The organism is Mesorhizobium sp. P3_A8 (assembly GCF_056402995.1).
Window position 1 is genome coordinate 1 of record NZ_JBFUGI010000024.1, and the last position, 55440, is coordinate 55440.

A 55440-nucleotide genomic window follows, 5' to 3' on the forward strand; every position below is an offset into this window, starting at 1 on the left:
GGATTGGACGTGGTCGTCCGAAAGCTCCGCTGCCGCAACCAGGGGCGCGGCGCCGCCTTCGACATAGCTGACTTCGGCGGGCTGCTGCGCGGCCGGGTCGGTCGCAACGGTGTCGAGATAGGGCGACACGCAGGGCCGCTGCTGTCCGCTATAGGACCTGTAGCTGTTGTCGTCGGCATTGTAGGAGCGGTAGCGGTCGGCGCACCAAGCGACATGGGCAGGTGGCAGCCTGGCTTGCTGCTCGCCCTCGTCCGGCGCCACCGCGCCCGTATTGGTCGGGTCGGGCGCCTGCACCCTGGCGGCGGCGTCGGGCGCCACGGGCTGCGCGGCGGCCACGCGCTCCAGGCCCTGCGCGGCCTTGTCGACAGGCTGTGCGTCCTTGGTCCAAAGCTGCGAGACACTGTCGGCGGGCCTTGCCTGATGCACGGGCTTGGCGACAATCAGCCATGCAGCGAAAGCCAGCCCGCTGGCGAAGACCGCAAGGGTCAGCACGAAGCCGCCGACCAGTGCCAAAACCGCTTTCATCACACACTCCTTGAGCCCCTGCTAATAGAATGCGGAGCGTGCGGACTGGTTCCAGCGAGCGAGCATATGGCAAGGGTCGGCGACTGGAGCGGCCTGCCGATGCGCAAGGCAGGCCGCCACGACGCCTCAAACCGGCAACCGTACATCCACCGTGAAGTCGTTCTCCACGGCCAGCAGTGCCGCCACCATTTCCTTGTCGCGCTGGCGCTTCTGCAAATAGAGCCCCAGCAGCCAGTCCAGCGAGATCCTGCCGGCGCCGGCGACGGCCAGCACGAACATCCCGCCTGATATCGCCAGATCCTTTTCGAAGTTCAGCAGCTCGGCCTGGGTGGCGAAGTTGGTGTGGAACAGCGTGGCGGTTGCCAGGCAGAACAGGCCGAGGCCAATGGCGCCCAGCCGCGTCAGCACGCCCGTCGCCACCGAGAGCCCTGCCCCCAGCTGCAACGCAATGGTGGCGACAAACAGCGGCAGGCCGACGCCTTGGGCCGCCATCGCCTTGGCGGCGCCGTCGAAATGGGTGGCCAGTGTCACGCCCTCATGCAGGAAGATGAAGGACATAAGCAGGCGGCCGACGAGCAAGGTCACATCCCTGATGTGGTATTTCATGGCGAGGCCGGTGAGCTTCGCGGCGAGTTCGGTCGGTATCATGGGTCAGCCTCCAATTTTTTGGCACAGGCAAGCGCAGCGCCCGTCGTGGGACGTGCAGCGCTTGCCCAATGTGATGTCTGAAAAGGCCGGAGCCGGCTCGAGGGAGAGGCGCCGGCTCCGGCAATGGGCGCCAGCCACGAGCGCCCAAACTGGGATTCACCTTTGTTGAGGTTGGCGCCAAGGCCCCCTCATCCGGCCGCTTCGCGGCCACCTTCTCCCCGTGGGGGAGAAGAGAAGGCGCGCCGTGCCGGCCCCCTCCTCTCCCCTCGGGGAGAGGTCGGATTGCCCCGAATTGCTCCAGGCAATTCGGCCTTGGCAATCCGGGTGAGGGGGACCTTACTGCGTCACCTTGGTGTCGATCGCCTTCTGCAGGTCGGAAAGCTCGTCGCAGCCGGCGGGGCAGAGTTTTTGCAGCGACGCCAGCTGTTCCTTGGCCTTTGCCATGTCGCCGGTCTCGACATAGAGCTCGCCCAGATATTCGCGGGCGGCCTTGTGGTCGGGCTTCAGCTCCAGCGCCTTGTTGTAGTAGGTCAGCGCGGTGGTGAAGTCGCCGGTCTTGCGCAGCGTGAAGCCGAGCAGATTGTAGACATCGGCCTGCTGGTTGTCCTGCGCCAGATCCCGCAGATCGGCCAGCGCGCCCTTGTAGTCCTTGGCGGCGATCTTGGCCTGGACGGCGGTAAGGTCGGGCGCGTCGGCACCCTCGATGTCGTCGACCGCATAGGCCGGCATGATTGTCGCGGGAACCACGGTCAGCACGGCGATGGCGCCGAGCAAGCCGTAGAGGGCGTGCTTGCCCAGGAAGGATTGTTTCATTGTCTTTCTCGCTTTGGTCGGAGTTACCCGTTCAAATCTGAACGGGAGAGAAGCCGTAGGCGCTGCCATCTTTCACGAAGACGCCGGTGCCGGGGAACGGGAAGTGCGACCCGGAAATGCGGATGTTGTCCGCAATCACCCGGTCGATGATCTTGTGGCGCGTGGTGATCGCGGTCGGCCCATCCTGGTCGTAGCTGCCCTGCCACTCCGGATGCGGCGCCAGAAGGGCGGGCACATACATGGTGTCGGCCGAGATCATCAGCTGCTCCTTGCCGGAGTTGGCGAGGTAGACGGAATGGCCCGGCGTGTGGCCGGGTGCGGCGAGGATCTGGATGCCGGGCGCGACTTCCGCACCGTCCTCGACCAGCTTCCAGTTCTTCCACTTCGGAAAGTTTTCGGCGATGCGCTTGCCCGCCGGCTTGCGGCCCTCCGGCAGCTTGGCCAGCCGGCTTGGGTCGGTCCACCAATTGTATTCGGTGGCGTTGACGATCAGCTCGGCATTGGGGAACACCGGCGTGTTGGTGCCCTTCTCCATCAGGCCCCAGACGTGGTCGGGGTGGAAATGCGAGATCATGATGGTGTCGATCGCCTTGTAGTCGATGCCGGCGGCGGCCATGTTGGCCGGCAAATGCGTGGCGTTGGCCTGCCACTGGCCGACGCCCGAGCCGGCATCCATCATGATCAGACGGCCGCCCATCTTGAGCACGACGACGGTGAGCGGAATGGGCATGAAGTCGGTGGTCAGCCCCGCCTTGGCGAGCGCTGCCTTGGTGTCGTCGACGGAAACATCCCTAATGAAGGCCGGGTCGTGCGGCTTCTTCCAGATGCCGTCATAGATGGCGGTCACCTCGATGTCGCCGACCGTGTATTTGTAGAAACCGACGGTCGGCTCCACCGGGGTCTGCGCGAAAGCGGGGCGGGTGAATTCAAGCTTGCCGGCAAGGCCGAAGGCAGCGGCAGCAGTGGCGGTTCCAAGCAGTGTGCGGCGTGTCATGCTGAACATCGTGTGGTCTCCTGTGGGTTGCGGGTGGTGGCAAAAGTCGGAAGGCGAGAATTCCAGGGGTGACGGAGGGCCACGCCACATGGCCCTCCGTCCTGATTGCGGGTGGGGTCGGGACTCGAGGGAGGTCCGGACCCCTGAACTCAGCGACCCCAGATGCCCTGGCCGGGTTCATCCGCATCAGATTTCATCGTCGCCTGGGCACTGTGCCGGACCATGTCCGGCTTGCGGATCGAGGCGGTGTAGGTGTTGTCGATGGTGACGGCCGTCGGGTCGGCGCGGTCGCCAAAATGGTCGCTGCCGGCAAAGGCGCCAGTGGTGGCCACGAGAATGGCGGCGGCGGTGAGAGCGATGTTTTTCATGTCGATGGTTCCTGTTTGTTGAGAGATTGATTGAAGGCCGGAGCGCGCTCAGCGGCCCCAGAGGCCGTCGCGGTTGTGCTGGGCAATGATGTCCTGCACCGAGCCCTGGCTCGGCCCGGTCGTCACCTTGGCGTCGACGCCGTTCTGCTGTGCCGTGTAGGGGATCGAAGCGGTTGCATTGGTGTCGACAGAGGCGACAGGCTGGTTGGCGTTGTCGGCGCCGAAATGGTCGCTGCCGGCAAAGGCAGCACTCGAGGCAAGCAACATCGCAGCCACGCTAAGAGCGAGCTTGGTCATTTCTGATAAATCCTTGTTTCGTTTCTTCGGGTCGCGGGCCGGTGAATGGCCCCGCTGAAATGAAGACCCGGCAGGGTGGTGCTTTATTCCCGGAGGCGTCGAGATTTTTTTGGAAGAGAGGATTTCTAGAGGTTGCGGCCAAGCCAAGCTTGGGTTCCTCGCCCCCGCCAAAGGCGGGGGAGAGGTGGCCGCGAAGCGGTCGGAGAGGGGGCCTTCGTAGAGGGCGAACCTTTCAGAAAGCATCCGGCACAGGTTCGCGCCATCCCCCTCTCCGTCTCGGCTTCGCCGAGCCACCTCTCCCCCATTTCATGGGGGCGAGGAACCCAGGCTTGGAAGCGCCGCCGCTTTGCGGCATCGCCATCGCAACCGGAAGGCCGAGGCTTTCGCCCTACGATTCACCCCTGCCCCTAGCCCCTCCCCCGGTTCGCGATGGCTCCCCCAGACACACTTCAGAAACAATATTCAACAGTTCGGAAAAACTGGCGAAAAGATCGGATGGCATAAGCATCCCTCAACGGCCGGGAATCGGCCGCCGCACACGCGCATATCAGTCAGATGGCGCGGCGGCGCAGCCGGCAAGGCCTGCCAATTGCGGCGGCGACCCGGCAATACGCAGTCAGGGCGAGAAAGTTTGGAAATGGATTACGGTATCGATATCGCCGCATTGGACAGGGACGCGGCAAGGCCGGGCAGAGAGCCGGAAATTCTCGACGCGCAGCCGAAAACCGGCTCCGGTTCCGCGATGGTCGCGCGCCCCCAGATCCTGACGGGCGCCGACTTTGCCCTGGCGGGTCAGCCCGACGAGCGGCTGGACAAGGTCTTCGAGCAACTCGCCGAAACATTCGCCACCTTGCCCGCGGTGATCTCCGACGGACGTAGCTGGACCTATGAGGAACTCGACAGCCGCGCCAACCAGTTCGCCCGCGTGCTGATCAAGCGCGGCGTGCGGCCGGGCCACCGGGTCGGGCTCATTCTCGATCGGTCGGCGGAGACCTATGTCGCCGTGCTCGCCGTCGTGAAGGCAGGCGCCGCCTTCGTGCCGCTGGCCACCGCCTTTCCACAAGAGCGCATGGCGCTGATCATCGAAGACGCCAGCGTCAGCCTGATCGTCACCATCGCCACATATGCGTCGCGCGCCGACCAGCTGCCAGTTCCCCATGTGCTGATCGACAGCGCCGCCGCCGAGATCTCCAAACAGTCCGGCGCGCCGCTGAAGCCGCACAAGGCCGCCACTGCCGGCGAAGACATCTGCTACATCCTGTACACCTCCGGCACGACCGGCAGGCCGAAGGGCGTGGCTGTCCGGCACCAGAGCTTCGTCAACTTCATCCGCGTCGCCGCCGCATCCTACGGCTACAGGCCGAGCGACCGCGTCTACCAGGGCATGACCATCGCCTTCGACTTTTCTTCCGAAGAGATCTGGGTACCGTTCGTCGCCGGCGCGACCGTGGTGCCGGCACCCGGCCAGATGCCTCTGGTGGGCGAGGAACTCGCCGATTTCCTGCGCCATCACCAGATCACCTGCATGGCCTGCAGCCCGACGCTGCTGTCGTCGATGACATCCGACGTGCCCAGCCTGCGCACGCTCCTGGTCGGCGGCGAGGCCTGCCCGCACAATCTGGTGGTGCGCTGGTCGAAGCCGGGGCGGCAGATCCTCAACACCTATGGCCCGACCGAGGCGACCGTCACGGCAACGATGGGCGCGCTGACACCCGACAAGCCCGTCACCATCGGCGCGCCGCTGCCCACCTATTCCATCGTCATTCTCGACCCTTCGCTGCCGGAACTGGCCGAGCCCAGTGAACTGGGCGAGATCGGCATCGCCGGCATCGGCCTCGCCGTCGGCTATCTCAACAGGCAAGACCTGACCGACCAGAAGTTCATCGCCGACTTCCTCGGCCTGCCGAACAACCCGTCGCAGCGCATCTACCGCACGGGCGACCTTGGCCGGATCAACGGCGATGGTGAGATCGAGTATGCCGGGCGCATCGACACCCAGGTGAAGATCCGCGGCTATCGCATCGAGCTCGGCGAGATCGAGGCGGTGCTGCTCGACCAGCCGGAGATCGCGCAAGCTGCCGTCACCACCTGGGAGATCGAGCCCGGCCGCGTCGAGCTCGTCGCCTATTACGCGCGCAAGGCCGGCCAGCCGGCGCTCTCGCGCGCCGACATTGCTCAGACGATGAAGCGACGCCTGCCGGATTACATGGTGCCCTCCTATCTGGAGGAACTGCCGGCGATCCCGATGACGGTCTCCAACAAGGTCGACCTTCGCCAGCTGCCGAAGCCGACAAGCGTGCGGCTTTCCGCCGACCGGGAGATGGTGGCGCCCGGCAATGACGACGAACGTTTCCTGGCCGAGGCGCTGGCCGCAGTGCTGAAATTCGAGGACGTGTCGGTCGAGGACAATTTCTTCGACGATCTCGGCGCCAACTCGCTGCTGATGGCGCATTTCTGCGCCCGCGTGCGCACCCGCAAGGAATGGGCGACGACGTCCATGCGCGACATCTATCTCTATCCGACCGTGGCGCGCCTGGCCAAGCACCTGAGCGTGCCGGAAGAAATGACGACGGCCACCAACGAGCCTGTCCTCACCCGCAAGGCCTCGAATTTTGCCTACTGGACCTGCGGCATGGCGCAGTTGCTGTTCTACGGGGTCTACAGCTATGTGGCGCTGTGGGCGATCAACATCGGCCTCAACTGGATGTATGACGCGCTCGACGATCCGCTGCAGCTCTATATCAGGTGCGTGGCGCTTTCGTCCGGCGTCTTCTTCGGCATGACGGGTTTTGCCGTGCTGGCGAAATGGGTGCTCATCGGCCGCTGGAAGGCCGAGGCGTTTCCGATCTGGGGCCTGCGCTACTACCGCTTCTGGGTGGTCAAGACATTGATCCGCACCGCGCCGGTCGTGCTGTTCCGCGGCAGCCCGCTCTACAGCTTCTATCTGCAGCTGCTGGGAACCAAAATCGGCAAGAACGCCGTCATCGAATCCCGGTCCGTGCCGGTCTGCACGGATCTCATCTCGATTGGCGCCAACACCATACTGCGCAAGGAATCGCTGATCCTCGGCTTTCGGGCGCAGTCCGGCTACATCCATATGGGACCGCTGACCATCGGCCGCGATGCCTTCGTTGGCGTCGGCTCGACGCTCGACATCGACACGTCGATCGGCGACGGCGGCCAGCTCGGCCATTCGTCCTCACTGCAGCGCGGGCAAAGCATCCCGGACGGCGAACACTGGCATGGGTCGCCGGCCGTGCCGACCACCGCGGACTATTGCAAGGTGCGCAACGAGAACGCGTCCGACGTCAGGCGCTTCCTCTTCGAAGCGGTCCAGCTGATCGGGCTGTTTGCCGTTGTCATCCCGCTGCCGCTGCTGTTCCACAGCTATTGGGAGAATGTCGGCGACGACTATCAGGAGACGATCGGCCTGGTCGCGATCGGCACCACGGTCACGCTTTTCGGCTATATCGCGGTCGCTTTTCTCGCCGCGACTTTGCTGCCGCGCCTGCTCAGCCTGGTGCTGAAGCCAGGCCGAACCTACGCGCTCTACGGTTTCCGTTACTGGCTGCAGGCCGCCACCGAATTCTCGAGCAATTCGCGTGTGCTGGGGCTGCTGTTCGGCGACAGCTCCGCGATCGTCTATTATATCAGGGCCGTCGGCTGGAACCTTAACAAGGTGGTGCAGACCGGCTCCAACTTCGGCTCCAACCAGCAGCACGAAAACCCGCTCCTGTGCGAGATCGGCACCGAGACCATGGTGTCGGACGGCCTGTTCATGATCAACATGCACAAGTCGGCCTCCGCGTTCCGGCTCGAGCCGACGCGCATTGGCGAACGCAACTATCTCGGCAACAACATCTACTATCCGCCGGATGGCCGCACGGGCGACAACGTCCTGCTCGGCACCAAGGTGATGATCCCCATCGATGGGCCGCTGCGCGAGAATGTCGGGCTCCTGGGTTCGCCTGCCTTTGAAATCCCGCGCATGGTCAACCGCGACAAGGAACTCATCGCCGGCGTCGACGAGGCCGACCGGCGCAAGCGCATCCCGTTCAAGAACCGCCACAATCTGGTAACGATCCTCCTGTTCTTGGCAACGCAATGGGTCATGCTGTTCGCCACGCTGGCGATCTGGGACCGGGCACTGAACTACTACACCGAATGGGCGGAGGTCGCGCTGTTCGTCGCCGTGCTCCTGACTTCAGCGATCACCATTCCGTTCTACATCCTGGTCGAGCGGGCAAGCCTTGGTTTTCGCAGGCTGAAGCCGCGGATAACGACGATCTACGACGTCGACTTCTGGCGTCACGAACGCCACTGGAAGCTGGCGGATTCGCCGATCGTGAACCTGTTTGGCGGCACGCCGTTCCGGCCGATGATCCTGCGCCTGCTCGGCGTCAAGGTCGGCAAGCGCGTCTATGACGGTGGAGCCAACCTGACCGAACGCTCTCTGGTCGAGATCGGCGACGACGCCACGCTCAACGAAGGCTGCGTCATCCAGGCCCATTCGCTTGAGGAAGGCGCGTTCAAGTCCGACTACATCCGCATCGGCAAGGGCTGCACGCTCGGACCGTCCGCCTTTGTCCACTACGGCGTCGTCATGGGTGAAGGGTCGGTGGCCGATACCGATTCCTTCGTGATGAAGGGCGAAGAGCTGGAGCCCTACTCCATCTGGCGCGGCAACCCGGCCAAGCTGCATCGCTTCGTGATCCCGGTCACGGACGACGGCGCCAAGGCGCCGGCTTGAAGGCCGCAGAAGTCCGCCTCGCTCCCGTGACCGAGGCCAACCTGGCCTTGGTCATGTCGCTGGAACTGGCCCCGGGCCAGATGGATTTCGTCGCTGGCAATGCGGAGTCGCTGGAGGAGGCCGAGGCCGACGACGACGCCCGGCCGCGTGTCGTGATGGCCGGAGATCGTGTCGTCGGTTTCCTGATGTACGAGGCACCGGAAGATGACGACGAGGCGCGCATCTACCGTTTCATGATCGACCGCGCCAGCCAGGGCAAGGGCTATGGCAAGGCCGCGCTGCGCGAGGTGCTGCACGAAATCGGCGGGCTCGGCCACATCAGGCACGTCTCGATCTGCTATGAACCGGAGAATGAGGCGGCACGCCAGCTCTACCGCGCCGCCGGTTTCGTCGAAGAAGGGCTCGACGAGGATGGAGAAATGATCGCCGACCTCGTCCTCGCGGCATCGACCTGCGACAACAGATGACACCTCCCGCAAATTCGTCCTCCCCAAATCTGCCCGAGGAAATTTCGCTGGCGCAGGCGCTGGCCGCCATCGCCCCGAGCGGGGTCCGCACCGGATGCCGGCTCATCCGTGGTGAAGACGAGACCCACCTCCTGCCGGAGGAGGCCCGCTCGATCCCGGCGCGTCAGCCGGCCATGCGGCGAGCCAGCGGCGCGGCACGATGGATCGCGCACCGGCTGCTGACGGATCTCGGCTTCAACGACTTTGCCCTCCTGCGCACCCCATCCGGCGCACCCGCCTGGCCTGGCGGGGTCACGGGCTCGCTCGCGCATGACGACGACATGGCCGTGGCAGCGGTTGCGCCAGTTGGCGATATCGTGTCCCTCGGCATCGATGTCGAGCCGGCGCTGCCCCTGCCTGACGAGATCCTGACCCTGGTTGCAACCCCTGCGGATCAAACCGGCGCGGCGCCCCGGCTTCTTGCCGGCCGCATCCTCTTTGCCGCCAAGGAAGCAGTCTACAAGGCCGTCTATCCGCTTGATCGCCAAGTGCTGGGCTATGAGGATATCACCGTAGACCTGAACACAGGCCGCGCGACGACAACGACAGGCCGCAGCGCCAGCCTCGTCTACTGCATTGCCCCACGTGTGGTGGTGTTGGCGTTTGTCGGTGAATAGCGCACCGCCCTATTCGCTCACAATCTCCCGATAGGTCCTCACCGCGCCATCCTGCCCGCGAAAGCGCCAGGTTTCCCCGTCACGTCCCTCGACAGGACACGGCCCGAGCGGCACCTTGCCGCCGCCTTCCGGCAGGTCGAGGACATAGACCGGGTTGCAGATACCCGACAGCCGCGCCCTCAGCGCTTCCACCAGCGCCTGGCCCTTGGCAATCGTGGTGCGCCGGTGCGCCATGCCGCGCGCGAGGTCGCCATGGTGCAGGTAGTAGGGTTTTACCCCCAGCCGATACATCAGCTCGCGGCAGAGCTCTTCCAGCACCTCGACCGTATCGTTGACGCCTTTCAGCAGAACGCTCTGGTTGAGCAGCGCGAAGCCCGCTTGCCGCATCGTCCGGCAGGCTGCCTCGGTAGCATCGGTGATCTCGCGCGCGTGGTTGAAATGGGTGATGACGGTGACCATCAGCCGGCCCTGCAAGGCCTCGACCAGCCCCGACGTGATGCGCGACGGCAGCGCCACCGGCACACGCGTGTGGATGCGCAGCAGCCGCACATGCGGGATAGCCTCGATGCGCGCGCGGATTTCGGCCAAGGCCTTATCGGGCAGCGACAGCGGGTCGCCGCCGGTCAGGATCACCTCGCGGATTTCGGGATGATCCGCGATATAGGCCAGCGCCGGCTCCAGCGCCTCGCGCGTATAACCGCGACCGATCGAGGTCAGCGATTCCTTGCGAAAGCAGAACCGGCAATAGACCGCGCATTGATAGGTCGGGAACAACAGCACCCGGTCGGCATGGCGATGCGTCAATCGTGCCACCGGGGTGAACTCATGGTCGGCGATCGGATCGCCAAGCTCGCCCTCCGTCTCCACCAATTCCTCAGGTGACGGGATGATTTGCGCGCGGATCGGATCGGCCGGGTCGTTCCAGTCGATCAGGTCGAGATAGGCTTTTGGCGCACGGACCTTGTGGTGCGCGGCGGCAGCTTGCGCGGCCGCGCGCTCGGCGGGCGACAGCGGCAGGGCAGCGAGGTCGCGGACATGGCGCACGCCCTGGCGGACATCGTCCTGCCAGGCGGCGTCGAGGGCGCGGGTTGCATCTTTTAGGTCGGTCATTGGCGGTCTCGGGCTGTTCGCGCGGACCTATCGGCCGGATGGACGATTGGGTCAACTGCCACGAAGGCCAACGACGCAAGCCGCACCCTACGGCGCCCCCCTCTGTCCTGCCGGACATCTCCCCCACTTGGGGGGAGATCGGCAGCTCGGGCGCCGGCTCTCCTTTACTACGTTGGAGATTGGCGAAAGCCGAAACAACGTCCAATCTCCCCCCTTGTGGGGGAGATGTCCGGCAGGACAGAGAGGGGCGCCGTAGAGCACCAGCCTTTGCCGGGCATCCAACCTTCATCCAGTCCGCCCCTCCCTCTCGGCCATCGCCACAAAAGCACTCTCAATGCTCTCAAACCTCAGCTCCGGATAAAGCACCCCCGCCTCCGGAGTGCCCGTCTCGATCGCGGTCTCGCCACGGATCCAGAACGCCCGCAGCAAGCCAAGGCCGGGCGCTGCCGCGATCATTGCCTCCAACTCCTCCGCGCTCATGCCCACGACGCGCGGCGCGCGTCCGCTGACCCGACGCCACAGTTCGATCATCCCACTCTGCGTGATCCTGTTCTGCGCGATGCGGATCTCGCGGCGAACGGCATTGGGATCCTCCAGTGCGCGCAGGGTGACGGCAGCGATGTCTTTCTCGCTGACAAACGTCGCCGGCACATTGCCGTCGCCATAGAGCGTCACCTCATCCGGCGGCAGGGGCGCCGAACCGAAGCGCGTCAGGTCGCCGAGCGTCGCCACCCAGGTCGAGAAGAAACCGTTGGTGTAAATCACCGTATAGGGCAGATCGGCCTCCCTGACCGCGTCGAACACGGTTCTCTTGATGTCGAGCGGCGCGATCGAGCCGGGGGCGGCGGCGGCAAAGTCGAGGCCGAAGCCGGCGGAGGGCACGAAGCGGGAGACGCCGACATCTTTCACGGCGCGCACCAGCGTCATCTCGCTGGCCGAACCGACATGCACCGAGCTGATGACGCGATCGGCCTTGCCGACGGCGCGCACAAGGCTGCCATAGTCGTCGAGATCGCCGACATGCACCGTGGCGCCCAATTCCTTGAGCGGACGCATCCGCGCTTCGTTGGCTGAAGTTGCCGGCCGGACAAGGACATGGACGCTGTCGCCATTGTGCGCGCTGGCCTTCGCCATCTCGCTGCCCAGAAGCCCCGTCGCGCCGATGATCAGGGTGCTGCTCATATTTCCCTCCCGTTGTGCCGGATGGAACCGTCCCAGTCGCGCTCAAGGCCGATGTCATGCAAACGACGGTCGGAAAGCCGGGAAATCCGGCGCAGCGCGCGGCGGCGCTCGAACGCTGCCGTGCTTCGCATGGCGAAGCCGCTCATCGCGGCGCCGATGGGTCCAAGGGTTAAGGTCATCTCAGTCTCCTGTTCGCTGGGCGCAAGCGGGCCGGTGCCGCCCCAACGGGGCGAGCATGAAGATTGCTCACACTATGTCTGGTCATCGGGCGCTTCGACGGATGAAAACTTGATGCCTGTGCGCCGGTACGCCTTGATATTGGGCATTTCCGGGCTGGACGACAAACGACTCTTTGTGCAGGATTTGTGAGCAACGCTCACAGGTCGAGATCATGCCGCGCACACTGCCGCCCCTCACTGCCCTGCCCGCCTTCGACGCCGCCGCCCGGCATTTGAGTTTCACCAAGGCCGCGGACGAGCTCAATCTCACCCATGGCGCGGTCAGCCGCGCCATCCGCAACATCGAAGACAGGCTGGGCATCCAGCTCTTCGATCGCGGGACACGATCCGTCCGCCTGACAACCGTCGGTGCTGCCTACGCTTTGGAAGTCGGCAAGGCGCTGGACCAGATCGCCGCCGCCACAATCGTCGCCACGCCCGACCGCTCGACACGCATCCTCAACGTCAGCACATCGGACGGCTTCGCCGGCCGCTGGCTGGTGCCGCGGCTGCATCGCTTCCACCGCGCCAACGCCGACATCGACGTGCGGCTGGCGACCTCGGGCGTGCTGGCCGATTTCGTCAGCGACGGCATCGACATCGCCATCCGCTATGGCAAGGGCGGCTACACCGGCGTGACGGCCGAATTTCTTGCCGATGAGGAAGTCTTCCCCGTCTGCAGCCCGGAGTTGATGCAAGGCGAGCATCCGCTGCGCCTGCCCGGAGATCTGCGGCATCACAAGCTGATCCATGACGCCTTTCGCATCGACTGGGCGACATGGCTGCAACAGGCCGGCGTCGACGGCATCGACCCCAAACGCGGCGTGCGCTTCGATTCCGCCACCTTCGCCGTCGAGGCCGCCGTGCATGGCGAAGGCGTGCTGCTCGGCCGCAGCGCCCTGGTCTCGGCCGACCTCGCGGCGGGACGGCTGGTGCGGCCTTTCGACCTCGCGCTGAAATCGGCGGCCAGCTACTACGTCGTCTATTCCGACGGCGCGCTGCGGCAGAAAAAGGTCAAGGCGTTTCGCGACTGGCTGTTTGCCGAGGTGGCGGCTGATTGGGTCGGCATGCCCGGGAAAGATCGAAGCGGAACATAGGGCAATGGCCGCACGACTTGAGCCGAGCTGTTGACTCCGGCGCGGATTCGCACACCAATGTCCGCACACATTGGGTGGGGTCCTGCGATGAAAAGAGCTTACGTCAAACCGGTGCTGGCAAAGCACCAGAAACTTTCGGCCGTAACGGCCCAGGCAACCAATTCCAACGACTCCCAGGCGCCCGAGTAACCCTGAACAGAGGCTGGCAAGACCAAGTCGGCGCCAACCTCGTCTACACCCCCGCTTTCGACCGGCCCACCAGCCGCAGCGCGAGGAAGATACGCCCGTGGCGGTGCTGGCCCGCTCGCTCGGCTACACCTCCGAAAGCGCCTTCAGCAACGCCTTCAAGCGCGCCACCGGCACCGCGCCCAAGCGCTATCGGACCGCAGGGAAGGCCGAGCGGCTGGAGGATACGGAAGCGCAGCCGCTGAGCTTGGTGTCTTGAAAAATCGGGAGAGGCGGAGGCCCGAGACAGGTGGACAGCCCGGGGCTGTCCACCTGGCCCCCGCCTGATGCATGCCGCCCCAAAGGGGGCATCGGTTTTCAGGGAACCGACATGCAGGCCCGCGGACAGATTGGACGTTGGCGTCCGCGGCGGCCAGTCGTCATATGACGGGTATCAGCTCGGAGCGGCTAGTCCTTGGCGCGATAGGCTTCCGGTATGACGAACACCTCGTCGGCGCGGCCGTAGCCGCCATCGGCGACTTCCTCGACCAACACCATCGTGGTGGGGCGCGCGACCTCACCGAAAAAGTCGACGAACATGGCTGTGGTCCGATGGATGAGGTCTTCCTTCTGCGCCTTGGAGAGTGCGGCCTGCGGTACTTTTATGTTGGCGAACGGCATGGTCGTATTCCTTCTTTGAGATTGGATTTCAGGCTTTGGGATGGAGCAGGTCGGCAAGGCCGATCCGCTCCAGCAGTTGCACGCGCACGCGGTCGGCAACGCCGTTGACGATCACGGCGCCGTCATCCGATGGGTCGATGTGGACGCGAAACGGGCGGCTTCCGTGCGGCATGGCGACGAGGTCGACGATTGCCGCCGCGATCTCAGCCGGATCGGCATCCGCCGGCTCCAATGCCGCCAGCCCCTTCAGCGCCTGCTGATCGACACCGGCATAGGGACCGGACCAATAGGCGTCGGCGCGCGCCGCATCGGCGGGTGCCGCTGCGTGGTGGAAATGCTCGGTGCCCTTGGTGAAGGCGCCAGGAACGACGATCGTCGTTTCGATGCCGAAGCGGGCAAGCTCCAGCGCATAGCTCTGCGCCAGCGCGTCCATGCCGGCCTTGGCGGCGAAGTAAGGCGCCAGGAACGGCGGCGTGCCGCCGCGCGTGCTGCTCGAACCGACCCAGATCATCTGGCCCCGGCCGAGAGACCGCATATGCGGCAGGGCGGCGCGGTTGACACGCTGCGTGCCGACGACGTTGACGTCATAGAGCTGCGCCAGCTGTTCGGGCGAGAACGCCTCGGCCGGGCCGAACCCCATATGCCCGGCATTGTGGATCAGCACGTCGAGCTGGCCGGCTTCAGCAACGATCTGCTGGATCGCCGCCTGCGCCGAGGCGTCGGAGGTGACGTCGAGCGCAATGGTCTTCAGCGCCACACCCTCGTCACGGGCGAAGTTTTCCATCTCGGCTACCGCCGCGCCACGTGCCGAGGGGTCGCGCATCGAGGCATAGACCGTGTGGCCCGCTCTTGCGAGCGCCCGCGCCGTCATCGCGCCGAAACCCGAGGAAGCACCGGTGATCAAAATTGTCTGTTGCATATCAGTCTCCTTTAGAGAACGCCGCCATTGGCGCGGATGATTTGTCCGTTGACCCAGCCGCTATCCGGGCCGGCAAGGAACGCGACGACGCCGGCAATGTCGTCGGGCTGGCCGAGCCGGCCGAGCGGGCTCATCTTGCCGATGGCCTCGATCTGCGCCGCGCTCTTGCCGTCCGTGAACAGCGCGGTCTCGACCGGTCCGGGCGCCACGGCGTTGACGGTGACGCGGCGCGCGCCAAGCTCCTTGGCCAGGATGTGCGTCATTGCCTCGACAGCCGCCTTGGTGGCGGCATAGACGCCGTAGCCCGGCTGGTAGAGGCCGACGACGCTCGATGAGAAATTGACGATGCGGCCGCCATCGCGCAGGCGTTTCGCGCCTTCGCGCATGCCACGGAACACACCGCCGAGATTGATCGCCACCTGCGTGTCGAACGCGGCGTCGTCGGTCGCGGCGATCGGCGAAAGCTTCATGATGCCGGCATTGTTGACGAGGATGTCGACACCGCCGAACGCCTTCTCGCCGGCGTCGAACAGTGAAGCTATGCCTGTGGGATCGGCGATGTCGGCCTGCACGGCGATCGCCTTGCCGCCTTCGGCTTCGATCGCGCCGACGACCGCTTCGGCCTCCGCACGGCCCCGTGCATAGTTGACGACGACGGCGACGCCGTCGCGGGCAAGCCGCTGGGCGATCGCCGCGCCGATGCCCTTGGAGGCGCCGGTCACGATCGCGGTTCTGGTTGGGCCACCCGTACTTGTCTGCTGGTTTGTCATGTAAGTCTCTCCGTGTTGTTGATGACACGGATATAGGCCAAGCCAACTTCCGGATAATCAGCCGTCTCTTGACATCACTATTCGTAAACTGCGAACAAAGGCCATGGATCGGCTTGACACGATGCGGCTCTTCGTTCGCGTTCTGGAACGGCGCAGCTTCACCGCTGCCGCCGCCGATCTCGGCCTGCCGCGCTCAACGGCGACAGAAGCGATCCGCCGGCTCGAAGAACATCTTGGCGCCCGCCTGCTGGAGCGCACGACACGGCAGGTGAACGCCACGCAGGACGGCGAAGCCTACTATCAGCGCTGCCTGTCGATCCTGGCCGAGATCGAGGATGCCGAAGCCGCCTTCCGCAAGGCCGAGCCCTTCGGCCTGCTGCGCATCGACGCCAGCACGCTGCTCACCCGCACCTTCCTGCTGCCGCGCCTGCCGGAGTTTTTGGCCCGCTATGTCAGGATCGACCTGCAGATCGGCCAGAGCGACCGGCTGGTCGACCTTGTGCGAGAGGGCGTCGATTGCGTCATCCGTGTCGGCGAACCGCCCGACAGCGGCATGATCATGCGCCGGCTGGGGATGATCCGCGAGATGACTTGCGCCAGTCCCGGCTATCTCTCTCGCCACGGCATACCCGCCTCCCCCGATGCGCTCGACGGCCACCAGGCGGTCGGCTTCGTCTCGTCGCGCAGCGGCGAGGTGCTGCCCTTTGAATTCACCGTCAACGGCAAGACGCGCGAGATCCGGCTGCCCGGCCGTGTCGCCGCCAACAATTCCGACACCGCTGCCGATCTGGCACGGCTCGGCCTCGGCCTCATCCAGGCGCCGCGCTATCGTTTCGAGAAGGACCTGGCGGACGGCACGCTCGTCGAAGTGCTGGCCGACTGCCCGCCCTCGCCGACGCCGCTGTCGGCGCTCTACCCGCAGAACCGGCAGCTCTCGCCACGCCTGCGCGTCTTCCTCGACTGGGCGGCGCGCATCTTCGCCGAGGCGAACCTTTAGAACGAGGGGACAGGCGTCGGTTCAGTTGGTAGCTCGCCGCCATCGACCCATCGCTGACGAAACCGTAGGTGTTGAAGCAAAATGGCATTACTCTGCGCAGTCTGGGGTCTTGGGGCAAAAGGATGGATTTCGGCACAGGCCATGGCTACCTCCTCATCGGCGGCCTCATCCTGGTTGGTGCCGGGCTGCTGATCCTGTCGCTGATCGTCAATCTTCGCGTCGCCCACAGCGTGCGCGACGACGTGCGCCATCGCGAAAAGCTGCTCGAATATTACCGCAACATCTTTTCACAGCTGGGCGTGATCCTGATCGGCATCGGCGTGTCGCTGTTCATCTTCTTCTTCCAGCAGAACTATCAGGACCAGCGCAGACGCGAGACGGAACTGCAGCAGGTTCTCGCCAAGCTGGCGGCGCGCATTGCCCGCGGCGCTCCCGTCGTCGGCTCGCTTGGCGAATTCGACACGCTGCTGGATCAAGGCGGGCCCTATGTCAGTCCGGAGCTTGGGGGAACGAACGCCGCGGTCAGCACGCAGGGAACCGAGCTCGGCAAGCAGGTCGCCGAGATCCTTCTGGTCGAGCGCGACGTCGATATCAAGGACTTCGACATCCTGAATCTGTCGCGCGATTTCGAATCGTCGTTCGTCGTCAACGAGCTCGATCCGACGCTGTGGTTCAACATCGTGCGCGACGAGAGCGAGATCAAATACGCCACCACCCAGCTCGCCCTCGACTATAAGGACCTGCAGGACGCGATCGGTGGCGATCCGATCGAGGTCGCGATCGCCAATCCTGAACAGGGGCCAAGGATCAAGCACGAGGTGCTCGACATCTTCTACGATGCCGACCTGCTGCGCCAGCGCAGCAGGCGATTTCTCGGCCGTGCGTGCTGGCTCCTTGGCAACGGGCGCGGCTTCGTCAGCCTTCGACCGATCGATGCGATCGAGGCCGATGCCAGGTCGCACCAAGAATGGATCGACCGCTCGAAACCGCTGCTGACGCAGGCAAAGTCGGGCAGCGGCGATTGCTTCAAACTGCTGCGGTACGGCCCGGCGTCGTGAGCTGGGAGCGTGTGGGCAAGGCCGCCGCTCTGGTGTCAAAACCAATCACTCCCAACAACCGGGTTCGACCCATTGCGGACTCTTAGTTGCGGGGCTCGCTTGACGCGATCCGCCCCCTGAGGCGTTGTTCGTTTGCTGCTGGTGAATGGCGGCTTTGCGCCTCACATCGGTCGCTCAGCATTGCGCAACCGCTGCCTGTAAGCAGACGAACCGGCTGGAGCCTCGCTGGAGGCAGACCATCCGCTGTTATGTATGGGAGCGCTTACGCGAATCCAGCCTCGTGGCAATCCGATGTGTGTTGTGAGAGCCGACCTCAGCGAGTAATGTGGATCGCCCTCAGCATCGCCACGGCAAGCTGATGGTTGGAAGATGCTTCGCGCTTTCGCCTGCAAGGGAGGATGCGTGTTGAACGACCTTCTAGACACTGCGCCGATAGGTGATCCACCGTCGAATACCAATTTCCTGTCAGGTGGCGGCGAGATGGGCTCGCTCACCCGAGCTTACGACTGGAACAAGACGGACCTCGGGCCACCTCAAGGTTGGCCTCAAAGCTTGCGTACCACCGTCAAGCTGATGCTCCAGTCGCGTCACCCCATGTTCATCTGGTGGGGGCCCGATCTCATCCAATTCTACAATGATGCCTACCGTGCGACACTAGGACCTGAACGGCATCCTAGTGCCCTGGGAGACCGTGGCAAGGATTGTTGGGCGGAAATCTGGCACATTATCGGTCCTCAAATAGAATTCGTTGTGGCCGGAAAAGGATCGACTTGGGACGAGGACGCCTTGGTCCCGGTGACCCGCCACGGCAAGCGCGAGGATGTCTGGTGGACGTATAGTTACGGGCCGATTGATGTCGATGGCGAGGTCGGTGGGGTCCTGGTCATCTGCAATGACGTTACTGAGAGGCATCTGGCAAAGGAGGCGTTGGAAGATCACACTCGCTACCTTGAGCAACTCTTTGAGCAAGCGCCCGGTTTCATAGCGGTGCTCCAGGGTCCGAACCATATCTTCGAAATCGCCAACGCTGCCTACAAGCGCCTGGTGGGGGATCGAACATTCGTCGGGAAAACTGTGCGCGAAGTGATCCCGGAGATGGAGGGCCAAGGCTTTTTCGAATTGCTTGATGAGGTCTATCGAACAGGCGTCGCTCATGTCGGCAGACGGGTACCAGTCATCTTTGTTGGAGACGCCGAAGCGCTTGCCAAGACAAGAGTGGTCGACTTTGTCTATCAGCCGATCATCCTGAGAACCGGGGAGAGCACGGGAATCTTCTGCGAGGGGATCGACGTGACTGACCACGTCCAGGCCGAAGAGCATCTACGACTGATGAATCAGGAATTGAAGCACCGAGTTAAAAACACCCTGGCAATGGTCAGCGCAATCGCCGGGCAGACCCTTCGTGGAACTCCTTCCGCATCTGCGCTTGCGACCTTCCACGGGCGTTTGGCCGCCTTCGGAAAGGCCCACGACACTCTGACGGCCGACACCTGGGCTACGGCGTCAGTAAGGAATGTTGTCCACGACGCACTTGAAGCGCACCGGACCGGGCAAGGGAGGTTCATCATATCCGGCCCAGACATCACCTTGGGCTCGAAGCAGGCGTTGTCGCTCGCCCTTGCCACCCATGAGTTGGCGACGAACGCTGCCAAGTATGGGGCGCTTTCCAGCACCCGGGGCACGGTTCACGTTTCCTGGCGGGAGGAGCGTGAGGGAGATGCGGTCATGTTTCACTTCGAGTGGAAAGAGGCAGACGGCCCATTGGTCACGGCACCGATGAAGAAGGGCTTTGGGACTCGCCTCATCAATCGCGTTCTATCGGCAGATTTCGGGGCGCGCGTCGAGATCGACTATGCACCCGGCGGGCTGGTCTGCCGCCTCGTTGCTCCAACTCAGAATTTGAACCAAGACCACCCTGCTTTTGCGGGCGAGTGATCCGGATAGCAAAAGCGAATTGTTCAGATGCCCATCGACGCGCGGCGTGCAGGGCCGTACCATCCTGTTGTCAAAAATGGTCTCCGGAAAGTGGCCTGGCCGCGCATGCTACGGCGATGATAAGCGCGCTTAACAGACACACTCATGCCGTTGCGGCGCTACTGCCCTTGATGATCCGGAAGTGACGCGTCCAGTGACCAGGGTTAGCGAACGACAATGGCAGGCAAGAAGATCACTTGGCCGTTGTCGACTTGCGGCTATGCAAAGCCGCTAGCCGGCTGGCTGCAGGGAGCAAAGCTTATAGAGGCTGCTTTGGCGATGCATGCGCCTGGAAAAGGAGTGCTAACAATGGCCTACACGCTGATTTGGTACGGTAGGCAAGGTATTGTTGAACAGATTCCCTTCGACGCCGAGAAAGCTGCTCGCGACCAAGCGCTCGCGACCTTTCCCATTCGCAAGGAGGTCGATGGTATCGTGGCCGTGGAAGTTCGCAAAGATGACGGCACGGTCGTTTTCAGTCTGGCAGGCGGTCACTGACCGGTCGTATTCCTTCAATGGAGCCCTGCGCCAATTTTGGTGACCCAAGGCATTCCCAAGGCACGTTTGGACGCAAAAGAGTCTGCTTCCCATCCCCATCATCCCGAAACCGGACCGTCTGCTCTCGGCCCCGTCCCGGTCGTTGAGAAACGCACGTCCGAAGAGCTACTTCTGGCGCAATGTGCTCGTTCTAACAGTTGAGCCGAACGGCAACTCCCGCCCCTGTCAGCACCTAGTCGCCCACCCGCCGCAGCGTGCCGAGATGATTGTCGTCGAGGAAGTCTATGGTCATCGCCGACGCCTTGCCGTCGGGGCCGACGACGAAGCTCACGCCGGTCGGCCTGTCCGGCGTCTCGGCATCGGGGAAGGTCAGGAACAGGTCACCGTCGAAATGCGTCAGTGAGTAGGACCGGGCGCCGGCCGGGCCGACCTTGAGCACAAGGCTGGCTCCCGCGCTCGCCACGACAGCATCGCCGATGAAGTCGTTGGTGTAGCGGCCGGCATAGGCACTGGCCGGCGCGGCCGGCCTTGCCGGAGACGGCGGCGTGGCATAGGTGGCCTTGGCCGCCTCGACCACCGGACCGAACATGCCGTTGTAGATGCCGTCCCACGCCTTGATCCAGTCCTTCTCGACCGAACCCTCGAAAACGAGATCGGCAAAACTGTCGGACAGCCCCTCCGGCACACCTGTCGGGAAAGCGTTGGCGAGGATGACGATGCCAAGCTTCTCCTCCGGGAAGACCGTCACCAGCGTACGCGCGCCGACGCTGAAGGCACCCGCATGGCCCCAGCTCAGGCCATGGCGGCCGAATTCGACATTCCAGCCGAGGCCGTAGAATGATGCACCGGCCGAGACAGGGTTCTTGCCCCGCGTCATCAGCGGCACATGCATCTGGTCGAGAGCATCGGCGGCAATCAGCGTCTTGCCTGCATAGACCCCATTGCCGATGATGAGGCGCACCCATTGCGAGAGATCGCGCGCGGTGGAACTGACGCCGCCCGCGGGCGCCTGCGCATCCGGATCACGCTTGATCTTCGCGGCCCAGGCGCCATCGACCTTGACATGCAGCGCGGCATGATCGGCGTGCTTGACGAAGTCCGAATGACGGGAACTGGTCGAGGCCATGCCAAGCGGACGATAGAGCTTCTCCTCGGCGACATCCTCCCAGGACTTGCCCGTCGGCATGGCGGCGGCAATGGCGCCCTCGGTCAGCCCGAAATTGCTGTAGGAGTAGCCGGCGCGAAAGCTCGACGATGGCGGCACGAAGCGCAGGCGATGCAGGATCTCGGCGCGGTCATAGCCAATGTCCTCCAGGTCGTCGCCGGCGGTGCCCGGAAGCCCGCTGCGGTGCGAAAACAGGTCACGGACGGTGAGTTGGCTGGTCGGATAGGGATCGGCCAGCCGGAAGGCCGGATCGAGATCGGCGATCTTCGAATCCCAGGACACGATCCCGTCGCCGACCAGCGCCGCCACCACGGTGGCGGAGACCGGCTTGGAAAGCGAGGCGAGCTGGAACACCGTGTCTGCGTCGACCGCTTCCGGCTTGCCGGCCTCGCGATGGCCGAAGCCTTTCAAGAAGATCACTTGGTCATCATGAACGACCGCGATGGCGAGACCGGGCACGCCACCGCCGGCGACGGCGGCTTGCGCCAGCGCTTCCAGCTTCGGCACCGCAGCAGCGATGCGCTCCGGCGTGACGGGGTCGGCCGACGCCGCATGGGGCCACAGCGCCATCACGGCGATGACGGCCCAGATCCTCAATGTGCAGAGATTCCGATCAAGCCACATGCTCGCGCCTCCCCTCCGTGCATTCACCCCGCAAATAGTACAGCCTGGCGCCGGCGCGGCCAATGCTGGCTCACCTCGCGACTTTCGCCGCAATCGACCATCGCCACGATTTCAGGCAATCTGACAGATGATGGCGCGCCATGGGGAGATGGAGCGCCGCCAGGGAGGACTGACATGACCAGCAAACAAGCCGGCTTGCCGCGCTACGACGACGCCGTTGCGGCCTTTCGCATCGAAGGCGAAATCGCACGGCTTCACGGCGACCCGGCGACCGGCATCAATGCCTATGTCGAATGCTGCGGCCGCTATTCAGGCCAGAACCGGCTGGCGCTGCGCACGATCTCCGCCGGCGGCGAACTGCGCGAGTTCAGCTTCGACCAACTCGCGGACATGTCCGGCCGTGTTGCCAGCCTGCTCAGAGATGTTGGCGTCGGCCCCGGCGATGTCGTCGCCGGCATGCTGCCGCGTATCCCGGAACTGGTGGCGCTCATCCTCGGCACATGGCGCATCGGCGCCGTCTACCAGCCGCTGTTCACCGCCTTCGGTCCGAAGGCGATCGAGCATCGCTTGGGCTACAGCGGGGCAAAGCTGGTGGTGACCAATCCGGCCAATCGCGGCAAGCTCGACGAGATGGAGACCTGCCCGCCGATCGCCACCATCCTTGGTCACGGTGACCCCCTGCTCGCAGGCGATATCGATTTCCGCGCCGCCCTTGCCACCGCCTCGCCGGATTGCGAACCCGTCATGCGCAAGGGCGACGACCTGTTCATGATGATGTCGACTTCGGGAACAACGGGCCTGCCCAAGGGCGTGCCGGTGCCGCTCAGCGCGTTGCTCGCCTTCGGCGCCTATATGCGCGATGCCATCGGGCTGCGCCCCGACGACATCTTCTGGAACATCGCCGATCCCGGCTGGGCCTACGGCCTCTACTACGCCATCACAGGCCCTTTGCTGCTCGGCATTGCAACCACCTTCAACGAGGGCGCCTTCACCGCCAGGAGCACCTATCAGGTCATCGAGCGGCTCGGCGTCACCAGCCTTGCCGGTTCGCCGACCGCCTTCCGTCTCCTCCTTGCTGAAGGACCCGACGCCGCCGCCCGCATCAAGGGCCGGCTGCGTGTCGTCAGCAGCGCCGGCGAGCCGCTCAACCCGGAAGTGATCCGCTGGTTCGACGCCCACCTTGATGCGCCGATCCACGACCATTACGGCCAGACCGAGAATGGCATGATGGTCAACAACCACCATGGCCTTGCGCATACCGTGCGCGCGGGGTCCGCTGGCTTCAGTATGCCGGGCTACCGCATGGTGGTGCTGGACGACGAAGGCCGCGAACTCGGCCCCAACCAGCCCGGCATCCTCGCCGTCGACATCGCCAACTCGCCGCTGCGCTGGTTCGACGGCTACCACCAGGAGCAGACGCCGGCGATTGTGGGCGGCTATTACCGCACCGGCGACACCGTGGAATACGAGCCGGACGGCTCGGTCTCCTTCATCGGCCGCGCCGACGATGTCATCACTTCGTCCGGCTACCGCATCGGCCCCTTCGACGTCGAAAGCGCGCTGATCGAACATCCGGCGGTCAACGAAGCGGCGGTGGTCGGCGTGCCCGATCCGCAGCGCACCGAGATCGTCAAGGCCTTCGTCATCTTGGCGCCCGCTTACCAGGGCAGTCCGGAACTGGCCGAGGAGCTGGCCCAGCATGTCCGCAAGCGGCTCTCGGCCCACGCCTATCCGCGTGAGATCGACTTCGTCGCCGAACTGCCGAAGACGCCGAGCGGCAAGATCCAGCGGTTCCTGCTGAGGAAGGCGGAGGTGGAGAAGCGGAAGGGGTGAAGCGGGCCTACCAGCAATTAGACCGCGATCTTCAGCCGAGGCGCCCACGAAACAAGGTAGTGCCGTCCGTCAGGCGCGACCTGGAGATATCGCGCAATCCCGCCTCGGTCATCCACGCGCGATACTGACCTTCCGTGTAGGATTCGCCGTGGCGATAGAGGTTCAGGAAGGTGAGGTTCAGAAAGACACCCTCAGGCGGGCCGAGGCGGTCGTCATCGACGACACCCCACCCGGCAATTGCGATCTCGCCTCCAGGGTTGAGGCAACGCGCCGCGTTCAGGATCGAACTGCGCGCCTGGTCCGGCGGCAGGACCTGGACGACGGCCTTCAGGATCGCCAGATCGTGCCGACCGATCGATGGCGCGACAGTGATGTCGCCCTCTTCGACAACCACGTCGTTGGCGCCGTATTCTGCCAGGATAGCCGGCGCGACCGCTGCGACCGTTGGCAGTTCCATCAGCGTCGCCGCGATCTGTGGCCACCGCTCGCGAAGTCCGACGAGAATGGTCCCGGCGCCGCCGCCGATATCGATCACCGAACGAATTGCCGAGAGGTCCAACTCGCGGGCGAGATGTCGGCCGAAAATCACCCCGCCTGGTGCGAGCATGCGGCTGAAGGCCGCCGCGGACTCAGGCCCTGCTTCGGAAAAGTCGTGCAGCGCGGCCGGCCGGTTCTGTCGCAACGAGTCCGCGGTCAAGAGGTCGGCTCCCCAGAGCTCGCGCAGGAGCGCATGATCGCCGCCGCGATAGTCGGGCTTCGACGCATCGAGGAAGGCGGACGCCTCGGCTCCGTTGCGAAATTGACCATCCCTAACTTCGAGGAGACCGATGCTGGCGAGCGCGTAGAGCAGCCGCGACAGACGATCGGGCTCGACTTCGAGCGCGGCCCCAAGGCTGTCGGCAGTCGCGGCACCGCCACCGAGCCGGGTGAAGACGCCAAGGTCCAGCCCGGCTCGAAGCGCCAGGGCGGACGGCACCGCTGCGATCAGCCTGTCGATCCGATCGGAATCCACCATGTCACCTCCCCTTCCGCGGCCCAGAACCGAACTTCGAAGCAGCTTCTAATGAGTTGGTCGCAGCCGCTTGGCGGCTCCTCCCACGGCATCGCGGAAGGCGGCATCGAAGTTTACGCCGGCGATCTCCCAGCTTGCATCTTTCGCGATGAGGGGTAGCCGCCAAATGGCATGCCAGCCCGGCTCGTCGGTTTCCCAATCAAGCCGACCGACCAAGATCGCATCGGCGCCCAATCTGGATTTCAGCGTCATCAACTTATCCGCCGGAATTGCATCAATGCTCCCGAGCGTAACCGCTGCCGCCGCCAGATCGGCTTCTTTCGCGAATATCACAGGCATCGAGAACCGTGCCGAGGCATCCTCAAAGCTCGCGCGCATGTCGGAACCGTGGGCGCCGTCCGCCGCGAGCATATAGCTCCGCGCCATATCGGTGACTACGAGGACGATTGCCAGCTTCGGGCGCGGGCCCAGCCAAGGCGTCTCACCCAGCGCCGCCATCGCATCGTCCATCCGCTTTCGGTCAAACTGGAACGTGAGGTCAAAGGGGCGGTCGTGTGTGCCTTGTTCGTCGTGGATGGGAATGCCGAACATGCGATCATGATAGGTATACGACCAAACCATGGCAGTGGCCTTGATCGCCAACGAAGCGAAGACCGGATTTTGCGCAATATCAGGATTTCCCGTCAGCTTTTGCGCCGCCAGTTCGAAGCCCTGTGTAACGGCGGGGATGCGTGTTTCCTCACGATCTCCAGTGACAATCACGCTTGAACGATAGAGCACATCGTCATCCGCCTGCGCCAGGCTCGAGAATGCGAACCACGCCACGAGCGTCAACGAGATGGCCTTCATGGACGCCTCCCAGCCCTCTTGAGTAACCGTATAAACGGTTACATATTGGATGGATGGAATCAACTGAATTTATCCGCACCTACCTCTCGCCGCTCGGCCGCATGCGCATGTTGGGCGGCGCGCCGGCACTTGACCTTGCGAACACTTTGCACTGGCGTGACGGGAGCGAGGTCGATTTCATTCCGACCTATCAAGATATGTTGGCCTTTTGCGCTCCGGCCCAGTTGCTGTCTGACGACGAGGGGCGTGCGCTGAAGCGCATGGCGCGACATCATGGCAGCGCAGCCGGCAAGGTGCATCTCGAGGTGCTGAAGCTGCGCGAAGCCCTCAAATCGTGGCTCGCTGTTTCGGCACGAAATCTGAACCATGGAATGGCGCCGAAGGCACTGGCCTTGCACCGCATCCAGGAAGCGATAACACGGGCGGGCGGCACTGCCGGCTTTGGCGACATTTTGAAGCTCGCATCCGATTCCGCGAATGAGGCTATTTACCTGCCGCTACGCCGGTCCGCGGCCGCTGCTGCCATGTTGGTGCTGTTTCCGCCGGCAAATGACATCCGGCAATGTGAGGCCGACCATTGCGGCGGCTTCTTCATAAATGACAGTCGCTCGAAACCGCGGCGCTGGTGCTCGATGGATGGTTGCGGCAATCGTGCCAAGGCAGCGCGCTATCGCCTGGCACACCGAAAATCCGTTGCGTAGCATCCGTCCAGGGCGCACGCTCTTCCACAGACGCCCGTGTGACTGTCACGGAACGTTCCTGAGCCTGACGATCAGCTTCTGACCGTCTCATGCAATGTGATACCAGCGCCCGCCGGCTTTTGGCGGGCTTTTTGTGCCGGGAAGCCTCACAGTCTCGGCCGATAAGGGAGGTGCCCACCATGGAAAAGATCATTCTCGACTGCGACCCTGGGCATGATGACGCCATCGCCATCCTGCTGGCGGCGGGCAATCCGAAGATCGATCTCCTCGGCATCACCACGGTTTCGGGCAACCACAATGTCGAGAACACCACGCGCAATGCGCTCTCCGTATGCACCGCCTATGGCATCAAGGTGCCGGTGGCGAAGGGCTCTCCCGGCCCGCTCATCATCGACCAGGTGCTGGCCGTCGAGATCCACGGCGAGACCGGACTGGACGGCCCCGTGCTGCCGCCCGCCTCGTTCGACCTCGACAAGCGGCATGCCGTCGACTTCATCATCGACACCGTCATGGCGCATGAGCCGAAGACGGTGACGCTGGTGCCGGTCGGCCCCTACACCAACATCGCGCTCGCCGTGCGCAAGGATCCGCGCATCATCAGCCGGGTGAAGCGGGTGGTCGCGATGGGCGGCGCCTATACGCGCGGCAACATCACGCCGGGGGCGGAATTCAACGTCTATGGCGACCCGGAGGCCGCCGACGTGGTGTTCCGCGCCAATTGGGACGTCACCATGGTGGGGCTCGACCTCACCCACCAGGCGCTGGCCACCCCGGACCTGCAGGACAGGGTGCGCGCCATCGGCGGCCCGATGGCCAAGTTCATCCTCGATATCTGGGAGTTCATAGCCACCACGCATGGCGGCCTGCTGCAGATCGAATATCCCGCCATCCATGACGCCTGCTGCGTCGCGGCGATGATCGACCCAACCGTCTTCACCACCGAGAAGGCCGACATCCGCGTCGAGCTAGCCGGCCGGTGGACCAAGGGCATGACCGTCTGCAATTTCGAGAAAATGGGCGGCATGCACCATTTCGGCGGCACGGCGAGCGAACAGACCGACTTCCGCCACACCGTGGCGATGAAGCTCGACCATGCGAAGTTCTGTGACCTGATCGTGGATGCGCTGGAGCGGTTGGCCAGGCAGAAGGCGTGATTGAAGCGTTGTCCGAACGAGCCGGTCACAGCCGGTTCCCCTTGGACTTCATCAATTCCAACTGACCTTCGCTGGGGATGCCTCATGGCGTCGATCAGGTAGGCAGAAGCTTCATGCCGTGCAGTCAGCCCGGCAAATAACCGAACCTTTCCATTTGAGCATGGTGCTTGGATACGATCTGGTCTACCTGGCTCGGCGTCAGAACCTCGCGCCATTGATCGGTTTTGCCTGCGCGGAAGAAGCTCGCCGTGGCCGCTTCGGGCCGCTCCCGAAAACCGCCCTCCTTTTCCTCAGCCTGCAGTCTCTCGAATGACGACATGTCGAGCGCGCTGTCGAGTTCGGCGGCAGATGGATTCATCTTGAGATGACTGGCAAGTCCGGCGAAGGTCTTGGCTTGATCGGCAAGCATGTCTTCATATCGCATGACGTAGATTGCCGGATGCTGCGACCGGGTCCAGCTGTGCACATGCTCGCTCCAGGAGCCCCAGATTTCATACACCTGCTTTTCGCTGATCGTCGTGCGCATGCCTTCACAGGCCATGAAATCGATTGTCTCATCAATGGGCCTGCCGCGATGGTGCGACAATGAGATGACCACATCGAGCGGGTTCCTGACGATGTAAACGGCGCCCGCCGTCGCGGCGGGACTAATGACTGGCTGTCCCTCGTCCATCAGCAAGGCATTGTGCGTCTTGATAAAGGCGACGCCACCCGCCTCGTCAGCGAGCTTGACCTGCACTTTGGGACGCAGCGTCGGGATAAGCTCTACGTCTTCTTTGGTTATTTCTCGCCCGGCCAAGACGGAATAGCGCCATCTCCCGGCCTCGCCACTGGAGAAGCGCCCCATATTGTTGATCGACTGCGCACCAGCCTCGCCATGAAGAACCCTCAGCAGGCTGTGAAGGAAATGCCTCGTCCAGGTGTTGCCGGACTTCGGGTATGACGCCAGCCAAACTATTCCGGATTGATGGGACAAACTGGCCTCCTTACCGCCTTGCCATCGCTGATAGCGTCTCCGGCATTTTTGCAACAGTTGTTAGAATTCTAATGTAGTAACATACGCGTGAGTTGAAACCTTAGCCGGTCCCGCTGCATGTGACGTTGCGGAATGAATTGGGCTTTGGGATTTAACATGCATCTGAAAAGATTACTGCTTCTGGGCGTCTCGTCCATAGCGTTGGCGGCCTTGGCGCCGGCGGCGCGCGCTGCCGATCTCGCCGATACCTCGCTTCCGGTTGCGGCTTCGTTGCCGCTGACGGTCTTCATCGAAGGCGGCGTGAACTGGGCGAACGGCGACCGTCTGTATCCGAACACGCCTCTCCCTGACTTCTTCTCTCCCTTCGCGGGAGCAGGCGGTGAAGTTGCGGCGGGTCTCGACTATCGCATCAACGAAGCCTGGCATGTCAGCGCAGCCTTCCGCTACGGCTGGAACAAGCGCAACAAGAATCACGACGCGACGGAGAGCGTCACCTTTGCGCGGCCGCCGGGAGACGGTACAAACGGCTCGAACGGCTCGATTGACGCCACAGGCGCCCGTGCAGGAACCGTCCATGTGCGCTCGTCGCATTTCGTTGCCGATTTCGCGGTGGGCCGCGACCTCGGCATCGGATCCGGACAGGCTCAGGTCAAGCTTGGGCTGCGCTACGCCGACCTGAGCGAGAAGATAAGCGGTCCAGGCGTTGCTTACACCGATTCCGGCTTGGGATCGCTGACTTCTACCGACAACGCATCTCTGAAGAGCCGCTTCCAGGGCCTCGGCCCACGTATCGCGGTCGAAGGCAGCATGCCGATATCGGGCCAGTGGGGCGTCGACTATGGCGCGGGCGCCGCGTACCTGTTCGCTCTCAAGCGCGACCGGACATTTGCGCTCGAAGACGGTGAGACGATCACCCAGTCCGACAAAAAGGGCGTGTTCAATCTCGATGCGTCATTGGCGTTGACATACAACTTCACGGAAACCACCAAGGTGGCGGTGGGATACCGAGCGGACGCGTATTTCGACGCCCTGCCTGGAATCGATTTCACGAAACCAGGCGGCGGGGCCGATACGACCCGTGTCTATCACGGAGCGTTCCTGAGACTGACGACCAGTTTCTGACCGTCTCACGCATTGTGAGGCAATGGCCCGCCGGCTTCCGGCGGGCTTTTTTGCGTAGAGACGTCGACTGACAAAGCCACACATGCCCACTGCCAGAAGGCTGTCGGCGCACCATCCTGAGCGCCGGCTGAGAACGATGTCTCGTCGTTAGGAGACGGATTGGCGGAGGTCAGTGCGCCACCCCGTCCGTTGCATGCAGCAGCCTCCAGGCCGAGCCGAGACGGCCATGGAACTGCGAGGCACAATGCTCCGCGGCCGCATCCTCAAGGCCATCATCGACCAGCGCCTCGATGCTTCGCCGCATCAAGGCAAGCTGCATCTGCCGGGCGTGTTCGAGGTCTGCCTCTCGCATGATTGCCGTGACGTGGTAGGCGACGACGGGTTGCCCGAGGCACGACAACAGAGCGCTGGCCTCGGCTGTTACAGCAGTAATCGCATCTTCGATTTTCATTCTGGCGATCCTCATCAAAATGATGCTGACGCCTCCCCGCAAGGCGACGGTGGTCCGTCGCTTCTTTTTTAAAATTCAAGCTGCCGCGCGCTCCCGAAAGCCTCGCGCCAGTCTAAAAATTACTGTCTTCTCCGGCTCCCCCAAGCAGCCTGGTTTGGCAGCCTCGTTTGGCCAAGAACAATATCCGCCAAATTTGATTCAAAGGCGAACGGATAGTTAACTGATGGTTAATGCCGGCGCTTGCCATCCCTCCCCGATCAAGATGTTTCGTCTCGACGTTTCCTGCCGCGCAATCGCCGCAAAGCTGCCCGATGGCTGCCTTGCCTGTTGATCGCCACGAAGAAAGGTTCTGTCATGCGGTTGGTCTGGACGGTCATGTTTGCACTTGCGAGCAGCGCGGCTTTCGCCGCCACGCCCGAGGACGATTATATCGCCGCGCGTGACAAGGCGATCGCGGCCATCGCGGCGATGGACAGCGCGAACACCCCGGTGGAAACGCTCGATGCGGCCAATGAAAAGGCCCGCGCCGATCTCGAAACGCGTCTCAACGCCCTGCTCGGCCCGTTCACGGTCAAGGATTTTCCGGCAACCGGCACGATCAACCTCGAAAGCCTCAGCTCCTCCGATGTCGGCTTCGGCATGCTGGACGGGCTGCGCCATGGCACCGAGGATGGCCCAAGCATCGTGGCCTCGACGCGCGGGCTGGTCGAGCGCTGGCTGCAGTCACGCGCCGCCGAGACGGACGCCGATCTCAAACTGCCCACCAGCTTCGACGCGGCGCTGAAGCTCGATGCCTTCTACACCCAGGCCATCGGCAGCGACGCCGCCTTCACCGGCACGCTCGACTTTGCGCTGAAGACACCTGACGGCGCCGACATGGCGATCGCCCGGCTCGGCGGCTGGGCACAGGATGTCGGGCCTAACTACGACCAGGAGGTCGTCGTCACGGTCGTCAAGGGCAACAGCGTGCTGATCGCCGAAGCGCCCGCGACCCCGCCCATCCCCAAGATCGCAGCCTGCGACGCGGTGTGGACCGCCGCCGACGCCGCCGCCCAGAAACTGGCCAAGCAGGCGACCGACGACAGCGACGAAAACACATCCGACGCCGCCAATGCCGCCTGGACAAAAGGCGACAACGACTTCCGCGCCTGCCTGGGCAAGAGCCTGCCGGCGGATGCGGCCTTCCCGGCGCTGCAGGCGCAGGCGCAGGCGCTGGCGGATCACATGGCGGGGAAGTAAGGCCAATCCAGCTTGGGTTCCTCGCCCCCACGAAAGTGGGGGAGAGGTGGCTCGGCGAAGCCGAGACGGAGCGGGGGACGCCCTCCGCAAAGCCAGAGCCGGCCGAGAATTAGGCACAGCAATGCGTAGCTTTCAGAAGCAAGCTTCCAACCGTCAGCGCTGCCCCCTCTCCCACCGCTTCGCGGCCACCTCTCCCCCGCTTTGCGGGGGCGAGGAACCCAAGTCTTGAGATGCCGGCAGGACAGCGCCCTCTCTGCCCTGCCGGCTTTCGTCGCTCGGAAAGCCAAGCAATTGGCTTCCCGTCCGCTGCGCGGACCGCTCCTCAACCCCCACGAGGGGGGAGATCGGCAAATCGGAGTTGCCAGCGCAATTGAAAATGGTTGAAAGGAAGTCCTGCACGCGCCCCGGCGCGGCAGGCGGATGAACAGCGTGGGAAAATTGGAATGACGACCGACACAAAAGCGACGGAAACCAGGGCGTTCGAGGCTGACGTCTCGCGGCTGCTGCACATGATGGTGCACTCGGTCTATTCCGACAAGGACGTCTTCCTGCGCGAACTGATTTCCAACGCCGCCGACGCCTGCGAAAAGCTACGCTTCGAGGCCGTCAGCCGTCCCGAATTGCTGGGCGACGACCCCAAGCCGCGCATCTCGATTTCGGCTGACGCGGACAACAAGGAGATTACCGTCGAGGACAACGGTATCGGCATGAGCCGCGACGACATGGCCGAGGCACTGGGCACCATCGCTCGCTCGGGCACGCGCGCCTTCATCGAGCGCGTCGGCGCAGGCACAGAAGACACGCAGCTCATCGGTCAGTTCGGCGTCGGTTTCTATTCCGCCTTCATGGTCGCCGATCGCGTCGACGTCATCAGCCGGCAGGCGGGAAGCGAGGAGGCCTGGCGCTGGTCATCCGACGGCAAGGGTTCTTACGAGATCGCGCCCGCTCCGCTCGAAGCCGCTCCCAAGCGCGGCACTCGCGTCGTGCTGCATCTCATGGACGACGCCGTCTCCTACACCGGATCCTACCAGCTCGAGCAACTGGCCAAGTCGCAATCGGGCCATGTGCCGGTGCCGATCACGCTCATCGAAAAACCCGGCGCCGAGGCGCGCGACATCGCCGACGGCACGGCACTCTGGGTCCGCCCGAAGAGCGAGATCAAGCCTGAGGAATACACCGACTTCTACCGCGGCCTGTCGGGCCAGTATGACGAGCCCGCCGCCACCATCCATTTCCGCGCCGAGGGCCGGCAGGAATACTCCGTGCTCGCCTTCGTGCCGGGATCGCGCCCGTTCGATCTGTTCGACCAGGACCGCAAGGGCCGCATGAAGCTCTATGTGCGCCGGGTCTTCATCACCGACGAGGCCGACCTTCTGCCGCGTTATCTGCGCTTCGTGCGCGGCCTGGTCGATTCCGCCGACCTGCCGCTCAACGTCTCGCGCGAAATGATCCAGGAAAGCCCGCTGCTCGCCTCCATCCGCAAGGGCCTGACCAACCGCGTGCTCGGCGATCTCGTCAAGCTGGCCGAGAACGACACCGAGGCCTACGCGAAAATCTGGGAGAATTTCGGCGTCGTGCTCAAGGAAGGGCTCTACGAGGACCATGAGCGGCGCGAACAATTGCTGAAACTCGCCCGCTTCCACTCGACCACATCAGGCGAAGGCTGGCGCGGCCTTGCCGACTATGTCGCGGCGATGAAGGAAGGCCAGAAGGCGATCTTCTTCATCGCCGGCGACGACCGCGCCAGGCTCGAAGCCTCGCCTCAGCTCGAAGGTTTTAGGGCGCGCGGCATCGAGGTGCTGCTGCTCACCGACCCGGTCGACAGCTTCTGGGTGACGATGGCGCCGGACTTCGACGGCAAGCCGTTCAAATCGGTGACGCAGGGCGGGGCCGAGCTGTCCGACATTCCGCTGCTCGATGATGCAAAGACGCCGGACACACTGGCGACACCGGAAGTCGACAGCTTCCTGGCCTTCGTCAAATCCGCGCTTGGCGATGCCGTCTCGGACGTGAAGGCGTCCGACCGCCTGACCGAAAGCGCTGTCTGCCTGGTCGCCCCCGAACACGGCCCCGACCGGCAGTTCGAGCGGCTGATGAACGCCGCCGGCCGCCTCGACAAGGCGGCCAAGCCGATCCTCGAAATCAACCCGCGCCACGAACGCGTGCTGGCGCTCGCCGGCCTCGGCGAAGAGGACCAGGCCTTCAAGGACGACGCCGCCCACCTCCTCTACGACGAGGCGCGCGTGCTCGACGGCGACAAGCCGGCGGACGCCAGGGCGTTTTCGCAGCGTCTGGCCCGGCTGATCGCGCGCGGCATCTCGAAGGGCTGAGCTTCGCGGCCGGGCTTCAGTGCTGCGCCGCGGCGGCAGGCATGCGGTTGGGATGCCTGAGATGGGTTGGCGTGATGCCGGTCTGCTGGCGGAACACGCGGCTGAAATGGCCGGCATTGGTGAAGCCGCAGCGATAGGCGATGTCGCCGATCTGCAGGTCGCTGCCTTCGAGCAGCGACTTCGCATGATGCACCCTGAGCGCCAGGTAGGCCGCCATCGGGCCGATGCCGAGTTCTGTGCCGAAAAGCCGTTCGAGCTGGCGCCGCGAACAGTTCAGGCGGCTCGCGATCTCGCTGACCGGCAGCGTCTCCTGCAGGTTGCTCTCCATCAAAAGCAAGGCGCGCTTCACCGCGCGGCTCGACGCCGCTGGAAAAAGGTCGCCGACGGGCTGCACGTCGCGGCTGCTTCTGATGCGGTCGAGCACCAGGATTTTTGCCGCCTTTTCCGCCGCCTTCTGGCCGATGAACTGCGACACGAAATGGCCGGCGAGGTCGGCGGCGCCCGTGCCGCCGGCGCAGGTCGAACGGCCCCGGTCGACGGAAAACAGGCTGTCGGCATGGGCATTCACATCGGGGAACTGGTTGCGAAAATCCTTGATGTGGAACCAGCTGACGGCCGCGGCGTAGCCGTCGAGCAGGCCGTAGCGCGCCAGCACGAAACTTCCCGTACACAGCGCCGTCAGCGGCACGCCCTTCTCGGCAGCGCGCAACAGGAAGGCCTCCTTGTCGGAACTCAGGCTACGGTTGGTGTCGAGCAGGCCACCGACCACCACGACATTGTCGAAATCCTCTGGATTGCCGATCCCTTTGGTCGGCAGCAATTCGACGCCGCAGCTTGCCCGGATCGGCAGGCCGCGTTCGCCGACGATCTCCCAGTCGAATTCTATCCTGCGGCTGCGGTCGCCCTCATCGCCCGCCAGCCGCAGCGTGTCGATGAACAGCGACAGCGGCGACAAGGTGAAGTCGCGAACCAGGAGAAACGCAAACCGCCTTGCCATTGTGTGTCCGGAACCGCCCTCGGCCTGTGCTGGAACCTGTTATCACCGATGCGTATGGTTTGGCACAGCCACCAGGCCCCGCGCTTCTCAGGAGCGGCCGCTGATGTCGGAGATAAGATCGACGGCCTCGAGAAGAGGGTGTGCTCGTGTGAGCCAGCGATCTAGATCTGCGGTTCCGTCTTCGATCCTGGGCTACCTTGCCCCAGGCGTGGCTCCGTTCCGGCCAGCAGTCGCCGGATGTTGGCACGATGGCGCGCGATCACATAGAGGCCGCCGGCAATCACCAGCAGCCGGTAGGGCAGCGGTTGCTCCAGGACGCAGACGAGAACGATCGCGGTCAATGCCGCCAGCATCGAGCTCAGGGAAACAATCCTGAAAAGTGCCAGCACGGCGCAGAAAACCGCTGCCGCGCCCAGACCGATCGGCCAGGACAGCGCCAGGAGCACGCCGAGCCCCGTCGCGGCGGATTTGCCGCCGGTGAAATTCAACCAGACCGAACGGCCGTGCCCCAGCAACACAGCAAGTCCGGCCAGGCAGACGGCCCATGGTACAAAGCTTTGCAGGTCAAGCCCTGCCGGGGGCGTAAGGAACGGCAACGGGTAGAGCCAGCGGATAAAGACGATCGCCGCCACACCTTTCAACACATCGACCAGCAGCACCGCCAGGGCAGGCCCTTTTCCCAGCGTTCGCAACACGTTGGTTGCGCCGGTTGATCTGGAGCCATGCTCCCGGATATCGATGCCCGTGAGCAGTCTCCCCGCCAGATAGCCGGTCGGCACGGAGCCGAAGAGATAAGCGATCGCCAATCCAGCCACGCTCGCTATCCAGAAAACCATGGATTTACCCTGTTGCTGCAGACCAATCGCCACGACCTTATAGAGCCGCTGTCGGAAAAGGCAGAGTTGGTTTGGTAAGCCCAACTCCTTTCACTACGAAGTCCTTTCGCAGGCGAAAGCTCTGGCCTTTGGCTTCGTGCACGAATTCCCCACGACGAACATCGGACGCTGTTAAGCACCCAATCGTTCGTCCGTGTGGCGCTCAACTCGAGGAACGCTCCGGTCGTACATCGCCCAGGGAGTAGTTCATGCAAAGCCACCCGAATAATGCTCGCAAAGCCAGCACCCGCATAGGCGTTTCGTCGGGTATCTGGCCCCGACACGTCCAGAAGGGCCGGCGACGCCGGCCGTTTTAAGCACTGCTCCGCCCGGCAAGTTGAAATGCCCCGCATAGGCTAATGCTGAAACTTCCTGCCAGCATGGAAGGGCAAATTTAAGCGTTTCCTACTAGGCTCGATCGATGAGCTATTGTCCAGGAAAGCTATCCGGGTCGAATTGACCACAACAAGATTCAATCTTGGCCGCGTGAGCCGGGCCGTTTTTTCTTCCGCCAACTTGCCGGCGGCGATCGCTTTTGTCGTGCTTATGGTTTGCGCCGTCGTTGCCGACCAGCAAAACAGAATGGTCTCTGATCAACTGGCGCGCGCCGACGTGCTGGCCAAGGTCAACATCATTCGCGCCAAGCTCGAAGGCAATGTAAACGGCAATCTTCAGCTTGTTCAGGGCCTCGTCTCGACCATCGTGACGGAGCCCTATATGGGCCAGCAGAGATTCGCCGCGCTTGCCGGCAATCTGTTCGAGCAGAAATCGCAATTGCGCAACATTGCCGGCGCGCCCGACCTCGTCATCTCGCTGATGTACCCGATGAAAGGCAACGAGAAGGCGATCGGGCTCGATTACCGCAAGAACGAAGCGCAGCGCATGGCAGCGCTGCGGGCGCGCGACCAGCGGGTGCTGGTATTTGCCGGCCCGGTCGACCTTGCCCAGGGCGGGCGCGGCTTCATCGGCCGCATTCCAGTCTTTGTGCCGACTGCCGGCGGCGGCGACCGTTTCTGGGGCATCGTCTCGGCGGTGGTCGATGTCGACCGCCTCTACGCGGCGAGCGGGCTGACCGACCCGGATCTCGACATCGATGTCGCGCTCACAGGCAAGGATGCGCTCGGCGGCGGCGGCGAACGCTTTTTCGGCGGCGACCATGTCATCGCCGGAAATCCCGTATCGGCCGATGTGCAGCTGCCGTCAGGCTCCTGGCAGATTTCGGCCATCCCCAAGGGCGGCTGGCCGGCGGCTCCGAAGAACGAGTGGACCTTGCGGTCGCTTATGTTGCTCGCCGGCGCATTGGTGGTGCTGCCGATCATGGTGGCCGGCCGGCTATTCGGCGAAAGGCAGAAGAACTACGCCGAGTTGAGGCGCCTGTCAGGACGCCTGGAGCTGGCTCTTGAAGCCTCTGGTATCGGCGTTTGGGAACACGACCTCACCACCAATGAAATGGTGTGGGATGACCGCGTCAACGAGATCTACGGCAGGTCTGCCGACGGCAAGCCGCGCGGCTATGATGACTGGGCGCAGGCGATCCATCCAGAAGATCTCGGACGGGCAAGACAGGATTTTGATGCGGCCGCTGCCAGAAAAGGCCCCTACTCCTCGCAATACCGGCTCCTGCGCGCCGACGGCACCGTCCGCCATGTGCGCACGCGGGCAACCTACTTCCAGGACATCGGCGGCACGCCCAAGCTGATCGGCGCCGAATGGGACGTGACCAGCGACGTGCTGCTCAACGAAAACCTCATTCGCGAGCGCCAGTTGACGGAATCGAAGAACGCCGAGCTTAATCTCGCCAAGGCGCATATCGAGTATGCGGCGCTGCACGATTCGCTGACCGGCCTGCCCAATCGCCGCTACCTGGATGAGATGCTGGCCGAAAACGGCCAACCGAACCGGCGCACGGCACTGCTGCACCTGGACCTCGATCGCTTTAAGCAGATCAACGACACGCTCGGCCACGCCGCGGGCGATGCCATGCTGATGCATGCCTCCAGGGTCATCAAGGCCAATGCGGGCCGTGACGATTTCGTTGCGCGCATCGGCGGCGACGAGTTCGTCGTGGTGAGCCGTGGGCTTGACGACGACGGGCTCTCGGCACTTGCCGACCGCATCATCGAGGAGATGCGCCAGCCTGTCGATTATCGCGGACATCCCTGCCGTTTCGGGGTCAGCATCGGCATCGCCGCCAACAGCGGCGTCGACGTGAAGCAGTTGCTGGTCAACGCCGATCTCGCGCTCTATCGGGCGAAAAGCCGTGGCCGCAACCGTTACGAGTTCTTCAACGAAGACCTTCAGAGCGAGATCGTGCGGACCAAGCAGATCGCCGACGAGATTCTCGGCGGGCTGGAGCGGCACGAATTCGTCGCCTACTATCAGCCGCAGTTCGACGCGAGCACGCTTGAGATCGTCGGCGTCGAGGCGTTGTCGCGATGGAAGCATCCGCGACGGGGCATCCTGGCCCCCGACGCCTACCTCAAGGTGGCCGAAGAACTCAACGTCGTGGCGCTGATCGACCGCATCGTCCTCAAACACGCGCTGGAGAATTTCGAGCGTTGGTCGCGCAGTCATCTCAACATCCCGCGCGTGTCGGTCAACGTCTCGGCCAGGCGGCTGGAGGACAAGGACCTGATCGAGGGTCTGCGCAAGCTCGCCATCAAGGCGGGAACCGTGTCGTTCGAGCTGGTGGAGTCCATTTTCCTCGATGAGAACGACGATCTGGTCACCTGGAATATCGACCACATCAAGGAACTCGGCATAGACATCGAGATCGACGATTTCGGCACCGGCCATGCCTCGATCGTCTCGCTGCTCAAGCTGCGGCCGCGTCGCCTCAAGATCGACCGCCAACTGATCACGCCCATCACCGGCTCAATGGCGCAACGGCACCTGGTGGCGTCGATCATCGAGATCGGCAAATCCCTCGGCATCGAAGTGGTCGCCGAGGGCGTCGAGACGATGGAGCACGCGCGTATCCTCAAGGAGCTTGGCTGCGATATCTTGCAGGGCTACCTTTTTGGCCGCCCGATGGAGGCCAAGGCCTTCAAGGCCTTCGCCCAGTCGCGCAAATGGCTGGCCGCAGGCTAGTTGGCCCCTAGTCGATGGCGTTGCCCTTTGCCGCCGCCATGCCTGTTGCAGACCAATCGCCACATCGCTATATAGCCGCTGTCGGAAAAGGCAGAGTTGGTTCGGTAAGCCCAACTCCTCTCGGTAACGAGAGCTCTGGTCTTTGGCTTCGTGCACGAGATCCCCACGACGAACATCGGACGCTGTTGAGCGCCCAATCGTTCGTCCGTGTGGCTCTCAACTCGAGGAACGCTCCGGTCGAACACATCGACCAAGGAGCAGTTCATGCACAACCCGATTCCCCATGATGTCGTCATTGCCGGTGCCGGTCCTGTCGGCCTGTTTCTCGCTTGCGAGCTGCGTCTGGCAGGCCTCTGCGTGCTGGTGCTGGAGCAGGCCGAGAACCCCAGCTCGCCGCTGAAGCGGCTGCCCTTCGGCATGCGCGGCCTCAACGTGCCCACCATCGAGGCCTTCCACAGTCGCGGCCTGCTGGACGACATTGCGCCGCCCGCGCAGAATGGCTCGGGCGGCGGCAAATTGGCAGCCGCGCACTGGATGCAGCAGCCGCGCCGCCCGGGCGGCCATTTCGCCGGCATCCAGTTCCACCTCGACGCCGTCGACAGCTCGAAATGGCCCTATCGCCTGCCGAGCCCGGCGAACCCCGGCATGGCGGTCGAGATGGAGCATCTGGAAACCGCGCTTGCCGCGCGCGCGACCGCGATGGGCGTCGAGATCAGGCGTGGCCTCGCCGTCGACGGCTTCTCCCAGTCGGACGAAGGCGTGACCATCCGCGCCGGTGGCAAAACTTTTCACGCAAGCTGGCTCGTCGGTTGCGATGGCGGCCGCAGCGCGGTTCGCAAGCTCGGCGGCTTTGCCTTCACCGGCACCGATCCCGAGTTCACCGGCTATTCCGTCGAAGTCGAGATGATCGATCCGGACACACTCAGCCTCGGCCGCCACTATACGCCGACGGGCATGTATACCTACTCACGGCCAGGCACGATCGCGATGGTCGAGTTCGATGGGGCCGCTTTCCACCGGATGGAGCCGATCACGCTTGAGCATGTGCAGGCGGTGTTGCGCCGCGTGTCCGGCACGGACGTCACCTTGACCGCTCTCCACCTCGCCACGACCTGGACCGATCGCGCCTACCAGGCGACCGCCTACCGCAACAAGCGGGTGCTGCTTGCCGGCGACGCCGCGCACATCCATTCCCCGCTCGGCGGCCAGGGGCTCAATCTCGGGCTCGGCGACGCGATGAACCTCGGCTGGAAGCTTGCCGCCACCATCCGCGGCGACGCGCCGGCTGGCCTGCTCGACAGCTATTTCGATGAACGGCATCCGGTGGGGGCGCAGGTTCTCGACTGGTCGCGCGCCCAGGTCGCGCTGATGCGGCCGAGCCGCAGTTCGCGCGCGCTCGAAGCCATCATCCGCGATCTCATCGACACGCGCGACGGCGCGACCTATTTCGCCGAGCGCGTCTGGGGCGTTTCGCTGCGCTACGATCTTGGCGGCAGCCACCCACTGGTCGGCCGCAGCGCGCCCGATTTCGAACTGGCCGACGGGACGAGGCTCGGTGAACACTTGAGGAACGGGCAAGGCCTGCTGCTGGACTTCGACACCAGCCCTGCCCTTCAGGCGCTTGCCGGCCGCTGGAATGGGCGGATCACCTATGTCGCTTGCAACGCCGGGGGGCGGCTGGGCCTGAGCGCTGTGCTCGTGCGCCCGGATGGCTTTGTCGCCTGGGCTGCTGATGCCGAGCCTGACCTTGAGGGCGCTGCCCAGGCGGCGGCGCGATGGTTTGGCGAACCCGAATAGCTGCCTGCGCGTGCTAAAGGAACTGTTTGAGCCTGATTTCGGTTGTCTGCAGTGCGAACTGCCGTTCCACGAAGGCAGCTGATGAGCGAACATGAAACATGGCAGACAAGAAGCGTTCCCTGCGAAAGATCGTGAGCGGCATCGTCGCGGCAATTGCCACCGCTCCTGATCGCACATCCGAGCGCGACACCCCTAAAGCGTCAGTGGTCGCCGAATGGCCGCTGCCGCCATCGGCAACGCTTGGCTCCTCCATGCGCCTGAAAGGGATCGAACGTGAAGTTCGAGCCCGCCTGCCATGGGTGGTGAGGAAGTTTGCCAAGGCTGAGACGGGCCGCATCGTCTTGCGCATGTTGAAAACCGACGCGGATGCGTTCCAGGCAGCCTCTGCAACCATCTCCAGGGCACTCGAGGGGATCGAAACACTGCCAGTGCTTCCGCGTGAGGCAGAAGACATTCTAACCATCTCCGCCCGCGAGCGTCACAAATGGCTGAAGGACGGGCGTCTGAAGAGCGTCGGCACGCGCACCGTCAAGATGCGCGGGCGATCCAAGGCCGTCACCTTCCATGTCTTCGATCCACGCCACATCGAGGACATTCTCGATCGTGATTTGGCGAGCACCTGGCGGGAGGAGGATGCGCAGGAAGTGACCGAGAACAGGCGGCGCGGTGCCGGCAAGGCCGCGCTGACGCGGGCGGGAAAGCGGGAGCGCACAGCTCGCAGTCCCAGGAAAGCCGGGAAGGATGACGCTCCGCAGCCAAAGTTGGAAGGCTGGGATACGTTCGAGGCGGAAGGCCTGCTGCGCTAAAAAAGCGAGGCAGCTTGTCGGGAACAGCCCCGGTCGTTCGTCCTCTGTGTGCAAGCGCAAGACCTGGAAACCAACCCTTCGGAGCCTCCCATGATCCCCACCATCACCGCCTTTGAACGCTCGCCCGATGGCGGCAAGGGACTGGCGCGCGACACGCGCGTTCGCTGGGCGCTCGAAGAAGTCGGGCAGCCCTATGAGGTTCGTTTTGTTTCCTTCGCTGGGATGAAGGCGCCTGGCCATCTGGCCATCCAACCCTTCGGCCAGATCCCCACCTATGAGGAAGGATCTCTATGCCTGTTCGAGACCGGCTCGATCGTCTTTCATCTTGCCGAGCAGCATGCGGGCCTGCTGCCTCGGGAGCGCGATGCCCGCGCCCGCGCGATCACCTGGATGTTTGCCGCGCTCAACACCGTCGAGCCGCCGGTCCTCGATTTGACGACGGCCAGGATATTCGAAGCCGACAGATCCTGGGCTCAGCAGCGTCTGCCGCTGGTGAAAGACCGTGTTCGGGCAGTGCTGGACAAGCTCTCGGCCTATCTGGGCGCCGCAGAATGGCTCGATGGTGCATTCAGCGCGGGCGATCTGTTGATGGTATCGGTGCTGCTGCGCCTGAGAATGTCGGGCATTCTCGACGAATATCAAAACCTGGCCGCCTATGTGGCGCGCGGCGAAGCGCGGCCCGCTTATGCCAGGGCTTTCGCCGCGCAATTTGCGGTCAACGGCCCATCGTAAGGCCGCACCCTTCGGCGCGATCACAGCGGCCACGAGCGGACGTCAGGCGAAGGCGGCCGCAGCGGGCGGCGGGTCAGGATCGACAGCAGTCGGAACGGGAGCGTATGCGGCGTAGCTGACGCTCAAGCGCGCCTGCCCGTTCGAACGCGAGCAGAGTGTCGACTCCAGTTTGAACATTGTGGCGAGCGGCACCATCGCGTTGATGACGACTGCGCTGTCGCGAGCTTCCTGGTCCCCGATCCGGCCACGGCGGCCCTTCAACTCGCTGACGATGCCGCCGGCATAGTCTGCCGGCGTCACCACCTCGACCCTCATGATCGGCTCGAGCAGTTGCACGCCGAGATGCGGCGCGGCTTTGCGAAAGCAGGCGCGGCCCGCAACCTCGAAAGCCAGGGCCGAGGAGTCGGTCTCGTGCCAGGCGCCGTCCACCAGCGTCGCCTTGACGCCGATCATCGGAAAGCCCGCAAACGGCCCCTGCGACTGGATGCTGCGCAGCCCCTTTTCGACCCCCGCCACATAGTCGTTCGGGATCACACCGCCGGCGATCCTCGACGCGAACACCAAGTCCGGATTGTGCGCGTTCGGCTCGAACATGATCTTGACGCGGGCGAACTGACCCGCGCCGGCCAACAGCTTCTTGTGGGTGTAGTCCTGTTGATGGCTGCGGGTGATCGTCTCGCGATAGGCAATTTGCGGGGCGCCGACATTCACCGCAAGATTGAACTCGCGGCGGATGCGGTCGATGATGCTGTCGAGTTCAACTTCGCCCATGGCGGCGATGATCGTCTGACCCGATTCCTCGTCCCACTTGACGTCGAAGCAGGGATCCTCGTCCGCCAGCCTCGACAGGAGGATACGCAGCTGCCCCTCATCGGCCCTCGATTTCGCCTCGATCGCGAGTTGCAGCAAAGGCCATGGCGCGGCAGGTTTTTCCATGACGATAGGATCGCAGCTTGACCGTATGTCCGCAACGGGTCAGGTGCGTCAACGATCCAATATCAGCCGCGCGCTACGGTGCCGTTGCCTGCCGAAACCAATCAGCGGTCCTGCGACCAGGCCCCCAGGCCCGCCATATCGGTCAGGCGGATCGCGGCCAAGGTCTCGATTTCCCTGGAGATCGGCGTCTGCCGCATGCTCTGCGCCTCAGGCTCGCTTTTGGCGGTGGTGAAGCGGGCTTGGCCAATCATGGCTCGAACGGCGGTCAGCATGTGTGATGTTCCTTAGCTTGTCCTGGGCTAAGAACTTGGCGAATGCATTTACGTTCCAAGGGCTGCTGACAAAACCGTTCGGTGCAATCCAATCCACTGGCGGTTACGATGAGCCACGCAGCCCTTATCCAACAACAGAAAGTGATGGTCGGGATCGAAACCGTTTTGGGCAAGCTGCGAGTGAAGCGCTACGGTGGTTGTCAACCGGAGCAGGTAAATGATTGGAATGAAGTGGAACGCAACGACAGCGACTGAGGCGACCAGCTCAAATAGCCCCAATGAAACTATCGCTGGAACCAGCAATTCTGGAAGCGCAACGCAGGAACCCGTTCGCATTGAACAGTTTTGGGACAGGAACCGATTGGTTCCGCCATCGATGGAGAGTTATCTTCCAAGCAATAGAATGTGGGCAGACGGCACAGCAACGGTTCTTCAGCTCTTCATCGCATTTTGTACATTTGCAATAGTTTTTCATGTTTTTTTAAAAGTCGATAAAATTTTTGCGGCAGTTACTATTGCAGCGTTCTCATATATATTTGGCAGCTTTAACGCGAGAATGGCTCGCGCACAGCGCAGATTTTATCTAGCCCAGAAAATAAAGTGAAGAAATTCGCAGACTCTATAAAACCAGTTTTTAGGCGGTATATCGATGGCCGCTCGGGTGCAACGCTTAAACCCTGAGACCGGCACCTGTGTGCTGACAGAAGTCGGCAGCGGCACGATGCTCCAAGAGCGGCGTGGTGTGTATAAGCCAGGCAAGCCGCTTGGCCAAAATGACTACGGATATTGCGCCTTTGCGACCGCAGGGTTCAGATCGCCCTGCAATTCCTTGGGCAGCGGCAGGCTCGAGCATTGCAGGTGCACGTTGCGGGCGTAAAACTTCCGATGCTTCTGCTCGGCCTCCTTGGTGGCCGCTATGATGCCCAGCCCGTACGGGCCAAGTGCCGCGAATTCCCAACCCGGATGTTGTTTCTCGCGAACCGCGTAGTCCGAAGCCGCCGCCCGGGCCTGCTGGCATTCCGGCGAGGCCCATTTCGGATCCTGCGGCGAAAGCGACGTCCCATAGTCGACCGGAGAGGTCGCGCATCCAGCCACCGTCGCAGCCAATGCGGACATCGCAATTCGCGTCGCAATTCTCATCCCCAAGCCCTTCCCGTCAGTCGCATCATCTTGAATTCCGCACGACCGCAGCGAAATGGCCATGCCATGAATCCGGCAGAGCCCGCCGTACCAATCACGTATACGCGATGTCCAGCCCTTGCGCTTGCCATCGGCTCCGCTTCATGGCGATCTTGCCGCAGCCCGATTCAAGCGGCGTGCTTGGAACCAAATGACGGGCGAGACTGTTCAGTTGAAACTTTGACACGACGCTGACATCCCAGCCGGCAAAGCGGCGACCTTCAGGAGTTCCCCATCATGAACATTTCGTCCGGATTTCGTAAGATCGCGGTTGCCGCCATCGCCACTGCGGGCATTGGCTTTGCCAGTGCCGCGCATGCCGACAGCGGCACGATCCGCTTCGCCGTCTACAAGGCGGCCTTCTTCATCGGCGGCTCCGGCGGCGAAGGCACGTTCACCTTCCATGGTAAGTCGTATCCAATCTCCATCGGCGCCGTTTCGGGCGGCCTCGCCTTCGGCGTTTCCAAGACCTATTTCCACGGCACGGTGCGCCATATCAGGCGTGCGCGCGATGTGACGGGTGTCTATGGCGCGGCGGGTGGCGGCGGCACGATCGGCAAGGGCGCCCAGGTAATCCTCATGACCAACGACAAGGGTGCCCAGCTCGAACTCACCGGCAAGCAGGTTGGCCTGCAGGTCAACGCCGATCTCAGCGGCTTTGCCATCTCGCTGAAGTAAGTATCGGACTGAAGTAAGGGCTTCGGGCAGTTCGCCGTTTCAAGGAATGGCGAACTGCCCTATTTATTTTGACGAAAATCCCAAGGAAAGCGCTATGCGCATTTCCCGGGAGAACCGTTTGGATTGCTTTAGCTCCGCAACCCCTGCGCTTCCTGCCCCGTGCGCTTGACATATTCGGCATAGCCGCCGCCATAGGTGTGGATGGTGGCGATGTCGTCGGTCGGCTCGTCCGGCACCAGAAGGTTGGACGGATCATGACCGCGAGATCGGCATGTTTCGCACCTGTTCGGAAGAATTCGGAACAATTCGTACGGCCTTTGAGACGCTTGCTCGAAGCGCCCCCACTCTGTGTCCAGCCGTCATGCCGACGGTGCGGAAGCAGGGAGAGCGCCATGGACATCGTCACGTCAATTCAAGGCACCGAAAACCATCTCGCCATCAGCAAGCAGGCAGCCTACGAACCGCTTTTCAAGCGGCGCGGGCCGCCGCGCTTCGATGATATCGGGCAGGAGCGGCAATATCGAAAGGAACGGCTTGCCGCGGGTTTCCGCATCTTCGCTGCGCTGGGGTTCAGCGAAGGCGTCGCCGGACACATCACGGCCCGCGATCCGGAATTCACCGACACGTTCTGGGTCAATCCGTTCGGCATGCATTTCGCCCATATCACCGTCTCGGACCTCATCCGTGTCGACGGCGCCGGCGATGTGGTCGAGGGCACGATGCCGGTCAATGTCGCCGCGTTCGCCATCCATCATCAGATCCACATGGCGCGGCCGGACGTGGTGGCGGCCGCGCACGCCCACTCCATCTATGGCAAGGCGTGGTCGGCGGTCGGCCGCGTGCTCGATCCGATCACGCTGGACGCCTGCGCCTTCTATGAGGATCACGTCTTCTTCGACGACACGCGGGTGCTGGTCACGGAGGCAAGCGAGGCAGCGCGGATCGCCGAGAGCCTCGGTGGCCACAAGGCGGCGATCTTGCGCAATCATGGCCTGCTCACGGTTGGCCAGACCGTCGACGAGGCCGTCTGGTGGTTCATCTCGATGGAACGGTGCTGCCAGGCGCAGTTCCTCGCCGAGAGCGTGGGCACGCCGCTCCAGGTCGACCCGGAAAACGCCCGCGCCACCCGCGCCGTGAACGGAACCGCGCAGGCCGGCTGGTTTCAATGCCAACCGCTGCATGACCGCATCCTCAGGCAGCAGCCGGATCTGCTCGGGTAAATCAGCGTGGTCCGCACTTGGCCAACGAAGGCATGTGGGGCGTCAAACGGCTGATCCATTTTCGATCAGCCGTTTGGCGGCATCGGCCGCGGCGGTGCAATAGTTTCGGTCGCCATGAACCAGGATCATGACCATTGCACCTTCGATCAGCAGGAACAGCTCGCGCGCCCTCTCGCTGGGCGATGGCACGCCCGCTTCGGCGAGCAGGGTCGCCAGTTGCTTTTCCATCAGCGCCTTGTGCTGACGCGCCATCGAACGCGCGGGATGCCCCGAGAGATCGGCAAGCTCGATTGCCAGCCGGGTAAATCCCGACCCCGCCCAGCGTGGCTTGGCCGACCATATGGCCAGTTCACCGAAAAGCTTGTCGACCAGTTGCTCCGGCCCGCCCGACAGGTCGATGCCATAGTTCTGGAATTCGGCGAAAGCCCGTTCATGCTGTGAGGCAAGCACCGCGGTCAGCAGCGCGTCCTTGCTGTCGAAGTGATAGTAGAGCGTCTTCTTGGTGACGCCGGCGGCGCTTGCGATCTCATCCATGCCGACGCGAAAGAATCCCCGGCGGCGAAACAGCTTGTAAGCCGCCTGCAATATCACTGGCCTGGTCTTGTCGGACGATCTGGGCACGGGGCTGACGCCGATGAATGTATACTCGCTAGTGAGTTTACATCCGCGCGCTCGCGACATTCAATGGACCAGCATTGGCTAATATTCGTTGGGAGCCGACGATGGACAGGCTGATCACCGCATTGCCCGATCTCCAAAAATTCACGGAAGCCGCAAGCCTGGGCGACCTGGCCAAGGCGTCACCGGCGCCTTCGCTGCTGAAGACCATGACCTGCATCGAGGACCTCCGGCAGGCTGCCCGCCGCCGCGTTCCCCGGGCTTTTTTCGACTATGTCGAGGCCGGCGCCTATTCCGGACAGACGCTGCGCGCCAACAGCGCCGATCTGGAGCGCATAACGTTCCGCCAGCGCGTGCTGGTCGACGTTTCACAACGCGACACGGCAACGACGATCCTCGGCGAGAAGGCCGCGCTGCCGATCGCGCTGGCGCCGATCGGCATTGGCGGGATGCAGTGGGCTGACGGGGAGATTCTCGCTTGCCGCGCCGCACAGGCTGCCGGTGTCCCCTATACGCTCGGCACGATGGCGATCTGCTCGATCGAGGACGTTGCCGAGGCGGTCGACAAGCCGTTCTGGTTCCAGCTCTATGTGATGAAGGACCGTGGCTTCGTGCGTTCGCTCGTCGAGCGGGCGCTTGCTGCCCGCTGCAGCGCGCTGGTGCTCACGGTCGACCTGCAGGTGCTGGGGCAGCGCCACATTGACGTCAAGAACGGGCTATCGGTTCCGCCTTCGCTGAAACTGCGCAATCTTCTCGACATGGCGACCAAGCCCGCCTGGGCCTGGCGGATGCTCACCGCCAAGCGCTGGACGTTCGGCAATCTCGCCGGCCATGTGAAAGGCGAGCAAGGCGTCAAGGAACTGGCGGACTGGGTGTCGCATCAGTTCGATCCCACGCTCAACTGGAACGACGTCGAGTGGATCAGGAGCATCTGGCCGGGCAAGCTGATCATCAAGGGCATTCTCGACGTGGATGATGCACGCACCGCCAGCAAGGCCGGCGCGTCCGCGATCGTGGTTTCCAATCATGGCGGCCGGCAGCTGGATGGTGCGCCATCGACGATCTCGAAGCTGCCGAAGATCGCTGAAGCGGTGGGCTCGCAAACCGAGGTGCTGTTCGATGGCGGCGTTCGATCCGGCCAGGATGTCATGCGCGCGCTCGCCCTTGGCGCCAGAGGCTGCCTGGTCGGGCGAGCCTATATTTACGGACTCGGTGCCGGCGGAGAGGCCGGTGTGGCGACCGCCATCGAGATCCTTCGCAAGGAACTGTCCGTCACCATGGCGCTGACAGGCACGAGAAGCATCGACGAAGTCGACCAGCGGGTGCGGAACTAGCCAAATCCGTCTGGGCGCCGTGGCCTTCGGCACCACCGTGGTGCCCGATATCGCAGCGCTTCTGGCAGGCGATGTAATCCGCCATGTAGTGGTCAAGGGCGGCGCGGAATTCTTCATCGCGTGGACGCGGGCGGCTCACCGGCGCCGTTCGGCTGGTCTCGGTCTCAAATCCGGTACGGTCGAAAGCAATTGCGGACATCTCAGCTCTCCCTGTCGCGAAACACCGTGACAGGATGAGCCGGGCGGGTGGCAGCGTCCCGGGTACACGGCCGAATACTTCCGAAAAGGCCCGAAAAGATGCTAGTTTGCGCCATGGTGGGGAAACGGTTCGCCTTCGGCCCGTTCGAGCTCAAACCGGAGGCGGGAACGCTGCTCCGGCAAGGCATGCCCGTTCCCGTCGGCTATCGCGGCGTGCTGCTTCTGGCAGCGCTGGTCGAGCGGCCCGGCGAAGTGCTCTCCAAGGCCGAGCTGATGGACGCGGCATGGCCACGCGTGGCGGTCGAGGAAAGCAACCTCTCCGTCCAGATCGCCTTGCTGCGCAAACTGCTTGGGCAAGGCCCCGACGACGCCGAGTGGATTGCGACCATCCCGCGGGTCGGCTACCGCTTCGGCGGCGCGGTGGATTGCCTCGACGCGGCCGCGGCACCGTCCGATGGCGCCGAGGCCGGGCCCTCGATCGCCGTGCTGCCCTTTGCCAATCTCAGCGACGACGCCGAGCAGCAATATTTCGGCGACGGCCTTGCCGAAGACATCATCACCCGCCTGGCGCGGCTGCGCTGGCTGTTCGTGTCGGCCCGCAACTCATCGTTCACCTATGGCGGCAAGGCGGTCGACGTGAAGCAGATCGGGCGTGAGCTTGGCGTGCGCTATGTGCTCGACGGAAGCGTGCGCCGCTCCGGACAACGGCTCAGGATCAATGCCAGGCTGAGCGACGCCGACACCGCGCGCCAGATCTGGGCGGAGCGCTACGACGCGGAGATCGCCGATTTCTTCGCGCTGCAGGACGAGATCGCCCAAAGCGTGATCGGCGCCATCGAGCCCAGGCTCTACGTCGCCGAACAGGAGCGTTTCCAGAGCCGGTCGCCCGGCAACCTCGACGCCTGGGGGTTCGTGATGAAGGCGATGCCCTATGTCTGGACCTGGGCCTCGCTGCCGGATTTCGAGATCGCCGAGCCGCTGCTGCAAAAAGCCATCGACATCGACCCCGACTATCCGCGCGCCAACTGCCTGATTGCATGGGGTCTCGCCGCAAAGGCGATGCTTGGGCTGGCCGATGCGCAAACCACCCTGCCGACTGCCCACGACATGGCGCAACGGGCGATCCGCAGCGACCCGGAGGACCCCTGGACGCACTTCGCCACCGGCTTCGTGCATATGGCCTCGCGCCGTTTCGATCCGGCGGTGAAGGCACTGTCCGAGGCGATCACCCTCAATCCGAGCCTGGCCTATGCGCATATGATCCTCGGATCGACCTATGCCTATGCGGGCATGCCGGAGGACGGCCTGCACCATGTCGCGCTTGCCGACCGCCTCAGCCCACGCGATTTCACGCAAGCCGGCAGCCTCTCCGTCATTGGGCTCTGCCATTTCATGGCCGGGCGTTATGACGAGGCCGCCGAGTTCGAGCGGCGGGCGGTGGACCTCAGGCAGAATTTCGGCACGGCCTGGCGCACATACGCCGCCTCGGCCGGCATGGCGGGCGATCGCGCCGCCGCCGCCCACGCACTGTCGCAGGCACGGCGCTTGCATCCAACCGTGTCCGTGGACTGGGTCGAGAAATACCACCCCATCGTCCACGAAAAGGACCGGGCGCGGTACATTAAGGGGTTGCGCGTCGCCGGGCTCGACTGATCGACGAGACCGGGGCCACAGGCGCCAGCAGCGTCCGCCCGGCCAATCATGACCGGGCTGCCGTCAGCTCCGCAGCCCCGGCGCTTCCTGGCCCGTACGCTCGACATATTCGGTATAGCCGCCGCCATAGGTATGAATGCCTTCCGGCGTCAGCTCCAGCACGCGGTTCGAAAGTGCTGCCAAAAAGTGCCGGTCGTGCGAGACGAACAGCATGGTGCCTTCATACTGCGACAGCGCCTCGATCAGCATCTGCTTGGTGGCGATGTCGAGGTGGTTGGTCGGCTCGTCCAGCACCAGCAAATTGGGCGGGTCGAACAGCATCAGCGCCATCACCAGCCGCGCTTTCTCGCCACCTGACAGCACCCGGCATTTCTTCTCGATCTCATCGCCGGAAAAGCCGAAGCAGCCGGCGAGTGCGCGCAGCGGCGCCTGGCCGGCCTGCGGGAAATTGTCTTCCAGCGTCTGGAACACGGTGCGCTCGCCTTCGAGCAGCTCCATGGCGTGCTGGGCGAAATAGCCCATTTTCACGCTCGGCCCCCGCGCCACCGTGCCGGTGTCGGGATCGGAGGCACCTGCCACCAGCTTGAGCAGCGTCGACTTGCCGGCGCCGTTGACGCCCATGATGCACCAGCGCTCGCGGCGGCGGACCTGGAAGTCGAGCCCCTCATAGATGCTGCGGCTGCCATAGGCCTTGTGGACATTCTTCAAGGTGACGACGTCCTCGCCGCAGCGCGGCGCCGGCTGGAACTCGAAATTCACGATCTGGCGGCGCTTGGGCGGCTCGACGCGGTCGATCTTGTCGAGCTTCTTCACCCGGCTCTGCACCTGGGCGGCATGCGACGCGCGCGCCTTGAAGCGCTCGATGAAGGCGATCTCCTTGGCCAGCATCGCCTGCTGGCGCTCGAACTGCGCCTGCTGCTGCTTGTCGGCGATCGCCCGCTGCTGCTGGTAGAACTCGTAATTGCCGGAATAGGCGGTGAGCGAACCGGCATCGATCTCGACGATCTTGTTGACGATGCGGTTCATGAACTCGCGATCGTGCGAGGTCATCAGCAGCGCGCCCTCATAGCCTTTCAAAAACTGCTCCAGCCAGATCAGGCTTTCGAGATCGAGATGGTTGGACGGCTCGTCGAGCAGCATGACATCGGGCCGCATCAACAAGATGCGGGCAAGCGCCACGCGCATCTTCCAGCCACCCGACAGCTTGCCGACATCGCCGTCCATCATCTCCTGCGAGAAGCCGAGACCGTCGAGCACTTCGCGGGCGCGGCCGTCGAGCGCATAGCCGTCGAGCTCCTCGAAGCGGTGCTGCGCCTCGCCATATTTCTCGATGATCTCATCCATCTTGTCGGCCTGATCGGGATCGGCCATGGCGGCCTCGAGTTCGGCCATCTCGGCCGCCACGTCGCTGACCGGGCCGGCGCCGTTCATCACTTCGGCGACCGCGCTATGGCCCGCCATGTCGCCGACATCCTGGCTGAAATAGCCGATGGTGACGCCGCGATCGACCTGCACCTGGCCCTCGTCCGGCTGCTCCTGGCTGGTGATCATGCGAAACAGGGTCGTTTTGCCGGCACCGTTGGGCCCGACAAGCCCGACCTTCTCGCCCTTCTGCAGGGAGGCCGACGCCTCGATGAAGACAAGCTGACGGCCGTTCTGCTTGCTGATGCTTTCAAGTCTGATCATGCGGTTTCCGGACTATGCCTGCGCTGAAAGGATTTGCCCGGCGCCTTACGCGAAGGATGGCGCCGGGGGAAGAGGCACAAGCGCCGCAGACAGCCGATCTCCCCACTCGTGGGGGAGATGGCCGGCAGGCCAGAGGGGGGGCGCTGTCCCGCCGACCTCTCAATCCATCAATATGCGCCGAAGCATTCGTACCTATCGCAATGCCTGCAAGGTTGGCGATCCTTGGCGCCCCCTCTGCCCTGCCGGGCATCTCCCCCACGAGGGGGGAGATTGGCAGCTTCACCTCGCAGACACAGTTGAGAAACAAGATTCAACATGCGGGAAAAACTCGCGAAAAGATCGTCAGGCATAACCATCCTCGTAGCAACCGGACAGCGGTCGCCACATCAACGCAAAGGGATGGTCCCGACAATGCAACGACGTTCTACCGGATGGATGGCTGCCGTAGCCGGCATTTCGCTCGCCATGCTTGCGGTCGCGCAGTCGGGTGCTCAAGCCGCGGTTACCCGGAGCGAATATTGCAGCCGGCTCGGTCTTCAACTCGACGGAGCCATCCGGACCAAAGCCGAACCCGGTGCCAGTGCGGGCCAGATCGCGCAGGCAACGGCACTCCAGGACAAGGCGAATCGGTTCTGTTCCGAGCGCAAGCAGGCGCAAGGCATCCGGACCTACGCCAACGCCCTGAAACTTCTTGGCGTGACGCCAGTCGACCTCGACCAGTGACAGCAACCACCAACCTCTGAAGGCAGCCTCTCATGAACAAGCCCCTCCTCTCCGCCCTCGGCCTGGCCATCGCTCTCGGTCTGGCAATGCCGGTTGTCGGCACCGCTAATGCGGCGGCCACGACCAGCACCACGACAACGACCGCTCCGGCGACGACGACTGCCCCGGCGACCGCTCCGGCGGCTCCCGCTGCCGCGGACGCGGCGAAGACGCCGGTCAAGGCCGCGCACAAGCACCACAGGCACCACAAGCACCACAGGCATCACAAGAAGCACCACAGGCATGTGAGGGCACACGCCCACAAGGATGTCGGCAAGAAGCACGTCCACAAGCACACCCACAAGAAGCATGGCCACAAGCACGCCAAGGCGGCTTGATAAGCTGACTTCGCTCTGACTTCCTCCCGGGAAAAGGCCGCCACTCGCAGAAAGCGAGGGCGGCTTTTTCTTGCGTGCAATCGAGGCAAGACAGCCCGCTGGAACTGCGCAAAAACAGGCACTTACGGCAATTCCGCGATTCAGATCGTGAAGCGCCTCAGGCACTCATCGTCGACTCCTGCTTAACAACCACGCTCACCACGGCAGTCTTTTGCCGTCGCGAAAAAAGCCGCCGGTCGGGCCGTCATCCGGCAACGTCGCGGCCCAGACGATGCCGGCCGCCCCTCGCGCCACCGGACGTCCGCCCGGCCCGCCCATGTCGGTGGCGACCCAGCCCGGACAGATGGCATTGACCAGCACGCCGGAACCACGCAGTTCCGCCGCCAGCACGCAGGTCAGCGCATTGAGCGTCGCCTTCGAGGTCGAATAGGCCGGCGCCCCCGCCCCCATCGAAGCCAGCGAACCGCCTTCGGACGACACATTGACCAGCCGGCCATGGCCGCCGGCCTTGAGCAGCGGCGCGAAGGCGGCCGCCGTGCGCCAGGCGCCAAAGACATTGGTCTCGAATGCCTCGCGGATCACGGTCCAGTCCGGCTGCAAGGCGCGCGAGCCGGTGTCGTAGTGGATGGCGGCATTGTTGATCAGCACGTCGAGCCGACCGAACCGGCGCTGCACGTCGTCGGCTGCATTTGCAGCGGCGTCAGGCGCTGCGACATCGAGTGCGATGGCCTCGACATTGCCCTCAAGCCCTTCCGCCGCCGCCTCGCCCTTGGCGAGGTCGCGCACGCCAAGCAGCACGGTGAAGCCGCGTTTCGCCAGCTGGCGGCCGGTCTCCAGGCCTATGCCGCGATTGGCGCCGGTGATGAGGGCGACTTTGTTGGGATGCGTGGTCATGGGATGCCTCTGTATGTCGTCTCAGGGAAAGATGGCACGGGCGGAATTGATTTATTAGGTGGTCTGGATCGCAGTCATTGCGCGATGGAGTGCATCAATTAACTGCGCAGGAATCGGGTGTCCGCAGACATCGCACCATGCGATCGTTCACCGATCACGAGGACCAGCCATGCTCACGCTTCACGATTATCTGCCATCGCAAAATGGCTGGAAAGTCCGGGTCCTGCTCGGCCTGCTGAAGATCCCTTACGAGACCCGCATCGTCTCGATTTTCGAGGGCGAGAGCCATACCGATGCGTTCCACGAACTCAACCCGGCCGGCGCAGTCCCCGTGCTTCAGCTCGAGGACGGCAGCGCCATTGCCGAATCCAATGCGATCCTCACCTACCTCGCCGAAGGCACGCCGTTGTTGCCGGCGGATCGCTACCGGCGCGCCAAAATCATGCAATGGCTGTTCTTCGAACAGTACAATGTCGAGCCCGTCATCGGCTCGCTGCGCTTCTGGACCTTGACCGGGCGGCTCGAACGTAACGATGCCWTGGTTGCCGGCAAGCGCGAAGCCGGCGCCCGCACGCTCGCCGCCCTGAACCGCAGCCTCGCCGAGACGCCATTCCTCACCGGAAGCGACCTCACCATCGCCGACATCGCCATCTATGCCTACAGCCACCGCGCCGAGGATTGCGGGTTTTCTCTGGCGGACCACCCGGCATTCCTCGCATGGACCGGCCGCGTGCGCGACGTGATCGGCCAGGGCTATCCAGTCCACCCTTATAGCATCGATCCGCATTCGGGTGGCTGAACGCCTACTTCTTGCCCTGCGGATAGATCGTCTCGCCGCGCTTCAGCATCGCCACGAAGGTCTCGATCTTCTTCTTGCGGCCGGCCTCGGTCTTCATGTTGTGGGTGCGGAAGGCGAGCGCGAAGCGGTTCTGCGCGCTGAGCTTTTCCAGCATCGCCTTCGCCGCTGGTTCGGCGTCGATCGCCGCCTGCAGATCGTCAGGGATTTTCATCTCCTTGCCGCTGCCATAGGCGCGCGCCCAGCGCCCGTCGGCCTTGGCCGCCTCGACCTGGCTCAACCCATGCCCGGTCATGCGGCCCTCCTCGACCAGCCGCGCGACATTGTCGATGTTGATCTTGCTCCAGATGCTCTTCTTGCCGCGCGGCGTGTAGCGCTGCAGGAAACTCTTGTCGTCCAGCCCCTTGCGCACCGCGTCGATCCAGCCGAAGCACAGCACGACGTCGATGGCTTCTTTCGGCGTGATCGACTTCAGCCCCGACCCAACCTTGTGTACCTTGATCCACACTTCGGTTTCCGTGGCGTGGTGTTTGCCGAGCCAGGCGTAAAAGCTGGCCGGATCGGGGAATTCCCTGACCTTGTCCGGATCGACCTTGACCGGCGCCATCAGCGGGCCTGCCGGTTCAGAATTGTTGTCGCTGGCGTCGCGGTCATCTTGCCTCCGTCATCTTGCGATTCCCCGCATCATGGCATGGTTCACTGTCGGCTTTCGTCAGCAGCGGGACACGCTGCCACGAAGCAACGGAACGCACGATCCATCGCCGCGTTGCGGCAAGAGTGCAACCAGATGGACGAGCGCGACACTTCCCCCACCGTGCTATAGGACCACAAATGCCACGTTGGGGGATGTGCCACGATGAAATCTCTGCTCTTCGCCCTTGCCTTGATGCTACCCACAGCAGCCCTCGCCGAACCGATCGAAACCCAGAAGATCAT

At 63.6% G+C, this 55440-nt stretch carries 55 protein-coding genes (1 of these 55 only partly in view); 29 read left to right on the forward strand and 26 right to left on the reverse strand.

Features of this window, described 5'->3' with window-relative positions; translation table 11 throughout:
• From AC1DX4_RS33770 to AC1DX4_RS33795, 6 genes are all read right to left on the reverse strand, one after another.
• On the reverse strand, window positions 1-525 hold a 525-nt coding region (locus AC1DX4_RS33770), incomplete at its 3' end, for a BA14K family protein (protein ID WP_477224447.1).
• A 126-nt stretch (window positions 526-651) separates the two neighbouring features.
• A complete protein-coding gene (locus AC1DX4_RS33775) occupies window positions 652-1173 on the reverse strand; it encodes a DoxX family protein (RefSeq protein WP_477224448.1) in 522 nt (173 codons plus the stop codon).
• A gap of 336 nt (window positions 1174-1509) precedes the next feature.
• Window positions 1510-1986, reverse strand: coding sequence for a tetratricopeptide repeat protein (locus AC1DX4_RS33780; protein ID WP_477224449.1), 477 nt, complete (start codon window positions 1984-1986; stop codon window positions 1510-1512).
• 31 nt (window positions 1987-2017) lie between these two features.
• Window positions 2018-2989: an MBL fold metallo-hydrolase gene (locus AC1DX4_RS33785; RefSeq protein ID WP_477224450.1), complete on the reverse strand. Its 972-nt coding sequence runs from the start codon at window positions 2987-2989 to the stop codon at window positions 2018-2020.
• 140 nt (window positions 2990-3129) lie between these two features.
• On the reverse strand, window positions 3130-3348 hold the full coding sequence (locus tag AC1DX4_RS33790; protein ID WP_477224451.1) for a DUF680 domain-containing protein: 219 nt from the start codon (window positions 3346-3348) through the stop codon (window positions 3130-3132).
• 48 nt (window positions 3349-3396) lie between these two features.
• Window positions 3397-3645, reverse strand: coding sequence for a DUF680 domain-containing protein (locus tag AC1DX4_RS33795; protein ID WP_477224452.1), 249 nt, complete (start codon window positions 3643-3645; stop codon window positions 3397-3399).
• Window positions 3646-4282: 637 nt separating this feature from the next.
• Between AC1DX4_RS33795 and AC1DX4_RS33800 the strand changes: the two genes are divergently transcribed.
• Genes AC1DX4_RS33800 through AC1DX4_RS33810 form a run of 3 tightly spaced genes read left to right on the forward strand, consistent with a single transcriptional unit; the run spans window position 4283 to window position 9518 of the window.
• A complete protein-coding gene (locus AC1DX4_RS33800; protein WP_477224453.1) occupies window positions 4283-8395 on the forward strand; it encodes a Pls/PosA family non-ribosomal peptide synthetase in 4113 nt (1370 codons plus the stop codon).
• Between the two features lie 26 nt (window positions 8396-8421).
• Window positions 8422-8862, forward strand: coding sequence for a GNAT family N-acetyltransferase (locus AC1DX4_RS33805; RefSeq protein WP_477224454.1), 441 nt, complete (start codon window positions 8422-8424; stop codon window positions 8860-8862).
• A complete protein-coding gene (locus AC1DX4_RS33810; protein WP_477224455.1) occupies window positions 8859-9518 on the forward strand; it encodes a 4'-phosphopantetheinyl transferase family protein in 660 nt (219 codons plus the stop codon). The genes AC1DX4_RS33805 and AC1DX4_RS33810 overlap by 4 nt, the downstream gene beginning before the upstream one ends.
• Before the next feature lie 9 nt (window positions 9519-9527).
• Here AC1DX4_RS33810 and AC1DX4_RS33815 read toward each other — a convergent pair whose 3' ends face one another.
• The 3 genes from AC1DX4_RS33815 to AC1DX4_RS33825 form a co-directional block, all read right to left on the reverse strand.
• Window positions 9528-10628: a KamA family radical SAM protein gene (locus AC1DX4_RS33815; protein WP_477224456.1), complete on the reverse strand. Its 1101-nt coding sequence runs from the start codon at window positions 10626-10628 to the stop codon at window positions 9528-9530.
• A gap of 285 nt (window positions 10629-10913) precedes the next feature.
• Complete coding sequence (locus tag AC1DX4_RS33820; RefSeq protein ID WP_477224457.1) at window positions 10914-11810, reverse strand: NmrA family NAD(P)-binding protein; 897 nt, start codon at window positions 11808-11810, stop codon at window positions 10914-10916.
• Window positions 11807-11989 (reverse strand): YjiS-like domain-containing protein, encoded by a 183-nt coding sequence (locus AC1DX4_RS33825; RefSeq protein WP_477224458.1) that lies wholly within the window; start codon window positions 11987-11989, stop codon window positions 11807-11809. The genes AC1DX4_RS33820 and AC1DX4_RS33825 overlap by 4 nt, the downstream gene beginning before the upstream one ends.
• A gap of 212 nt (window positions 11990-12201) precedes the next feature.
• Between AC1DX4_RS33825 and AC1DX4_RS33830 the strand changes: the two genes are divergently transcribed.
• Together AC1DX4_RS33830 and AC1DX4_RS33835 are read left to right on the forward strand one after the other, a co-directional pair.
• Entirely contained in the window at window positions 12202-13125 is a 924-nt protein-coding gene (locus AC1DX4_RS33830) for a transcriptional regulator GcvA (RefSeq protein WP_477224459.1), read from the forward strand.
• 202 nt (window positions 13126-13327) lie between these two features.
• Window positions 13328-13570, forward strand: coding sequence for a helix-turn-helix domain-containing protein (locus AC1DX4_RS33835; protein WP_477224503.1), 243 nt, complete (start codon window positions 13328-13330; stop codon window positions 13568-13570).
• A 188-nt stretch (window positions 13571-13758) separates the two neighbouring features.
• Here AC1DX4_RS33835 and AC1DX4_RS33840 read toward each other — a convergent pair whose 3' ends face one another.
• Genes AC1DX4_RS33840 through AC1DX4_RS33850 form a run of 3 tightly spaced genes read right to left on the reverse strand, consistent with a single transcriptional unit; the run spans window position 13759 to window position 15660 of the window.
• A complete protein-coding gene (locus AC1DX4_RS33840) occupies window positions 13759-13971 on the reverse strand; it encodes a tautomerase family protein (protein WP_477224460.1) in 213 nt (70 codons plus the stop codon).
• 28 nt (window positions 13972-13999) lie between these two features.
• Window positions 14000-14890, reverse strand: a complete 891-nt coding sequence (locus tag AC1DX4_RS33845) for an SDR family oxidoreductase (protein ID WP_477224461.1) — start codon at window positions 14888-14890, stop codon at window positions 14000-14002.
• 11 nt (window positions 14891-14901) lie between these two features.
• Window positions 14902-15660 (reverse strand): SDR family oxidoreductase, encoded by a 759-nt coding sequence (locus tag AC1DX4_RS33850; RefSeq protein ID WP_477224462.1) that lies wholly within the window; start codon window positions 15658-15660, stop codon window positions 14902-14904.
• Between the two features lie 103 nt (window positions 15661-15763).
• Between AC1DX4_RS33850 and AC1DX4_RS33855 the strand changes: the two genes are divergently transcribed.
• The 4 genes from AC1DX4_RS33855 (at window position 15764) to AC1DX4_RS33870 (ending at window position 20187) form a co-directional block, all read left to right on the forward strand.
• A complete protein-coding gene (locus AC1DX4_RS33855) occupies window positions 15764-16657 on the forward strand; it encodes a LysR family transcriptional regulator (RefSeq protein WP_477224463.1) in 894 nt (297 codons plus the stop codon).
• A gap of 122 nt (window positions 16658-16779) precedes the next feature.
• Window positions 16780-17715, forward strand: coding sequence for a hypothetical protein (locus AC1DX4_RS33860; protein WP_477224464.1), 936 nt, complete (start codon window positions 16780-16782; stop codon window positions 17713-17715).
• A gap of 405 nt (window positions 17716-18120) precedes the next feature.
• The gene (locus AC1DX4_RS33865; protein WP_477224465.1) at window positions 18121-19650 is read left to right on the forward strand and encodes a sensor histidine kinase; all 1530 of its coding nucleotides are present in this window, start codon (window positions 18121-18123) and stop codon (window positions 19648-19650) included.
• 216 nt (window positions 19651-19866) lie between these two features.
• A complete protein-coding gene (locus tag AC1DX4_RS33870; protein ID WP_477224466.1) occupies window positions 19867-20187 on the forward strand; it encodes a hypothetical protein in 321 nt (106 codons plus the stop codon).
• Window positions 20188-20419: 232 nt separating this feature from the next.
• Here the strand turns inward: AC1DX4_RS33870 and AC1DX4_RS33875 are convergent, their stop codons facing one another.
• The gene (locus AC1DX4_RS33875) at window positions 20420-21976 is read right to left on the reverse strand and encodes a serine hydrolase (RefSeq protein ID WP_477224467.1); all 1557 of its coding nucleotides are present in this window, start codon (window positions 21974-21976) and stop codon (window positions 20420-20422) included.
• Between the two features lie 174 nt (window positions 21977-22150).
• Between AC1DX4_RS33875 and AC1DX4_RS33880 the strand changes: the two genes are divergently transcribed.
• Window positions 22151-23809 carry an acyl-CoA synthetase gene (locus tag AC1DX4_RS33880; protein WP_477224468.1) on the forward strand — a complete coding sequence of 553 codons (1659 nt, stop codon included), beginning with the start codon at window positions 22151-22153 and terminating at the stop codon, window positions 23807-23809.
• A gap of 31 nt (window positions 23810-23840) precedes the next feature.
• Here the strand turns inward: AC1DX4_RS33880 and AC1DX4_RS33885 are convergent, their stop codons facing one another.
• Window positions 23841-24824 carry a methyltransferase gene (locus AC1DX4_RS33885; RefSeq protein WP_477224469.1) on the reverse strand — a complete coding sequence of 328 codons (984 nt, stop codon included), beginning with the start codon at window positions 24822-24824 and terminating at the stop codon, window positions 23841-23843.
• Between the two features lie 45 nt (window positions 24825-24869).
• Window positions 24870-25670, reverse strand: coding sequence for a DUF2066 domain-containing protein (locus AC1DX4_RS33890; RefSeq protein WP_477224470.1), 801 nt, complete (start codon window positions 25668-25670; stop codon window positions 24870-24872).
• Window positions 25671-25771: 101 nt separating this feature from the next.
• Between AC1DX4_RS33890 and AC1DX4_RS33895 the strand changes: the two genes are divergently transcribed.
• Window positions 25772-26371, forward strand: coding sequence for a CGNR zinc finger domain-containing protein (locus AC1DX4_RS33895; protein WP_477224471.1), 600 nt, complete (start codon window positions 25772-25774; stop codon window positions 26369-26371).
• A 179-nt stretch (window positions 26372-26550) separates the two neighbouring features.
• Window positions 26551-27525 carry a nucleoside hydrolase gene (locus AC1DX4_RS33900; RefSeq protein ID WP_477224472.1) on the forward strand — a complete coding sequence of 325 codons (975 nt, stop codon included), beginning with the start codon at window positions 26551-26553 and terminating at the stop codon, window positions 27523-27525.
• A gap of 124 nt (window positions 27526-27649) precedes the next feature.
• Here the strand turns inward: AC1DX4_RS33900 and AC1DX4_RS33905 are convergent, their stop codons facing one another.
• The gene (locus AC1DX4_RS33905; RefSeq protein WP_477224473.1) at window positions 27650-28501 is read right to left on the reverse strand and encodes a sulfotransferase domain-containing protein; all 852 of its coding nucleotides are present in this window, start codon (window positions 28499-28501) and stop codon (window positions 27650-27652) included.
• 156 nt (window positions 28502-28657) lie between these two features.
• Here AC1DX4_RS33905 and AC1DX4_RS33910 point away from each other — a divergent pair, with 156 nt between their 5' ends.
• Entirely contained in the window at window positions 28658-29623 is a 966-nt protein-coding gene (locus AC1DX4_RS33910) for an Lpg1974 family pore-forming outer membrane protein (RefSeq protein ID WP_477224474.1), read from the forward strand.
• Between the two features lie 169 nt (window positions 29624-29792).
• Here AC1DX4_RS33910 and AC1DX4_RS33915 read toward each other — a convergent pair whose 3' ends face one another.
• Complete coding sequence (locus tag AC1DX4_RS33915) at window positions 29793-30074, reverse strand: hypothetical protein (RefSeq protein WP_477224475.1); 282 nt, start codon at window positions 30072-30074, stop codon at window positions 29793-29795.
• Window positions 30075-30428: 354 nt separating this feature from the next.
• Between AC1DX4_RS33915 and AC1DX4_RS33920 the strand changes: the two genes are divergently transcribed.
• Entirely contained in the window at window positions 30429-31313 is an 885-nt protein-coding gene (locus tag AC1DX4_RS33920; RefSeq protein WP_477224476.1) for a hypothetical protein, read from the forward strand.
• 443 nt (window positions 31314-31756) lie between these two features.
• Window positions 31757-33643 (forward strand): molecular chaperone HtpG, encoded by a 1887-nt coding sequence (htpG, locus tag AC1DX4_RS33925; protein WP_477224477.1) that lies wholly within the window; start codon window positions 31757-31759, stop codon window positions 33641-33643.
• Between the two features lie 16 nt (window positions 33644-33659).
• Here htpG and AC1DX4_RS33930 read toward each other — a convergent pair whose 3' ends face one another.
• Complete coding sequence (locus AC1DX4_RS33930) at window positions 33660-34640, reverse strand: GlxA family transcriptional regulator (RefSeq protein ID WP_477224478.1); 981 nt, start codon at window positions 34638-34640, stop codon at window positions 33660-33662.
• A 161-nt stretch (window positions 34641-34801) separates the two neighbouring features.
• The gene (plsY, locus tag AC1DX4_RS33935) at window positions 34802-35476 is read right to left on the reverse strand and encodes a glycerol-3-phosphate 1-O-acyltransferase PlsY (protein WP_477224504.1); all 675 of its coding nucleotides are present in this window, start codon (window positions 35474-35476) and stop codon (window positions 34802-34804) included.
• A 585-nt stretch (window positions 35477-36061) separates the two neighbouring features.
• On the opposite strand from plsY, the gene AC1DX4_RS33940 reads away from it, so the two are divergent.
• The 4 genes from AC1DX4_RS33940 (at window position 36062) to AC1DX4_RS33955 (ending at window position 41940) form a co-directional block, all read left to right on the forward strand.
• Window positions 36062-38605: a bifunctional diguanylate cyclase/phosphodiesterase gene (locus tag AC1DX4_RS33940; protein ID WP_477224505.1), complete on the forward strand. Its 2544-nt coding sequence runs from the start codon at window positions 36062-36064 to the stop codon at window positions 38603-38605.
• Between the two features lie 264 nt (window positions 38606-38869).
• Entirely contained in the window at window positions 38870-40402 is a 1533-nt protein-coding gene (locus tag AC1DX4_RS33945) for an FAD-dependent monooxygenase (RefSeq protein ID WP_477224479.1), read from the forward strand.
• 98 nt (window positions 40403-40500) lie between these two features.
• Window positions 40501-41208 (forward strand): hypothetical protein, encoded by a 708-nt coding sequence (locus tag AC1DX4_RS33950; RefSeq protein WP_477224480.1) that lies wholly within the window; start codon window positions 40501-40503, stop codon window positions 41206-41208.
• Between the two features lie 90 nt (window positions 41209-41298).
• Complete coding sequence (locus AC1DX4_RS33955) at window positions 41299-41940, forward strand: glutathione S-transferase family protein (RefSeq protein WP_477224481.1); 642 nt, start codon at window positions 41299-41301, stop codon at window positions 41938-41940.
• A gap of 42 nt (window positions 41941-41982) precedes the next feature.
• Here the strand turns inward: AC1DX4_RS33955 and AC1DX4_RS33960 are convergent, their stop codons facing one another.
• Window positions 41983-42876 carry a translation factor GTPase family protein gene (locus AC1DX4_RS33960; protein WP_477224482.1) on the reverse strand — a complete coding sequence of 298 codons (894 nt, stop codon included), beginning with the start codon at window positions 42874-42876 and terminating at the stop codon, window positions 41983-41985.
• 101 nt (window positions 42877-42977) lie between these two features.
• Window positions 42978-43148: a hypothetical protein gene (locus AC1DX4_RS33965; protein WP_477224483.1), complete on the reverse strand. Its 171-nt coding sequence runs from the start codon at window positions 43146-43148 to the stop codon at window positions 42978-42980.
• 108 nt (window positions 43149-43256) lie between these two features.
• Here AC1DX4_RS33965 and AC1DX4_RS33970 point away from each other — a divergent pair, with 108 nt between their 5' ends.
• Both AC1DX4_RS33970 and AC1DX4_RS33975 read left to right on the forward strand, forming a co-directional pair.
• Window positions 43257-43403 (forward strand): hypothetical protein, encoded by a 147-nt coding sequence (locus AC1DX4_RS33970; RefSeq protein ID WP_477224484.1) that lies wholly within the window; start codon window positions 43257-43259, stop codon window positions 43401-43403.
• Entirely contained in the window at window positions 43366-43752 is a 387-nt protein-coding gene (locus AC1DX4_RS33975) for a hypothetical protein (protein ID WP_477224485.1), read from the forward strand. The genes AC1DX4_RS33970 and AC1DX4_RS33975 overlap by 38 nt, the downstream gene beginning before the upstream one ends.
• 173 nt (window positions 43753-43925) lie before the next feature.
• On the opposite strand, the gene AC1DX4_RS33980 is transcribed toward AC1DX4_RS33975, so the two are convergent.
• Window positions 43926-44288 carry a hypothetical protein gene (locus tag AC1DX4_RS33980; RefSeq protein ID WP_477224506.1) on the reverse strand — a complete coding sequence of 121 codons (363 nt, stop codon included), beginning with the start codon at window positions 44286-44288 and terminating at the stop codon, window positions 43926-43928.
• A gap of 276 nt (window positions 44289-44564) precedes the next feature.
• On the opposite strand from AC1DX4_RS33980, the gene AC1DX4_RS33985 reads away from it, so the two are divergent.
• Both AC1DX4_RS33985 and AC1DX4_RS33990 read left to right on the forward strand, forming a co-directional pair.
• A complete protein-coding gene (locus AC1DX4_RS33985) occupies window positions 44565-45005 on the forward strand; it encodes a hypothetical protein (protein WP_477224486.1) in 441 nt (146 codons plus the stop codon).
• Between the two features lie 392 nt (window positions 45006-45397).
• On the forward strand, window positions 45398-46225 hold the full coding sequence (locus AC1DX4_RS33990) for a class II aldolase/adducin family protein (protein WP_477224487.1): 828 nt from the start codon (window positions 45398-45400) through the stop codon (window positions 46223-46225).
• Between the two features lie 42 nt (window positions 46226-46267).
• On the opposite strand, the gene AC1DX4_RS33995 is transcribed toward AC1DX4_RS33990, so the two are convergent.
• Window positions 46268-46846, reverse strand: a complete 579-nt coding sequence (locus tag AC1DX4_RS33995) for a TetR/AcrR family transcriptional regulator (RefSeq protein ID WP_477224488.1) — start codon at window positions 46844-46846, stop codon at window positions 46268-46270.
• A gap of 197 nt (window positions 46847-47043) precedes the next feature.
• Between AC1DX4_RS33995 and AC1DX4_RS34000 the strand changes: the two genes are divergently transcribed.
• Together AC1DX4_RS34000 and AC1DX4_RS34005 are read left to right on the forward strand one after the other, a co-directional pair.
• Complete coding sequence (locus AC1DX4_RS34000; RefSeq protein WP_477224507.1) at window positions 47044-48177, forward strand: alpha-hydroxy acid oxidase; 1134 nt, start codon at window positions 47044-47046, stop codon at window positions 48175-48177.
• A gap of 312 nt (window positions 48178-48489) precedes the next feature.
• Window positions 48490-50028 carry a winged helix-turn-helix domain-containing tetratricopeptide repeat protein gene (locus AC1DX4_RS34005; protein ID WP_477224489.1) on the forward strand — a complete coding sequence of 513 codons (1539 nt, stop codon included), beginning with the start codon at window positions 48490-48492 and terminating at the stop codon, window positions 50026-50028.
• 63 nt (window positions 50029-50091) lie between these two features.
• Here AC1DX4_RS34005 and AC1DX4_RS34010 read toward each other — a convergent pair whose 3' ends face one another.
• Window positions 50092-51714 carry an ABC-F family ATP-binding cassette domain-containing protein gene (locus tag AC1DX4_RS34010; RefSeq protein ID WP_477224490.1) on the reverse strand — a complete coding sequence of 541 codons (1623 nt, stop codon included), beginning with the start codon at window positions 51712-51714 and terminating at the stop codon, window positions 50092-50094.
• Window positions 51715-52125: 411 nt separating this feature from the next.
• On the opposite strand from AC1DX4_RS34010, the gene AC1DX4_RS34015 reads away from it, so the two are divergent.
• A complete protein-coding gene (locus tag AC1DX4_RS34015) occupies window positions 52126-52437 on the forward strand; it encodes a hypothetical protein (RefSeq protein WP_477224491.1) in 312 nt (103 codons plus the stop codon).
• 32 nt (window positions 52438-52469) lie between these two features.
• On the forward strand, window positions 52470-52814 hold the full coding sequence (locus AC1DX4_RS34020) for a hypothetical protein (RefSeq protein WP_477224492.1): 345 nt from the start codon (window positions 52470-52472) through the stop codon (window positions 52812-52814).
• Between the two features lie 195 nt (window positions 52815-53009).
• Here AC1DX4_RS34020 and AC1DX4_RS34025 read toward each other — a convergent pair whose 3' ends face one another.
• Entirely contained in the window at window positions 53010-53708 is a 699-nt protein-coding gene (locus AC1DX4_RS34025) for an SDR family NAD(P)-dependent oxidoreductase (protein WP_477224493.1), read from the reverse strand.
• Window positions 53709-53877: 169 nt separating this feature from the next.
• On the opposite strand from AC1DX4_RS34025, the gene AC1DX4_RS34030 reads away from it, so the two are divergent.
• Complete coding sequence (locus AC1DX4_RS34030) at window positions 53878-54507, forward strand: glutathione S-transferase family protein (RefSeq protein WP_477224494.1); 630 nt, start codon at window positions 53878-53880, stop codon at window positions 54505-54507.
• 4 nt (window positions 54508-54511) lie between these two features.
• Here AC1DX4_RS34030 and AC1DX4_RS34035 read toward each other — a convergent pair whose 3' ends face one another.
• Complete coding sequence (locus AC1DX4_RS34035; RefSeq protein ID WP_477224495.1) at window positions 54512-55111, reverse strand: YdeI/OmpD-associated family protein; 600 nt, start codon at window positions 55109-55111, stop codon at window positions 54512-54514.
• A 249-nt stretch (window positions 55112-55360) separates the two neighbouring features.
• Between AC1DX4_RS34035 and AC1DX4_RS34040 the strand changes: the two genes are divergently transcribed.
• On the forward strand, window positions 55361-55440 hold the beginning of the coding sequence (locus AC1DX4_RS34040; protein ID WP_477224496.1) for a hypothetical protein. Its footprint extends 121 nt past the window's final position; the window shows 80 of its 201 coding nt (coding positions 1-80); it begins with the start codon at window positions 55361-55363; its stop codon lies beyond the right edge, outside the window.

Coding starts and splice junctions, on each gene's coding strand:
- AC1DX4_RS33775 (WP_477224448.1), bottom strand. CDS start 1,173: ATGATACCGACCGAACTCGCCGCGAAGCTCACCGGCCTCGCCATGAAA.
- AC1DX4_RS33780 (WP_477224449.1), bottom strand. CDS start 1,986: ATGAAACAATCCTTCCTGGGCAAGCACGCCCTCTACGGCTTGCTCGGC.
- AC1DX4_RS33785 (WP_477224450.1), bottom strand. CDS start 2,989: ATGTTCAGCATGACACGCCGCACACTGCTTGGAACCGCCACTGCTGCC.
- AC1DX4_RS33790 (WP_477224451.1), bottom strand. CDS start 3,348: ATGAAAAACATCGCTCTCACCGCCGCCGCCATTCTCGTGGCCACCACT.
- AC1DX4_RS33795 (WP_477224452.1), bottom strand. CDS start 3,645: ATGACCAAGCTCGCTCTTAGCGTGGCTGCGATGTTGCTTGCCTCGAGT.
- AC1DX4_RS33800 (WP_477224453.1), top strand. CDS start 4,283: ATGGATTACGGTATCGATATCGCCGCATTGGACAGGGACGCGGCAAGG.
- AC1DX4_RS33810 (WP_477224455.1), top strand. CDS start 8,859: ATGACACCTCCCGCAAATTCGTCCTCCCCAAATCTGCCCGAGGAAATT.
- AC1DX4_RS33815 (WP_477224456.1), bottom strand. CDS start 10,628: ATGACCGACCTAAAAGATGCAACCCGCGCCCTCGACGCCGCCTGGCAG.
- AC1DX4_RS33820 (WP_477224457.1), bottom strand. CDS start 11,810: ATGAGCAGCACCCTGATCATCGGCGCGACGGGGCTTCTGGGCAGCGAG.
- AC1DX4_RS33825 (WP_477224458.1), bottom strand. CDS start 11,989: ATGACCTTAACCCTTGGACCCATCGGCGCCGCGATGAGCGGCTTCGCC.
- AC1DX4_RS33830 (WP_477224459.1), top strand. CDS start 12,202: ATGCCGCGCACACTGCCGCCCCTCACTGCCCTGCCCGCCTTCGACGCC.
- AC1DX4_RS33840 (WP_477224460.1), bottom strand. CDS start 13,971: ATGCCGTTCGCCAACATAAAAGTACCGCAGGCCGCACTCTCCAAGGCG.
- AC1DX4_RS33845 (WP_477224461.1), bottom strand. CDS start 14,890: ATGCAACAGACAATTTTGATCACCGGTGCTTCCTCGGGTTTCGGCGCG.
- AC1DX4_RS33850 (WP_477224462.1), bottom strand. CDS start 15,660: ATGACAAACCAGCAGACAAGTACGGGTGGCCCAACCAGAACCGCGATC.
- AC1DX4_RS33855 (WP_477224463.1), top strand. CDS start 15,764: ATGGATCGGCTTGACACGATGCGGCTCTTCGTTCGCGTTCTGGAACGG.
- AC1DX4_RS33860 (WP_477224464.1), top strand. CDS start 16,780: ATGGATTTCGGCACAGGCCATGGCTACCTCCTCATCGGCGGCCTCATC.
- AC1DX4_RS33870 (WP_477224466.1), top strand. CDS start 19,867: ATGGCAGGCAAGAAGATCACTTGGCCGTTGTCGACTTGCGGCTATGCA.
- AC1DX4_RS33875 (WP_477224467.1), bottom strand. CDS start 21,976: ATGTGGCTTGATCGGAATCTCTGCACATTGAGGATCTGGGCCGTCATC.
- AC1DX4_RS33880 (WP_477224468.1), top strand. CDS start 22,151: ATGACCAGCAAACAAGCCGGCTTGCCGCGCTACGACGACGCCGTTGCG.
- AC1DX4_RS33885 (WP_477224469.1), bottom strand. CDS start 24,824: ATGGTGGATTCCGATCGGATCGACAGGCTGATCGCAGCGGTGCCGTCC.
- AC1DX4_RS33890 (WP_477224470.1), bottom strand. CDS start 25,670: ATGAAGGCCATCTCGTTGACGCTCGTGGCGTGGTTCGCATTCTCGAGC.
- AC1DX4_RS33895 (WP_477224471.1), top strand. CDS start 25,772: ATGCGCATGTTGGGCGGCGCGCCGGCACTTGACCTTGCGAACACTTTG.
- AC1DX4_RS33900 (WP_477224472.1), top strand. CDS start 26,551: ATGGAAAAGATCATTCTCGACTGCGACCCTGGGCATGATGACGCCATC.
- AC1DX4_RS33910 (WP_477224474.1), top strand. CDS start 28,658: ATGCATCTGAAAAGATTACTGCTTCTGGGCGTCTCGTCCATAGCGTTG.
- AC1DX4_RS33915 (WP_477224475.1), bottom strand. CDS start 30,074: ATGAAAATCGAAGATGCGATTACTGCTGTAACAGCCGAGGCCAGCGCT.
- AC1DX4_RS33920 (WP_477224476.1), top strand. CDS start 30,429: ATGCGGTTGGTCTGGACGGTCATGTTTGCACTTGCGAGCAGCGCGGCT.
- htpG (WP_477224477.1), top strand. CDS start 31,757: ATGACGACCGACACAAAAGCGACGGAAACCAGGGCGTTCGAGGCTGAC.
- AC1DX4_RS33930 (WP_477224478.1), bottom strand. CDS start 34,640: ATGGCAAGGCGGTTTGCGTTTCTCCTGGTTCGCGACTTCACCTTGTCG.
- plsY (WP_477224504.1), bottom strand. CDS start 35,476: ATGGTTTTCTGGATAGCGAGCGTGGCTGGATTGGCGATCGCTTATCTC.
- AC1DX4_RS33940 (WP_477224505.1), top strand. CDS start 36,062: ATGGTTTGCGCCGTCGTTGCCGACCAGCAAAACAGAATGGTCTCTGAT.
- AC1DX4_RS33945 (WP_477224479.1), top strand. CDS start 38,870: ATGCACAACCCGATTCCCCATGATGTCGTCATTGCCGGTGCCGGTCCT.
- AC1DX4_RS33950 (WP_477224480.1), top strand. CDS start 40,501: ATGGCAGACAAGAAGCGTTCCCTGCGAAAGATCGTGAGCGGCATCGTC.
- AC1DX4_RS33955 (WP_477224481.1), top strand. CDS start 41,299: ATGATCCCCACCATCACCGCCTTTGAACGCTCGCCCGATGGCGGCAAG.
- AC1DX4_RS33960 (WP_477224482.1), bottom strand. CDS start 42,876: ATGGAAAAACCTGCCGCGCCATGGCCTTTGCTGCAACTCGCGATCGAG.
- AC1DX4_RS33965 (WP_477224483.1), bottom strand. CDS start 43,148: ATGCTGACCGCCGTTCGAGCCATGATTGGCCAAGCCCGCTTCACCACC.
- AC1DX4_RS33970 (WP_477224484.1), top strand. CDS start 43,257: ATGAGCCACGCAGCCCTTATCCAACAACAGAAAGTGATGGTCGGGATC.
- AC1DX4_RS33975 (WP_477224485.1), top strand. CDS start 43,366: ATGATTGGAATGAAGTGGAACGCAACGACAGCGACTGAGGCGACCAGC.
- AC1DX4_RS33980 (WP_477224506.1), bottom strand. CDS start 44,288: ATGAGAATTGCGACGCGAATTGCGATGTCCGCATTGGCTGCGACGGTG.
- AC1DX4_RS33985 (WP_477224486.1), top strand. CDS start 44,565: ATGAACATTTCGTCCGGATTTCGTAAGATCGCGGTTGCCGCCATCGCC.
- AC1DX4_RS33990 (WP_477224487.1), top strand. CDS start 45,398: ATGGACATCGTCACGTCAATTCAAGGCACCGAAAACCATCTCGCCATC.
- AC1DX4_RS34005 (WP_477224489.1), top strand. CDS start 48,490: ATGGTGGGGAAACGGTTCGCCTTCGGCCCGTTCGAGCTCAAACCGGAG.
- AC1DX4_RS34010 (WP_477224490.1), bottom strand. CDS start 51,714: ATGATCAGACTTGAAAGCATCAGCAAGCAGAACGGCCGTCAGCTTGTC.
- AC1DX4_RS34015 (WP_477224491.1), top strand. CDS start 52,126: ATGCAACGACGTTCTACCGGATGGATGGCTGCCGTAGCCGGCATTTCG.
- AC1DX4_RS34020 (WP_477224492.1), top strand. CDS start 52,470: ATGAACAAGCCCCTCCTCTCCGCCCTCGGCCTGGCCATCGCTCTCGGT.
- AC1DX4_RS34025 (WP_477224493.1), bottom strand. CDS start 53,708: ATGACCACGCATCCCAACAAAGTCGCCCTCATCACCGGCGCCAATCGC.
- AC1DX4_RS34035 (WP_477224495.1), bottom strand. CDS start 55,111: ATGGCGCCGGTCAAGGTCGATCCGGACAAGGTCAGGGAATTCCCCGAT.